This window comes from Enterobacter sp. TCD1-1, assembly GCF_020567405.1.
Classification (GTDB): Bacteria; Pseudomonadota; Gammaproteobacteria; order Enterobacterales; family Enterobacteriaceae; genus Enterobacter; species Enterobacter quasiroggenkampii.
Genome location: NZ_JAJCXF010000001.1, coordinates 2,407,823 through 2,463,899, shown reverse-complemented (window position 1 = coordinate 2,463,899; position 56,077 = coordinate 2,407,823). Strand labels below are relative to the sequence as shown.

Sequence of the window (56,077 nt, the reverse complement as noted above, 5' to 3'; positions counted from 1 at the left end):
AAAGTGGGGCTGTATTGCTTTAGTAATTATTGGGGTTATGTATTCAGTTTTTTACCCAACAGTTCTGGTAAAAAAAGGATATCTTCGGTGTAGTGGCATCCCGTCAGGATGGATGCCTGGAACGGCAACTCGTTATGTCCGTGATTCGTCTTTGTGCAATGTAAGTGACAAGTAAATACAATGTATCCTTTTAAACAACGAGTCATCGCATTTCTCGGGGTGGTATTCTTCCTGGTGATTTCTATCGGGATTTCATATCTCGGTATTTTTAAGTTGCGTGAATACCTTTCTTACCCCGATGTCGTTAATTTCTCTTTTTGGGTAACTTTTGCTGCCGCATTTTTCTTTTTTTTCACCGTTATTGGTGATGATTTTTCCTGTTATTTTTACTGGGAAGCAGAGAACCATTGCATCAGGTAAAAAATTACTGAAAACCACGTTTATCATCTTTGGGTTAACTGCCCTGGGAATGTTTATCTTTCAAGAAAAATACACAACATCTTTAATGCATAAAGGTTACACAGAATGCCAGGGGATCCCTTCGGGTTGAATGCCTGGCATGGCAAAAAAATATGCCATAGAACCATCCCTTTGTACTCAGCATTGATGGTTCTCTTAACTCATTGATGGTTCTCTTAACTCTATGATTACCTGTGCCAGACTCCCGGAGTCTGCTTCAGTGTTTAACACGCAGCAATTTACTGAGCAGAATAAATATGGATGATTTAACCCTGCGTTATTATGACGCTGAAATGCGCTATCTGCTGGAAGCCGGCGAAGAGTTTGCCCGTGCTCACCCCGAGCAGGCAGCAATGCTCAACCTTGATAAAGCCGGAGCGCGCGACCCGTATGTTGAACGCCTGTTCGAGGGCTTTGCCTTCCTGATGGGGCGCTTGCGTGAAAAGCTCGATGACGACCTGCCTGAACTGACCGAAGGGCTGGTCAGCCTGCTGTGGCCGCATTATCTGCGCACCATACCGTCGATGTCGGTGGTGGAGTTCACCTCTGACTGGCGCGAGATGAAAGAGCAGATGCGCATCGCCAAAGGTTTCGAAGTGAACTCGCGGCCGATCGGCGAGAAGGCCACGCGTTGTCGGTACACCACAACCAAAGAGATCACGCTCCTGCCGTTGTCGCTGGAGCAAGCCCGCCTGTCGACTGACCCTGACGGGCGTTCGGTTATCAGCCTGCGCTTTAACTGTAGCCATCTTGCCGACTGGAGTCGTATCGATCTCAGCCAGATCCCGCTCTACTTCAACGCTGATGCACCGCTGGCCTGCGCCATGCATGAAGCCTTTACCATGAACACAGCGCGCCTCTGGATACGGATGCCGGGCGACATGGACAGAAGACCGCTCGACGGGTATTTCACCGCGCTGGGCTTTGGCGATGATGACGTCCTGTGGCCGAAGGGAAGCAGCAGCTTTAGCGGCTATCAACTGCTGCTCGAGTACTTCACCTTCCGTGAGAAATTCATGTTCACGGGGCTGCGTGGGCTCGAGACCGTGGCCTTTCCGGCTGAGCTCCCATGGTTTGAAATCGACGTGGTGCTGGCAGAACGCTGGGAGCATGATTTCAGCTTTACCGAAAAGCATCTGCGCCTGAACTGTGTGCCGGTGATTAACCTGTTCCCGCTGGAATCCGATCCGCTGACGCTCAATTCCCTGCAGACCGAATATATGCTGCGCCCGATGCGCGTGCAGGATGGCCATACCGAGATATACGCGGTGGATTCGGTGATGTCATCAAGCCAGCATACCTACGTGCCATTTTCAAGCTTCCGCCACAAGGGCGGAATGATGCGTCATGAAGCCCCGGAATATTACTACCACACCCGCGTGCGCCGTGGCCCGTCGGGATTGCATAACACTTGGCTTATCCTCGGCGGGGAAGCGTTTGATAACCACACGGTGCCGGAGGATGAAAGCCTGTCGCTGACGCTAACCGGCACCAATGGCCAACTACCTCGCAGAGCGTTGCAAAGTACCGTGCTCGATACAGTGATGAAAACCACTTCAGCCAGTATCGCCGTGCGCAACCTGTGTGCGCCGACGCTGCCTTGTTATCCCCCGGCACAGGATCGCTTTCACTGGCGTGTGCTGAGCCATCTCGGCAGCGGTTTCCTGTCGATGATGGACAATGCCGACGTGCTGCGCGGCACGCTGGCGCTTTACGAGTGGACTGACAGCGAGATGAACCGCCGTCGTCTGGAGGCGATTATCGATGTGAAGCACAGTGAAACGGAACGCTTTGAGCAGGGATATTTGGTGCGCGGGGTGCAGATTGAGGTGACGCTTGAGAGCAACGGCTTTGCCGGGCGCGGCGATATCTGTCTGTTCGGCGAGATGCTGAGCCGCTTCTTTGCACTGTACACCGATATCTATCTGTTTAACCGCCTGATTATTATCCTGCAACCGACCGGAGAGCGCCTGGAATGGGAAGAGAAGCACAACCGCCGCATTCCCGGCTGACCCCGCGGCTGGAGGCCGATCTTCACCGCATCAACTTTTATCGTTTATGCCAGCTACTGGAGAAGCGCCATCCGGACTGGCCGCTGATGGGCTCTACCAGCCATCCGGCGGATGACCCGGTACGCTTTGCGCCGCACCCTGGAATGGGATTCCCGGCCAGTGAACTGAAGGCTGTCGAGTATGACGAGAATGATGACAGCAGGCCACCGATTATCCGCACGACCTTTATGGGGATGTACGGTGTTGATTCGCCTCTACCGACTGCCTATCTCGATGACATTTCCCAGCGCCGGGAAGGACATGAGGCGCTGCAGGGGTTTCTGGATATTTTCAGTCATCGCATCCTGACGCAGTTTTACCGCGTCTGGCGTAAATACTCGTATCCGGCCACGTTTGAGCCCGGCGGTACCGACAGCATTTCGCAGTCGTTATTGGGTCTGGTTGGTCTGGGAATACCGGGCACTGCGAATCATATAGCCACGCCAGTGTCCCGCTTTCTGGCGCTACTGGGTGTGCTGCAGCAGCCGGGCAAAACTCAGGAAGGGATGCAGGCACTGGTGCGCCTGCTGGCGCCCGATACGACGGTGCAGGTGAGTCCGTATTGTCTCCGGCCTGTAGAGATTGACAGGCCGCTGGGTTTTTACGGTGACGAAGAGTTTCTTCTTGATGGCAATACGCCTCTGGGTGACGAAGCGATGGATGCCGGCAGCCAACTGCTGGTTGCTCTCGCAACGGACAACGAACAGGAAGCGCAGGGCTGGAAACCGGATGGCCAGTTGTACCTGGATTTCCTGGTAATGCTACGGGTATATCTGGGCTGGCGGTTTAAAGCCAGAATTACCCTGACCACTTCCGTACGTCTGCTGGCCGTTCCACCGCTGGGAGAAAATCCTTTCTGGTTGGGGCTGAACGGCGTGCTGGGCGCTGATGATGATAGCCTTCCGGATGATATTCCTGAGACCTTTACGACAGAGCTGGGTTATTACAGTGGCCTGGAGCCTGCAAAAACACAACAAGGAAACAGACGTGTTACGTACAAGTTTAATTAAGACTACGCGTTGGCTGATGCCGCTGATAGCACTCACTCTGACGGGCTGTGGGGTAACGCAGAGCGTCACCGACGGTACCAGATCGGCGTTCAATTCTGTGTTCTATAAAAAAATTAAAATCCTGCATCTGGATTTTACCGCACGTGAAGCGCTGAACACCGACTCCCGTGAAAGTAACTCGCTGTCTCAGCCGGTGGTGATAAGGGTTTACCAGCTTAAAGACCGCAAAACCTTTGATAAGACGGTGTATCAGCAGTTGCTTCAGGATGATAGCACCATTCTGAAAGACGACATGCTGGCCAGTCGTGATGTCGTGGTGAAACCGGGTGGCGATGCAAACCTTGATATGCCAATGGAAGAAAAGGCGCAGTTTGTCGCGGTGGTAGGGCTGTTCCGCCATCCGGATATGGACAACAACGCCTGGAAGCAGGTTATCAAACGCAGTGACCTGGATCCGGATAAACCACGTATCCTGGAAGCAGGTGATAACTCTCTGACGCTGCAACCGCTTAAGGACGACTGATGCCCTACGGACATAACACGCCTTCGCTGTATGAAATGTTAACGGGAAATTTTACAGGTGGCCTCAATCTCAACCAGGTCAGTGAGGAAAATCAGGTCATCCTCTCGGTACTGGATAACATGCAGCGTATCCTCAACTGTCGTGCCGGCACGCTGGCGCATCTGCCTGACTACGGCCTGCCGGATATGACCAAAATCCTGCAGGGCATGCCGGGAACGGCCCATGAACTGATGGGCACTTTGTCTGCCGTCCTGCTCAAGTATGAACCGCGCCTGAAAAAAATAACCGTTGTCCTGCTGGAACAGAACGTCCCCGGCGAACTGCGTTATGCCATTGACGCTGAACTTAAAGGGATTGGCCTGGTGCGCTACGGGACTGAATTTATGCCCGAAGGACGGGTCCTGTTAAGGCATCTCAGGCAACAGCAGTATCTCGACACCACTCTTCATATATAAGGTCCGATAACATCATGTCTGTAAAATTACAGTTCCTGAAGAAGTTGCAGGCACGCCAACCTGCACCTGTTCCTGCCATCAGCAAGAGTCAGGCTGATATTGCAGAGTTTCGCCAGCGAATGGCCCAGCTTCAGGAGCAAATGGACGCGTGGCTGACGGATACGGGACTGAATGTGGAGCCACTGACGGTATCCGTTCCGGATCTGCTGGTGGAGGGCGGGGCTTTTGAGATTTCCGGTATCGTTTTGCGCTATGACAGCCGGGCAGTCAAATTTATGCCGATCTTTCTGTATGGACAGGGCGTCGCCGGTTGTGTCGAGGTGACTTTCTATTCCGGGGACAAGGTGATTTGTCAAGGACGCCTGTTCATGCGGGTGGGGAACGCAAATGGCTGGATCTTTACTCCCCCTGATACCTCATCCCGGTCCGGACAACTATTTGATGAAGGTGTATTTTTCGGTCTGATTTTAGCGCTGCTGCCATAGCGATATTTATGAGTCATTGCACTTTTAAACGCAAAATAGCCCCTCACATCAACTGACGAAATTAACCACACGGATATGCAGGCCCTCCAGGATGACCACACATATAACGTTAAAAACCGGCGGCGACCCGCGCACGCTGCCAGATTACGCCGCCCTCCGCGATGAGCTCAGCAAGCTGACGCATCCTGCTCGCCCGGATGTAAACTGGCAATATGTCGAAAAACGCTGTCTCTCTCTGTTTGAACAAAACGGTGTGGAGTTGCAGACTGCGGCCTGGTACACCCTTGCCCGGACTCACCTGTCTGGATTGGCTGGCCTGAACGAAGGGCTGGCGATTCTGGAGGCCCTGATTAGCCATCAGTGGGACGTTTTCTGGCCGAAGACGTTACATACTCGTCTGGAGATCCTTACCGGCCTGAGCCAGCGACTGCAGCAGCGCATGCGTATGCTTCCACTCAACAACAGCCATCTAAGTGAGCTTTACAGTGCTGAAACGTTGCTTACCCGGCTGAGTGCGGTGCTCCAGCGTCTTGAACTGAAACACCTAAGCCAGTTCGATACGTTACGAACAATGATACGTTCGAATGCTGAACGGCTGGAAAGCAGTAATGACGCATCAGGTCCGAATGCACGCATGATGCCCGGTTGCGAATTACCTCAGGAAAGGGCAGAGCCGGTTGACGACGTGAAATGGGTCTATGTTGTGCAGCCGGAGAATCAGCCTGAAGCAGAGGGGCTTACGACAGCGCACGGGGCGGTCAGACCATGGAAGCCCTTTGTCGCCGGGATGTGTTCTATGCTGGTGGTCTGCGTCGCCGTGGCGTGGGGAGGGGGTTTTCTGTCCAGACCCGATCCCTTAACGACTCAGGCTGTTGCCTCGCTGGCGCCGTTACCTGAAGCGCTTACACCTGCTCAGCAAGAGGCGTTAGCACAGCGAGGCAATTTACCGTCCACGTTTATCATTGAAACGCAGCAGCAGCTCGCCCGACTGGATAAAATGCCCCCTGACTGGAATATTTCATACAGCCTTCAGCTGTTAGCGCAACTCCAGACGGTGCGGCCGGAGGAGGCAAAGCCGCTTGCCGTGCAGTGGCAGCAAAAATTTAACGCGGCAGTGTTGCCTGCTGAGGCCATGAACAGCTGGTATCAGGGAATGATGAAACTTCAGCAACTGAGCCACCGGCTGAGTAGTCTGGATGAGCAAAAGGGAAAATATATCACGGTGAGTGAGCTTAAATCGGTGGTTTTTTCGGCTATACAGTCATTTAACCAAACAATACCGGCTGAAGAACAACTCAGACGCCTGTCACAGCATCCAACAGGAGGTGTGCTTCCTGAAGCCGAAAAGACCCAGCTGGAGTTGCGTCTTAAACAGCTGGCAACGCGTTACGCTCAAATAAAACGGGATTCTTCTTCGCAGTGAATTCTGGGGTGGACAGGCGAATGTGTTCAACAACGCGTGGAGGTCAAAGTGTCCCCTGCAGGAATCGAACCTGCAACTAGCCCTTAGGAGGGGCTCGTTATATCCATTTAACTAAGGGGACGAGGCGGCACGAGTATAGCCTTATTTACACTATGCGTTAAGCGCATCGCCGCCTGACTGCTCAAAGAGTCACCATTCAGGACGATTTTTTTGTCGATTTATCATCATTTTCCCGTGCCTTAAGCTCAGCTTTGCGTTTGTTCGACATGTCGTTACGGATTTGGGCATGGCTTAACAGTGCGAAGATAAACGTTCCGCCGCAGATGTTACCCGCCAGCGTTGGTAGGGCGAACGGCCAGAAAAAATCGCTCCAGTGAAGCGTACCGTTAAAGACCAGATACAGTATTTCAACGGTACCGACCACGATATGCGTGGTATCAGCCAGCGCAATCAGCCAGGTCATCAATATAATCACCACAATTTTGGCGCTCCCTGCTGAAGGAAACATCCAGACCATTGTGGCGATGATCCAGCCGGAGATGATGGCATTCGAGAACATCTCCACCGGCGTGTTTTTCATCACATCCATGCCGATTTTTACAAACGCGTCCCGGGTGGGTTCATCAAAGATCGGCATGTATTCAAACGCCCAGGCCGCGATGCCTGTGCCGATGATATTACCCAGCAGGACGACGCTCCACAGACGCATCAATAAACCGAAGTTGCCGAGGGTAGGGTTTTGCATTACCGGCAGAACGGCGGTCACCGTGTTCTCGGTAAACAGCTGCTGGCGGGCCATAATGACAATCACAAAGCCGAAGGTATAGCCGAGATTCTCGAGTAAAAATCCGCCGGGTACGCCTTCCAGCTGAACATGAAATATCCCTTTGGCGAGCAGAGATGCGCCCATTGAGAGCCCAGCGGCGATAGCTGACCAGAAGAGGGCCATGGCATCGCGCTCCATCTCTTTTTCACCGTCCTGGCGGATATGCTCGTGGATGGCCATCGCGCGGGAAGGCAGGCGATCTTCATCAATTTCTATTTTCTCGCCGCGCGCTTTCTCCTCGCTTTCAATTTCAATTTCCTCATTGCTCTCGCCAATCTTTTCTTCGCCCACTTCTTTCATATCTGCTCCCGGAGGTTGATCTTTCTGTTAAGCGTAGCGGCTTTTGTCGGGATGCCTGTGGGGATGCTCTTAAATTGGCGGCAATGACAACAAAGGTGATACATCTCTTTCAAAGACATTATAAAATTGCCAGCGAAACGAATTCCAAAAGCCAGGCTATGCTGAGATCAGAGTCACGGTGGTTACTGCCCGTAATTGTGCTCATAGACATCGGTAAACGTGCTGTTACAATCGCTTGCACGTTTACAGACGGAGCGTCAACGGCTCCGTTACGGATGGCAATCAACGATAGCCATACTGAACAGGGAGATATTTATGAAACTTCGGCTGTCGGCGCTTGCGCTGGGCGCGACGATGCTAGTGGGCTGCGCCAGCTCCGGGGAGCAAACGGGACGCTCCGATCCTCTCGAAGGATTTAACCGCTCCATGTATAGCTTCAACTACAACGTGCTGGACCCGTATGTGGTTCGCCCGGTGGCAGTGGCATGGCGCGATTATGTTCCACAACCCGCGCGTAACGGATTAAGTAACTTTACCAGCAACCTCGAAGAGCCTGCGGTAATGGTGAACTACTTCCTGCAGGGCGACCCGTATCAGGGGATGGTGCACTTTACCCGCTTCTTCCTGAACTCCATTCTGGGGATGGGCGGCTTTATTGACGTCGCTGGCATGGCGAACCCGAAACTGCAGCGTGAACAGCCGCACCGTTTTGGTAGTACGCTGGGGCATTATGGTGTCGGCTACGGCCCTTACGTTCATCTGCCGTTCTATGGCAGCTTCACCGTGCGTGATGATGGCGGTGATATGGTCGATACGCTGTATCCGGTTCTGTCGTGGCTGACCTGGCCGCTGTCGGTAGGTAAATGGACGGTGGAAGGGATTGAAACCCGTGCGCAACTGCTCGACTCTGACGGTCTGCTGCGCCAGTCTTCTGACCCGTACATTATGGTGCGTGAAGCGTACTTCCAGAATCATGACTTTATTGCCAACGGCGGTAAGCTGAAGCCGGAAGAAAATCCAAACGCGAAGGCTATTGAAAACGAACTAAAAGATATCGATTCCGAGTAAATAAAAAAGGTGAGCAATGCTCACCTTTTTTGATTCCAGTACGATTAGAACGCGTAGTTGAAGTTCGTACCGAACAGCCAGGCTTTACCTTCAGAGGTAAACTCGTAAGGGCCTTCCTGGAACGTGACTTTCTGACCGTGCATATAAGAAACGCCCGCATCGATGGATGCATTCTCGTTGAACGCATATGTCGCGCCAGCACTTAACCAGAAGCGGTCCTGATCCGGAATGGAAATAGAACGCTTGTCTGCCGGAACCGGGCTGTCGTCAAATGCGATACCGGAGCGGAAAGTCCAGTTTTTATCGTAGTAGTAGGTGGTACCCAACGCAATACGATAGGCGTCGTGGAAGCTTTCGTCCTTATAGAACAGCGTTTGACCATTGGTTCCGGTCGCTTTCAGCTCCTGGAACTGGCTCCAGCTGGTATAGGCCAGGCTATAGTGGATCGCCCATTGAGGTGCAACGCGGTTGTAACCGGACACTTCCCACATTTCTGGCAAATGCAGTGACAGTGAACCTGGAACGGTCTGGTTTGACGTTCCCCAAGGAATAGTGGTACCCGCACCAGGAACCAGGTTGTTCACCGGCTTCAGGATGCCGCTCTTGTAATCGCCGTCAAAGTCAATTTTCACTTCGGAACGATAGGTCAGGCCCCAACGGTTGTTTTTGTCCAGCTCGTACAGGATACCGGCGTTCCAGCCATAGCCCCACTCATCACCTTCAAGACTGGCAATTTTATTGCTGTTTTTTGGCAGGCGAGCAGTTTGCTCTCCGGAGTAACGTTCAATTTTGGCATCGGCGTAGACGGCATCAAAGCCCAGACCAAAGCTCCAGTTATCGTTCAGGCGATAAGCACCGCTCAGGTTCAGGTTCAGCGTAGTAAGGTCTGTTTTACCGCCGTATTCACCAGCCGGATAGTTGCTATTGAACTCGGTAGCAAGGCCGTAGTTAGAGGTTACGGATGCTCCCCAGCCAAACTGTTCATTGATAGGTGCAACGAAGTGCAGGTTAGGGACCCATGCTGTTGGGGCAATATTGTCCGCTTTAAGACTCGCACCAGTGAAAGGCGACTTGCCTGAAATGTTGACATCAGGATCGATATAAACCGCACCAGCAGAGAAGGTCGGACGATCAAACATCATGATCAATGCAGGGTTACGACTCGCGTTACCCGCATCATCCGCAATCGCACCTTCCCCCGAATACGCGCGGCCAAGGCCAGAGGAAGAAAATTCGTTTAACTGAAAGCCCGCTGACCATGCGGAAGTGGAGACGAGTGCCACTGCGACTGCCAGCGCAGTCTTGTTGAACAGGGTTTTCTGGCTCATGACCATAACCTCATTGAGTTATTTTTATTCAATAATTGTTACATACCGTAACAGGAGCGCGAAGTGTAGGGTCTGAGGTATGACAGACAAATCAGACCAGTGGCCAGAGTATAGGTCCGACCAGCCTGGATGTTGCAAGTTTGTTTATTAATATTTTCAAACATGTTTCGTGAAACGAGATCTGGTTGGCAAAATTGTGACCATCGCGACTCACCCAAAAGGGTGGTTTTTGTTTTAGATCATTTTTTAGTGTGATATTGGTCACTTATCCGATTTTGCGCCATTAACGGCTGGAGAGAGCCCGAGCCGGGGCGTAAAATAGCAGCATCGTGTTTATCTCGCGCGCTGCGCGAATACAGAGGAAATTGAGCTATGAGTAAATGCAGTGCTGATGAAACCCCGGTTTGCTGCTGTATGGATGTTGGGACCATCATGGACAACACCGATTGCACCGCGTCTTACAGCCGTGTGTTCACCAACCGCGCCGAAGCGGAAGAGACCCTGGCCGCGCTGAGCAAGCGTGCGCGTGATGTTGAATCCGATCCGTGTGAAATCAAGTCGAACTTTACCGAAGTGGAAGGCGGCGTGAAGCTGGACATCGACTTTGTTTTCGCTTGCGAAGCAGAAACGCTGATTTTCCAGCTGGGTCTGCGTTAATCCTTTTTGTCCGGCGGCGCTTCGCTTGCACGGGCCTACGATCGTGTAGGCCGGGTAAGGCAACGCCGCCACCCGGCAACATACCGCACAAATGCCCCTGCCATGCAGGGGCATTTTCTTTTTCTTCTCTGTGTTTTAGCTCGCATTTTTTCGTTTCCCCGATTGGCTGAATGTAAAAAAATGGTTAAGACTATTATCAGGTCAGACCACTTTGCGTTTGCGAAAATTATTTTTACAGGGGAGTGTTATGAGTCAGGCATTACCGCTTATTACCCGTCAGGGCGATCGCATTGCCATAGTCAGTGGATTGCGCACGCCATTTGCGCGTCAGGCAACGGCGTTCCATGGCATACCGGCCGTCGACCTGGGGAAAATGGTAGTGGGGGAGATGCTGGCTCGCAGCGAAATTCCGCCTGAGGTCATCGAACAGCTGGTTTTTGGCCAGGTCGTGCAGATGCCTGAAGCCCCCAACATCGCGCGGGAAATCGTCCTCGGTACCGGGATGAATGTTCATACCGACGCCTACAGCGTCAGCCGCGCCTGCGCAACCAGCTTCCAGGCCGTGGCGAACGTCGCCGAAAGTCTGATGGCGGGTACCATTCGTGCCGGGATAGCGGGTGGAGCGGACTCCTCTTCGGTACTGCCGATTGGGGTCAGTAAAAAGCTGGCGCGTATCCTGGTCGATGCCAACAAAGCCCGCACGACGGGTCAGAAGCTCAAACTCTTCTCGCATTTACGTCTGCGCGATCTGATGCCTGTCCCTCCTGCCGTAGCGGAATATTCCACCGGCCTGCGCATGGGCGATACCGCCGAGCAGATGGCGAAAACCTACGGCATTACCCGTGAACAGCAGGATGCGCTGGCGCATCGCTCGCATCAGCTTGCGGCAAAAGCCTGGTCGGAAGGCAAACTGACCGACGAGGTCATGACCGCCTACATTCCGCCCTATCGCGAACCGCTTGCGGAAGATAACAATATTCGCGGCACCTCAACGCTGGCGGATTACGCCAAACTGCGCCCGGCGTTTGACCGCAAGCACGGCACCGTGACGGCGGCAAACAGTACGCCGCTGACGGACGGGGCTGCCGCCGTGATCCTGATGACCGAATCCCGTGCGAAGGAGCTGGGCATTACTCCCCTGGGCTATTTGCGCAGCTACGCCTTCACCGCCATTGACGTCTGGCAGGACATGCTGTTAGGTCCGGCGTGGTCCACGCCGCTGGCGCTGGATCGCGCGGGGCTGACGCTGGCTGATTTAACCCTGATTGATATGCACGAAGCGTTTGCCGCGCAAACCCTGGCAAACGTCCAGCTGCTGGCAAGCGAGCGTTTCGCACGTGATGTGCTGGGCCGCGCCCATGCCACAGGCGAAGTGGATCAGAGTAAATTCAACGTGCTGGGCGGTTCTATCGCCTACGGTCATCCGTTTGCCGCCACCGGCGCGCGAATGATCACGCAAACATTACATGAACTCCGTCGCCGTGGCGGCGGGTTTGGCCTTGTAACCGCCTGTGCGGCGGGCGGCCTTGGCGCAGCAATGGTTCTGGAGGCTGAATAATGGATATGCCATCTGCATTTAATCTGACGGTTCGCCTCGATAACGTGGCCGTTATCACTATTGATGTGCCTGATGAAAAGATGAATACCCTGAAGGCCGAATTTGGCGTTCAGGTGCGCGCGATGCTAAAGCAGATCCGCGACAACAAAGCCATTCGCGGCCTGGTGTTTATCTCTGCCAAACCCGACAACTTTATAGCCGGGGCGGATATCAACATGATCGCCCGGGCGCAAAGCGCGCTGGAGGCCGAAGAGCTGGCGCGTCAGGGCCAGCAGGTGATGGCGGAGATCAACAGCCTGCCAATCCCGGTTATCGCCGCGATCCACGGGGCGTGTCTGGGCGGTGGGCTGGAGCTGGCGCTGGCCTGCCATAGCCGTATATGTACCGACGATCCGAAAACCATTCTGGGCCTGCCGGAAGTGCAGCTGGGGCTGCTGCCTGGCTCCGGCGGAACGCAACGTCTGCCGCGCCTGGTGGGCGTCAGCACGGCGCTGGAGATGATCTTAACCGGTAAACAGCTGCGTGCCCGTCAGGCGCTGAAAGCCGGTCTGGTCGATGACATCGTGCCGCAGTCCATTTTGCTGGAGGCCGCCGTTGAGCTTGCGCTGAAAGGGCGTCAGGCAAGACGTCCTCTGCCGGTTCGCGAGCGCGTGCTGGCCGGCCCGCTGGGCAGAACGCTCCTGTTCAACATGGTGGGCAAAAAGACCGAACAAAAGACCAAAGGCAATTACCCGGCGGCAAAGCGGATCCTGGACGTGATCGAAACCGGGCTGTCGCAGGGCAGCAGCAGCGGCTATGCCGCGGAGGCCAAAGCCTTTGGCGAACTGGCGATGACGCCGCAGTCACAGGCGCTGCGCAGCATCTTCTTCGCTAGCACTGAGGTGAAAAAAGACCCGGGAAGCGAGGCATCGCCTGCGCCGCTGCGTGCCATTGGCGTGCTGGGTGGGGGGCTTATGGGCGGCGGTATCGCTTTTGTTACCGCAAGCAAAGGCAAATTGCCTGTACGCATCAAAGACATTAATCCTAAGGGAATCAACCACGCGCTGCAGTACAGCTGGCAGAACCTTGATCAAAAGGTCAAGCGCCGCCATATCAAGGCAAGCGAGCGTGATAAAACCCTGGCGATGATCTCCGGCACAACGGATTACAGCGGTTTTGCGCACCGCGATCTGGTGATTGAAGCCGTGTTTGAGGATCTGGCGCTTAAGCAGCAGATGGTGGCAGACGTTGAGCAGCATTGCGCCCCGCACACCATTTTTGCTTCTAACACGTCGTCATTACCGATTGGCGATATCGCGGCGAAAGCCGCGCGTCCGGAGCAGGTGATCGGACTGCACTTCTTTAGCCCGGTAGAAAAAATGCCGCTGGTGGAAGTTATTCCACATGCCACCACCAGTCCGCAAACCATCGCCACGGTAGTCAAACTTGCGAAGAAGCAGGGTAAAACGCCGATCGTGGTCGCAGACAAAGCCGGCTTCTACGTCAACCGCATTCTGGCGCCCTACATTAATGAAGCCATGCGGCTGCTGACGGAAGGCGAGAAGATCGAGCACGTCGACGAGGCGCTGGTAAAGTTTGGTTTCCCCGTGGGCCCAATCCAACTTTTGGATGAGGTGGGAATAGACACCGGCACTAAAATTATACCTGTACTGGAGGCGGCTTATGGCGATCGTTTTAGCCCGCCTGCAAACATTGTTTCTGCAATTTTGAAGGACGATCGCAAAGGCAGAAAAAATGAACGCGGTTTCTATCTTTACGGCGCGAAAGGGCGTAAAAGCAAGAAACAGGTCGACCCTTCGGTTTATGGGCTTATTTCGACCACCGGTCAGGGAAAACTGTCCGCCGTTCAGTGCGCTGAACGCTGCGTGATGATGATGCTCAATGAAGCGGCGCGCTGCTTTGGTGAGCAGGTAATCAAAAGCGCGCGCGATGGCGACATCGGCGCGGTATTTGGCATTGGTTTCCCGCCGTTCCTTGGCGGCCCGTTCCGTTACATGGATATGCTCGGCGCGGGTGAAGTGGTTGCTATCCTGCAACGTCTGGCTTCGCAATATGGTCCACGCTTTACACCGTGTGACGAATTATTGCAGATGGCGGAACGGGGCCAGACATTTTGGCCTGCAAGGGAAACTGTCCTCGTAAGCTGAGGTCAAAGAAGGGTAAATCCTGAAGTGAATGAACCTGTTCTGGCGATTTTGTAAACAGAGATTGACTATACTTACGCCATTGAGGTAAAAAACAGCGTTTCATTCACCGAATGGATCAGGCACAATGCCCGGCCATCGGGTTTTCTACCTCTTTAGCATTTATCGCGGGTAGTTAACGCCGGTGATTCTGGTTAACAAAAGCGGTGCAATATGCAAGTTTTTATCATGCGTCACGGCGACGCGGCACTCGATGCCGCCAGTGACTCAGTACGTCCTTTGACCGTGTGTGGCTGCGACGAATCTCGTCAGATGGCGACCTGGCTTAAAGGTCAAAAAGTGGACATCGAACGCGTTCTGGTGAGTCCGTTCCTGCGTGCTGAACAGACGCTGGAGGTGGTAGGGGAGTGCATGAACCTGCCGACCAGCGTGGATGTTCTTCCTGAACTCACCCCCTGTGGCGATGTAGGCCTTGTCAGTGCCTATCTTCAGGCGCTGTGCAATGAAGGTGTTGCGTCCGCGCTGGTCATTTCCCACCTGCCACTGGTTGGCTATCTGGTATCTGAGCTGTGCCCGGGCGAAACGCCGCCGATGTTCACGACATCCGCCATTGCCAATGTGTCTCTGGACGAAACGGGTAAAGGTGTCTTTAACTGGCAAATGAGTCCGTGCAACCTGAGGATGGCAAAAGCCATCTGACGTGACGTGTGATTGTGCGGGGGCGCAAAACAGGCCTCCCGCCGTCCTGTCAGGGTAATTCTGGCGGCTGCCACTCTTCCACTTCAATCAACACCAGCAATGCGGCATCTCCGCCGTACTCTTTGGGTGCCTGATGAAACGCCATCACGTGTGGATGCTGAGCCAGCCACAGCGGCGTCTGTTGCTTGAGGACATGCTTACCGTGGCCGTGCATCACGCAGGCGCAAAAAACATGTTCGCGGCGACAGGCGGCGATCAATGCCCCCAGCTCCTGTTTTGCCTGCATCTGCGTTAAACCATGCAGATCGAGAAACAGCTCCGGCGAATAATCTCCGCGACGTAACTTTTTCAGTTCAAAATGGCTGACGTCTTCGCGCACGTACTTCACCGCACCCTGCGTATTGAGCAGCGGCTGAAATTCATCTGAAAAATAGTGGCTGTTATCCGCCTGCTCCTGCAGCAGTCGTTTGACCGGGACTTCGCTGATTTTTTTACGCTGCGGGCGATGAACAATCGTGTCCTGCGCGATTTTCCGCGTCCCGGTCATTAGCTGGCGGAAGAGCGCCTGATCCTCCTCGCTGAGCGATGTTTTCTTTTTCATTCGTCATTCTCATCTCGTATTTCCGATAGTGTACCCGACTAAACGCATTTTTTAACCTCAAGCGGTACGCGTCATTGCTGATTTATCGCCGTCTTCATGGCAAACTAGCCGCCGAAAATTATGCGAGCATGCCCTGGAGGAAAGAGTGGATAAAATATTTGTCGATGAAGCAGTAAACGAGCTGCATACCATACAGGACATGTTGCGCTGGTCGGTTAGCCGCTTCAGCGCCGCCAATATCTGGTACGGACACGGTACCGACAACCCGTGGGATGAGGCCGTACAGCTGGTGCTGCCGTCACTCTATCTGCCGCTGGATATTCCGGAAGACATGCGCACCGCGCGCCTGACCTCCAGCGAAAAACACCGCATCGTTGAGCGCGTGATCCGTCGCGTGAACGAACGTATCCCGGTCGCCTACCTGACCAACAAAGCCTGGTTCTGCGGCCACGAGTTCTATGTCGATGAACGCGTGCTGGTGCCGCGCTCGCCGATTGGTGAGCTGATTAACAACCACTTTGAAGGCCTGATCGGCCATCAGCCGCAGCACATCCTGGATATGTGTACCGGCAGCGGCTGTATCGCCATTGCCTGCGCTTACGCCTTCCCGGAAGCGGAAGTCGATGCCGTCGATATCTCCACCGATGCGCTGGCCGTGACCGAGCACAACATTGAAGAGCACGGACTGATCCATCACGTCACGCCAATTCGCTCCGATCTGTTCCGCGATCTGCCGACGCTGCAGTACGATCTGATCGTCACTAACCCGCCGTACGTCGATGCGGAAGACATGTCCGATCTGCCGAACGAATACCGTCACGAGCCGGAGCTGGGTCTGGCGTCAGGATCTGACGGACTGAAGCTGACCCGCCGCATTCTGGCCTGCGCGCCGGATTATCTGACCGACGACGGCGTTCTGATTTGTGAAGTGGGCAACAGCATGGTACATCTGATAGAGCAGTACCCGGATGTGCCGTTCACCTGGCTTGAGTTCGACAACGGCGGTGACGGCGTCTTTATGCTGACCAAAGCGCAGCTGCTCGACGCGCGCGAACACTTCAGCATCTATAAAGATTAATCCAGCGGGCTTCGGCCCGTTTCACAACGCTCAAACACAAACAACAACATCGGAGCCGTGATGGCAGGAAACAGTATTGGACAGGTATTCCGCGTGACCACCTTTGGCGAGTCGCACGGGCTGGCGCTGGGCTGTATCATTGATGGCGTACCGCCAGGCATCGAACTGACCGAAGCCGATTTGCAACACGACCTCGACCGTCGTCGTCCGGGCACCTCTCGCTACACCACGCAGCGTCGCGAGCCGGATCAGGTCAAAATTCTCTCCGGCGTCTTTGAAGGACGCACTACAGGCACCAGCATTGGTCTGCTGATTGAAAACACCGATCAGCGCTCCCAGGACTACGGCGCCATCAAAGACGTGTTCCGCCCGGGCCATGCCGACTATACCTACGAACAAAAGTACGGCTTCCGCGACTATCGCGGCGGCGGACGTTCTTCTGCGCGTGAAACCGCGATGCGCGTGGCGGCTGGTGCCATTGCCAAAAAATACCTGCAGCAGAAATTTGGCATCGTTATCCGCGGCTGTCTGACCCAGATGGGCGACATTCCGCTGGCGATCAAAGACTGGGCTCTGGTCGAGCAAAACCCGTTCTTCTGTGCCGATGCCGACAAGCTGGACGCGCTGGACGAACTGATGCGGGGCCTGAAAAAAGAGGGCGACTCCATCGGGGCGAAAGTGACCGTGGTGGCCGACGGCGTCCCGCCAGGCTGGGGCGAGCCGGTATTTGACCGTCTCGACGCCGACATCGCCCACGCGCTGATGAGCATCAACGCGGTGAAGGGCGTTGAGATTGGCGACGGTTTTGACGTGGTATCCCTGCGCGGCAGCCAGAATCGCGACGAGATCACGAAAGCGGGCTTCCAGAGCAACCACGCGGGCGGCATTCTGGGCGGTATCAGCAGCGGGCAGCAGATTATTGCCAACATCGCGCTGAAGCCAACCTCCAGCATTACCGTGCCGGGCCACACGATTAACCGCGATGGCGAAGAAGTTGAGATGATCACCAAAGGACGTCACGATCCGTGCGTGGGGATCCGCGCGGTGCCGATCGCAGAGGCGATGCTGGCGATCGTGCTGATGGATCACTTCCTGCGCCAGCGCGCGCAGAATGCGGATGTGACGACCACCATTCCACGCTGGTAAACATGAAAAAAACCGCAATTGCTCTGCTGGCGCTGCTGGCCAGTGGAGCCAGTCTGGCCGCGACGCCATGGCAAAAAATCACCCACCCGGTGGCGGGGAGCGCGCAGTCCATCGGCGCCTTTTCCAACGGCTGTATCGTCGGCGCGCAGGAACTTCCACTGCAATCAGACACCTATCAGGTGATGCGTACCGACCAGCGTCGCTATTTTGGCCACCCGGATCTGGTGCTGTTTATTCAGCGTCTTGGCAACCAGGTGCATAACCTGGGGCTGGGCACGATGCTGATCGGTGATATGGGGATGCCTGCCGGCGGGCGTTTTAATGGGGGACACGCCAGTCACCAGACCGGACTGGATGTCGATATCTTCCTGCAGCTGCCGAAAGCGCGCTGGAGTTCAGCGCAGCTGCTGAAGCCGCAGGCGCTGGATCTGGTGGCGAGCGACGGCAAGCGCGTTGTGCCGTCCCTGTGGACGCGGGAGGTCTCCAGCATGATCAAGCTGGCGGCAGAAGATAACGACGTCACGCGGATTTTCGTCAACCCGGCCATCAAGCAGCAGCTCTGCCTGGATGCCGGAACGGACCGCGACTGGCTGCGCAAAGTGCGCCCGTGGTTCCAGCATCGCGCGCACATGCACGTTCGCCTGCGCTGCCCGGCGAACAGCCTGGAATGTGAAGATCAGCCGCTCCCGCCGCCAGGCGATGGCTGCGGTGCGGAACTGCAAAGCTGGTTTGAACCGGCAAAACCTGGAACCTCTAAGCCTGAGAAGAAGACACCGCCTCCGTTGCCGCCTTCCTGCCAGGCGCTACTGGATGAGCATGTACTTTAATGGATAATTTCGTCGATCTGTTTATGGTGTCACCGCTGCTGCTGGTGGTGCTGTTCTTCGTGGCCATGCTGGCCGGTTTTATTGATGCCCTTGCGGGCGGCGGTGGGTTATTAACCGTACCCGCGCTGCTGGCGGCGGGCATGAGCCCGGCGCAGGCGCTTGCCACCAACAAGCTGCAGGCCTGCGGTGGCTCGCTCTCAGCGTCGCTCTATTTTATCCGCCGCAAGGTGGTGAGCCTGGCCGACCAGAAGCTCAATATCCTGATGACCTTTATCGGTTCCACGTCGGGCGCGCTGCTGGTTCAGCACGTGCAGTCGGATATTTTGCGCCAGATCCTGCCGGTTCTGGTCATCTGCATTGGGCTTTATTTTCTGCTGATGCCGAAGCTCGGCGAGGAAGACCGCCAGCGTCGTCTGCACGGTCTGCCGTTTGCCCTGATTGCCGGGGGCTGCGTCGGCTTTTACGACGGTTTCTTCGGCCCGGGGGCGGGCTCGTTTTACGCGCTGGCGTTTGTGACGCTGGCCGGGTTTAACCTCGCCAAGTCGACCGCTCATGCCAAAGTGCTCAACGCGACGTCGAACCTCGGCGGCCTGCTGCTGTTTATCATTGGCGGCAAGGTCATCTGGGCAACCGGATTCGTCATGATGGCAGGGCAGTTCCTGGGCGCGCGTGCGGGTTCGCGTCTGGTGTTAAGCAAAGGACAAAAGCTGATTCGACCGATGATCGTCATCGTCTCGGCCGTAATGAGCGCCAAACTTCTTTATGACAGCCATGGACAGGAGATCCTCACCTGGTTGGGGATGCAATAATGAACAGTACGCATAAATACGAACAGCTGATTGAGATTTTCGACAGCTGTTTTGCTGACGATTTTAATACCCGTCTGATTAAAGGCGACGACGAACCGATCTATCTTCCTGCTGATGCAGAGGTTCCGTATAACCGCATCGTCTTTGCGCACGGCTTTTACGCCAGCGGTTTGCACGAAATTTCGCACTGGTGCATCGCCGGAAAAGCGCGTCGCGAGCTGGTGGACTTTGGTTACTGGTACTGCCCGGACGGGCGTGACGCCGCAACGCAGGGCCAGTTTGAGGATGTGGAAGTGAAGCCGCAGGCGCTGGAATGGCTATTCTGCGTCGCGGCGGGTTTCCCGTTCAACGTGAGCTGTGACAACCTCGAAGGCGACTTCGAGCCAGACCGTATCGTCTTCCAGCGCCGCGTGCATGCGCAGGTGATGGACTATCTTGAGAAAGGCATCCCGGAACGTCCGGCGCGCCTGATTGAGGCCTTACAGAATTATTACCACACGCCGGTGATCACGGCGGAATGCTTCCCTTGGCCGGAAGATCTTTAACAGAGGAAAGAAGATGATCGCAGAATTTGAATCACGCATTCTGGCGTTAATTGATGACATGGTGGAACACGCCAGCGATGATGAGCTGTTCGCCAGCGGTTATCTGCGTGGTCACCTGACGCTCGCGGTAGCTGAGCTGGAAGCAGGTGACGATCACTCTGCCGACGCTGTTCATGAGGAAGTGACCCGCAGTCTGGAGAAAGCCATTCAGGCCGGGGAACTTTCTCCGCGCGACCAGTCTCTGGTGCTGGGCATGTGGGACAACCTGTTCCAGCAGGCGAAAGCGAAGTAAGCGTTTCACCTCCCTCTCCCGGTGGGAGAGGGCACCCTACTTAACCTGCTTCCCCTTCAGCAGTTTCCGTACCCATAATCGATTCGGATTCAGGCCCGCAAGCGTAACCCTGTCCAGCGGAATCGGCTCGTCGCTCATCTGCGCGGCTAACACTTCGGCCAGCAGCGGGGCAGAGCACAGCCCGCGGGAACCCAGTCCGCCCAGCATAAACAGCTCTGGATAGACCGGTGAAGTCACCGCCGTTTCCTGGTGTTCAGCCAGATCCTCATAGGCCGCAAGCGTCGCCTCGTAGTCCGGCACGTTGCCCGCCATCGGCAGATGGTCGCGGGTGGCGCAACGCACGCCGCAGCGCGCGTCACCCTCGCTAACGTCGACCTCTTTCGCCCACGCCGCATCCGGGAAACAGTCAATCAGGCGCTGGCGGTTTTGCAACTGATCCGCCTCGCTGTAGTGCATCTCCGTTTCGCCACGATGATAGCTGGCCCCGATGCAGTGATGGCCGTTAGAGGGATTTTGCGGCGTCAGATAGCCGTCATAGCACAGCACCTGACGCAGTTTGCCGAGCGCAGGCGCGGTCGGGATATGGCTCACCTGGCCGCCGACCGGATAAACCGGCAACGTCGCTGTCTGAATAAACTGGCTGATGTGATTCCCGTTGGCCAGCACAACGCTGGCATGGCTCGCCTCCCTGCCATCAGCGAAACGCAGATCCCAGCGTTCTGTCCGGGTGAGCGATGCCACCTTGTGGCCATACTGCACCATCAGCCCGCGCGACTGCGCCAGGGCAATGACCGCTGCGGTCAGTTCGGCCGGGCACAGCCAGCCGCCGAGCGGATACTGAATGCCCCCACACCCGGTTTCCACGCCAGCGGTGTCTTTAACCTCTTGCGCGCTCACCGCGCGGGCAATCTCTTCGGGCAGGCCCAGAGAGAGCATCTGCGCGATCTTCTGCTGGCTCTTTTCATCCCAGCCAAGCTGCGTGACGCCGCACCAGTCATGGTCGAACGCCACCGGAAGCGCGTCATACAGGCGACGGGCGAAGGTAAACGCTGCCGGGAAAAACTGGAACAGGGCCGGGTCGTGCGCGCTTAAAAGCGGATAGAGCGCTCCCTGACGGTTGCCGGACGCGCCGCTGGCGGGCGCGTCGTCAGCACAGTAGAGCGTGACCTGCCAGCCGCGCTGGAGAAGCGCGAGCGAAAGCAGGGCGCTGGCGATCCCGCCGCCAACGATCGCCACGTCGCGCGATGCGCTCGCGCAGCGCGCAAACCAGGGCGTCTGAGCGGGGATGTCCAGCGTCTGCTCCATCCTGCCGATCAGCATGTCGCGCTTGCGGCCAAAGCCTTTGGTCTTCTGCATGGTAAAGCCCGCCTCCTGCAGCCCACGGCGGACAAAGCCCGCCGAGGTGAAGGTGGCAAGCGTTGCGCCAGGGCGAGCCAGCCGCGCCATCGCGTTAAACAGATGCTGGCTCCACATGTCCGGGTTTTTGGCAGGGGCAAAACCGTCCAGGAACCACGCGTCGACCTTCTGATTCATCGAATCATCGAGCCTGTCGGTCAGGTCGTTGATGTCGCCGAGCCATAAGTCCAGCGTGACGCGTCCGCCGTCCAGCATCAGACGATGACAGCCGCCGATGTGGGGCGGCCACTGCGCCTGAAGCTGCTCCGCCCAGGGCGCAAGCTCCGGCCAGCGCTGGTGGGCAAGCCGCAGATCGTGCGCGGTAAGCGGGAATTTTTCGAAACTGATGAAATGTAATCTTTGTAGCGTAGCCTCGGGGTGAGCAGCGTGGAACTGGTTAAACGCCTGCCAGAGGGTTAAAAAATTCAGCCCGGTGCCGAATCCACTTTCCGCGACCACAAACAGGCTCCGCGGGTGCGCCGGGAAGCGGGTGCTGAGCTGGTTTCCGTCGAGGAAAACATAGCGAGTTTCTTCGAGTCCGTTATCATTAGAAAAATAGACATCATCAAAATCTCGGGAAACAGGTGTACCCTCAGCGTTGAATTCGAGGTTGGCGGGTTGTATAGCGTTTTGTTTCACGTAAGTTACTCGTCTGACAGGCAGTGGCACGATCTTAACGATGTGAGTCCATCGGTGCAAATTTCCGCAGAAAATGTCTGATCGGACTTGTTCGGCGTACAAGTGTACGCTATTGTGCGACTCGAAACTTACTATAGTGCGACTTACAGAGGTATTGAATGAAACGTGCAGTGATTACTGGCCTGGGCATTGTTTCCAGCATCGGTAATAACCAGCAGGAAGTCCTGGCATCTCTGCGTGAAGGACGCTCCGGGATCACTTTCTCTGAAGAGTTTAAAGATTCAGGTATGCGTAGCCACGTATGGGGTAACGTCAAACTGGACACCACCGGTTTGATTGACCGCAAAGTGGTTCGTTTCATGAACGATGCCTCTATTTATGCTTATCTCTCCATGCAGGAAGCGATCAAAGATTCTGGCCTGAGCGAAGAGGTTTATCAGAACAACCCGCGCGTGGGTTTGATCGCCGGTTCCGGCGGCTCATCTAAAGCGCAGGTATTTGGTGCTGACGCAATGCGTAGCCCGCGTGGTCTGAAAGCGGTAGGTCCGTACGTGGTGACTAAAGCCATGGGTTCTGCGGTTTCCGCATGCCTGGCGACCCCGTTCAAAATCCACGGTGTGAACTACTCCATCAGCTCTGCGTGTGCGACTTCCGCGCACTGCATCGGTAATGCTGTTGAGCAGATCCAGCTGGGTAAACAGGACATCGTATTTGCTGGCGGCGGCGAAGAGCTGGGCTGGGAAATGGCCTGCGAATTCGACGCGATGGGCGCACTGTCCACCAAGTACAATGAGACCCCGGACAAAGCTTCCCGTACCTACGATGCGCACCGTGACGGTTTCGTTATCGCGGGCGGCGGCGGTATGGTTGTGGTTGAAGAGCTGGAGCACGCCCTGGCACGTGGTGCGCACATCTATGCTGAGATCGTGGGCTACGGTGCAACGTCTGACGGCGCCGACATGGTTGCGCCATCCGGCGAAGGCGCGGTGCGCTGCATGAAGATGGCGATGCACGGCGTTGACACCCCAATCGACTACCTGAACTCTCACGGTACCTCTACGCCGGTAGGCGACGTGAAAGAGCTGGGTGCGATCCGCGAAGTCTTCGGCGACAACAGCCCGGCGATCTCTGCGACCAAAGCCATGACCGGTCACTCTCTGGGTGCGGCTGGCGTTCAGGAAGCGATCTACTCTCTGCTGATGCTGGAAAACGGTTTTATCGCCCCAAGCATCAATATCGAAGAGATGGACGAGCAGGCTGCTGGCCTGAACATCGTGACCAAACCAACGGAAGCGACGCTGACTACCGTCATGTCCAACAGCTTCGGTTTCGGCGGCACCAACGCCACGCTGGTCATGCGTAAGCTGAAAGCATAAGTTTTATGTTTGATTCAGAAGGGGAGCCATAAGGCTCCCTTTTTTATGCATTGACAAGCAGCTGATCTCACAGGCAAACTTCACCACTCAACATTATCCTCACGATAATGCGTAAGCGTTTAACGTCAACCAACGCACCTTAATCCTGATAATCAGGTAGAGGGGGCGTGGCATTTCCCCGCCTTACTCTTCATTTCGGAGTAAAGCATGACTGCAGTAACTCAAACAGAAACAACCCCTTCAGCGAACGTCTCGCTGTTCCGTATCGCCTTTGCGGTATTCCTGACCTATATGACCGTTGGCCTGCCGCTGCCGGTGATCCCGCTGTTCGTTCATCAGGAGCTGGGCTATGGCAACACCATGGTCGGCATTGCCGTGGGCATTCAGTTTTTAGCCACGGTATTAACCCGCGGATACGCCGGACGACTGGCGGATCAGCACGGTGCAAAACGCTCGGCGCTGCAGGGGATGTTTGCCTGCGGGCTGGCGGGCGGCGCCTGGCTGCTGGCGGCACTTCTGCCGGTCGACGCGGCGTATAAATTTGCGCTGCTGGTGCTGGGCCGTTTAATTCTTGGCTTTGGTGAAAGCCAGTTGCTGACCGGCACCCTGACCTGGGGAATGGGGCTGGTGGGGCCAGCACGTTCCGGCAAGGTGATGTCCTGGAACGGCATGGCCATCTACGGCGCGCTGGCCGCCGGTGCACCGCTTGGCCTGCTGATCAACAGCCAGTTTGGTTTTGCGGCGCTGGCTGCCACCACCATGGCGCTGCCGCTGGTGGCATGGGCGTTTAACGGCTCGGTGCGTAAGGTACCTGCGCACAAAGGCGAGCGTCCTTCCCTGTGGAGCGTGGTCGGCCAAATCTGGCAGCCGGGCCTGGGCCTGGCGCTGCAGGGCGTGGGTTTTGCGGTAATAGGGACGTTCGTCTCGCTCTATTTTATGAGCCGCGGCTGGGCGATGGCCGGTTTTACGCTTACCGCGTTTGGCGGCGCGTTTGTGCTGATGCGCGTGCTTTTTGGCTGGATGCCGGATCGCTTCGGCGGCGTGAAGGTGGCGGTGGCGTCGCTGGTCATTGAAACCATCGGTCTTCTGCTGTTGTGGAATGCACCCGTGGCATCCGTGGCGCTGCTGGGTGCGGCGCTGACCGGCTGCGGCTGTTCTCTGATCTTCCCGGCGCTGGGCGTTGAAGTGGTGAAGCGCGTGGCCCCGCAGGTGCGCGGGACGGCGCTCGGCGGCTATGCGGCGTTTCAGGATATCTCATACGGCGTTACCGGGCCGCTGGCCGGGCTGTTAGCGACCTCGTTTGGCTATCCGTCCGTCTTCCTGGCCGGTGCGGTTTCCGCGGTGGTGGGGATCATGGTGACGCTGGTGGCGTTTCGCAGAACGTGAGTCTTTGTTGCCGGGTGGCGGCTGCGCCTTACCCGGCCTACGGTTCGAGCCGTTGTAGGCCCGGTAAGCGCAGCGCCACCGGGCAAAATATCAAGCAACCAGCCAGAAAATCGCCAGCGCAATCAGCAGTGCAATAAACATCAATCCCGGACGCGCAGAGAGGGTTCTGAAGGTCTCCACGACCGGCGCAAACAGCGGGCTGTAGATCGGCTGAACATTTCTCACCTCCGGCACGCCGCCTTCGCGCTCGGCGCGGCGAACGAAGATCTGGTTGAGCAGGTCCTGCACCTGCGCGGTAGTCAGTACCGTCTGCGGCGTGGCCTGCCAGTTTTGCTGAGCATAATCCCGAATCACCTCGAACTCGTGCGGCTCAAGCGGCTGTTTCAGCGCGGCCTGTACAGTATGCAGAGTCGGGGCGCTCTGGGTGCTGAGCGTCTGGCGTGCCTGGAGCCAGGTCACCAGATGGGTAAACTGTTTGGCCGGGATCAGCTCGCCCGCTTTCACGCCGGACAGCTCCAGCATGGATTGCCAGATGAGCTTCGTCGGCTCGCCGGTGGCCGCGGCCAGCTTGGTCACCATCTGCTTGAGCGTATTGTGCTCGGCGGGCAGCAGCGGACGCTCGGTCGCCGGGCGTACCTGCGGCTGCGGAATCGACAGTTCATTGTTCTGCAGCAGCGTCAGCACGGTTTTGAGCTGATCGGGCGTCAGCTGGCCCAGCGCGGTCTGACCATACTGCTGGCGAATAAAATCACTCACCGCCTGGCGGTTATTTCCCTGGCCCAGTAGCTCCGTCAGCTGAGAAACAATCTGGCGCGTGGTGTGGTTCTGCTGCGCGGTCGTAATACGCTGGTTCAGATTTTGCTCGGCAGCAGGAAAATGACGCGACTGCAGCGGTGCGTCGTTCCTCACGCCTAAATCATGCTTCACCCCGGCCCAGACTTCCGCGTTTTGCTGCGAAGTCAGCGCAATCAGGCGCGTGATCAGTCGCTCCAGCACGGTGCGCTGTTGCGTGGATAGCGGTTGTTCACCTGCAACGTTTGGCGTGACAGGGCCTTCACCCGGAGGGCGTGGCGGCGTACCTGAAATGGGCTGCATCGTCAAAAATCCTTAAAGTCAAAACTCAGCGTAAACCTGGCAGACGTATATGCCTGGCGGCCAGATTATGGCACACTTGCCAGGTTTTCTTCCTCTCAAACAGGTACTCAGACGTGAAAATCCTCGTTGATGAAAATATGCCTTACGCCCGTGAGCTGTTTAGCCGCCTGGGTAACGTTAAGGCTGTTCCTGGTCGCCCAATCCCGGTCAACGAACTGGACGACGCCGACGCCCTGATGGTGCGCTCGGTAACCAAAGTAAATGAGGCGTTGCTCGCCGGTAAGGCGATTAAGTTCGTTGGGACCGCAACGGCAGGGACCGATCATGTGGATGATAAATGGCTGAAGCAGGCCGGAATCGGTTTCTCCGCCGCGCCGGGCTGTAACGCGATTGCCGTCGTGGAATACGTTTTCTCCTCGCTGCTGATGCTGGCCGAGCGCGACGGGTTTGCGCTGAAAGACCGCACCGTGGGGATTGTCGGCGTGGGTAACGTCGGCGGGCGCCTGCAAAAGCGCCTGGAAGCGTTAGGGATCCGCACGCTGCTGTGCGATCCGCCGCGCAAAGACAATGGCGATGACGGGGATTTCCGCTCGCTGGACGAGCTGGTTGAACAGTGTGACGTGCTGACGTTCCACACGCCGCTGTTTAAAGAGGGGCCGTATAAGTCGCTGCATCTTGCCGATGAGGCGCTCATTCGCCGTCTGAAGGCTGGCACTATTCTGATAAATGCCTGTCGTGGTCCGGTAGTCGATAACGCCGCGCTGCTGACGTGTCTGAACGAAGGACAAGATCTCAGCGTGGTGCTGGACGTCTGGGAGCCGGAGCCGGACCTCAACGTTGAGCTGCTTAACAAGGTGGACGTGGGCACCGCACATATCGCCGGTTATACCCTCGAAGGGAAAGCCCGCGGCACGACGCAGGTCTTCGAGGCCTACAGCGCCTTTATCGGTCATCCGCAGCAGGTGGCGCTGGATACCTTACTCCCCGCGCCTGAATTTGGCCGCATTACCCTTCACGGCCCGCTCGATCAGGCAACGCTGAAAAGGCTGGTGCATTTGGTGTATGATGTGCGCCGCGATGATGCGCTGCTGCGTAAAGTGGCGGGGATCCCGGGTGAGTTTGATAAGCTGCGCAAGCACTACGTTGAGCGCCGCGAGTGGTCTTCCCTGTATGTCATGTGCGACGACGCGTCGGCGGCGACGCTGCTGCACAAGCTGGGGTTTAACGCTATTCATCACCCGGCGCATTAATGTCTTCTTAATGCTCCCTGTCGGATACTCCGACAGGGACGCTTTTTTATTTCTGGAGTAAACCACCATGTCTGAAGGCTGGAACATTGCCATTTTAGGTGCCACGGGTGCCGTGGGCGAAGCCCTGCTCGAAACGCTTGCTGAGCGTCAGTTCCCGGTGGGCGATATCTATGCGCTGGCGCGTACCGATAGCGCGGGTGAGCATCTGCGTTTTAACAGTAAATCCGTCATGGTTCAGGATGCGGCGGCGTTCGACTGGACGCAGGCGCAGCTGGCGTTTTTCGCCGCAGGCGCTGAAGCCACTGCGGCGTACGTTGAAGAGGCGACCAACGCAGGCTGCCTGGTCATCGACCTGAGCGGCCTGTTCTCCATGGAGCCGGATGTGCCGCTGGTGGTGCCGGACGTGAACCCGTTTGTACTGGCTGATTACCGCAACCGTAACGTCATTGCGGTACCGAACAGCCTGACCAGCCAGTTGCTGACCGCCCTGAAACCGCTGATCGACGACGGCGGCCTGTCGCGCATTACCGTCACCAGTCTGCTGTCCGCGTCCGCAAACGGCAAAAAGGCCGTTGACGCGCTGGCCGGGCAGAGCGCGAAGCTGCTGAACGGCATTCCGATTGACGAAGATGATTTCTTTGGCCGCCAGCTGGCGTTCAACATGCTGCCGCTGCTGCCGGACCGCGAGGGTTCCGTGCGCGAAGAGCGTCGTATCGTTGATGAGGTACGTAAAATTCTGCAGGACGATGGCCTGATGATCTCCGCAAGCGTCGTGCAGTCTCCGGTCTTCTACGGTCACGCGCAGATGGTCGGCTTTGAAGCGCTGCGTCCCCTCGCGGCAGAAGAGGCGCGCGATGCGTTTGGGCGCGGGGAAGACATCGTCCTCTCTGAAGAGAGCGAGTTCCCGACCCAGGTGGGCGATGCCACCGGCAGCGCGCATCTTTCCGTTGGCTGCGTGCGTAACGACTACGGTATGCCGGAGCAGATCCAGTTCTGGTCCGTTGCCGACAACGTTCGTTTCGGCGGCGCGCTGATGGCGGTCAAGATCGCTGAAAAACTGGTGCAGGAGTACCTGTACTGATGTCAGACGTGGAACAAAAGCCGGTTCATAAAATTGCCCTCGGTATTGAGTACGATGGCAGTAAATATTATGGCTGGCAGCGTCAGAATGAGGTGCGCAGCGTCCAGGAGAAGCTGGAGAAAGCGCTCTCTCAGGTGGCAAACGAGCCGATTAACGTCCTGTGCGCAGGCCGTACGGATGCGGGCGTTCACGGCACGGGGCAGGTGGTGCACTTTGAAACCACCGCCATGCGTAAGGATGCCGCCTGGACGCTGGGTGTAAATGCGAATTTGCCTGGTGACATTGCGGTGCGCTGGGTAAAAGCTGTGCCGGATGATTTTCACGCGCGCTTCAGCGCCACCGCGCGCCGTTACCGCTACGTCATCTACAATCAGCGTCTGCGTCCGGCGGTGTTAAGCCAGGGCGTGACGCATTTTTATGAACCGCTTGATGCTGAACGTATGCATCGCGCGGCGCAGTGTCTGATTGGGGAGAATGACTTTACCTCGTTTCGTGCGGTGCAGTGTCAGTCCCGCACGCCATGGCGTAACGTCATGCACATCAACGTCAGCCGTTTTGGCGCGTATGTGGTGGTGGATATCAAAGCCAATGCCTTTGTACATCATATGGTGCGGAATATTGTGGGCAGCCTGATGGAAGTGGGTGCCGGACACCAGCCGGAGAGCTGGATTGCAGACCTGCTGGCAGCGAAGGACAGAACGCTTGCGGCAGCCACGGCGAAAGCGGAAGGGTTGTATCTGGTCTCGGTAGACTATCCGGATCGGTTTGACCTGCCGAAACCGCCAATGGGTCCGCTGTTTTTAGCGGACTAAACAAAGGTGCAATTAGGGCTTAGACAATATGGACGTAATTCGTTTTTTAATTGATTTCATCCTGCATATTGATGTTCACCTGGCGGAGCTGGTCGCGCAGTATGGCGTCTGGGTTTACGCTATTCTGTTCCTCATTCTGTTCTGTGAAACCGGGCTGGTTGTAACCCCGTTCCTGCCGGGGGATTCCCTGCTGTTTGTCGCCGGGGCGTTATCGGCGCTGCCCACCAACGATCTGAATGTGCATCTTATGGTGGTGCTGATGGTGATTGCCGCCATCGTCGGTGATGCGGTCAACTACACGATCGGACGCGTTTTCGGTGAGCGGCTGTTCAGTAATCCGGATTCAAAAATTTTCCGTCGCAGCTATTTAGACAAAACCCATGCGTTTTATGAACGCCATGGCGGAAAAACCATTATCCTTGCGCGCTTTGTGCCTATTGTGCGCACATTTGCACCGTTTGTGGCGGGAATGGGGCATATGTCCTATCGTCATTTTGCCATGTATAACGTCGTGGGGGCGCTGTTGTGGGTGCTGCTGTTTACCTATGCAGGCTACCTGTTTGGCGATCTTCCGGTGGTTCAGGAAAATCTTAAGCTACTGATTGTAGCGATTATTGTGCTTTCCGTACTGCCGGGCGTTATCGAAATCATTCGTCATAAACGTGCGGCGGCAAAGCAAGCGAAGTAAATGCACACTGGCGGTTCGACCACTTTTTTATCCAAAGTTTCGGGCTGTTATGTTTTAATGTGCAACATTCATGGTCTGTTGGAGGCAAAAATGGCATTATTCGCCTCTTATAGCAAAACTGGCATACGACCAGGTTCAGGCAGAAAGGTTATCAATGAGCTGGATTGAACGAATTAAAAGCAACATTACCCCAACGCGTAAAGCGAGCATTCCTGAAGGGGTATGGACGAAGTGTGATAGCTGCGGCCAGGTTCTGTATCGCGCAGAGCTGGAGCGCAACCTTGAGGTGTGTCCGAAGTGTGACCACCATATGCGTATGTCGGCGCGCAACCGCCTGCATAGCCTGCTGGACGAAGGTTCTCTGGTAGAACTGGGCAGCGAGCTTGAGCCAAAAGACGTGCTGAAGTTCCGCGATTCCAAAAAATATAAAGATCGTCTGGCCTCTGCACAGAAAGAGACCGGCGAGAAAGACGCGCTGGTCGTCATGAAAGGCACCCTGCACGGGATGCCGGCTGTTGCCGCTGCGTTTGAGTTCTCCTTTATGGGCGGCTCAATGGGCTCCGTGGTCGGTGCGCGCTTCGTGCGTGCCGTTGAGCAGGCGCTGGAAGACAACTGTCCGCTGATCTGCTTCTCTGCCTCCGGCGGTGCGCGCATGCAGGAAGCGCTGATGTCGCTGATGCAGATGGCAAAAACCTCTGCAGCGCTGGCGAAGATGCAGGAGCGCGGTCTGCCGTATATCTCCGTGCTGACCGACCCAACCATGGGCGGCGTCTCCGCGAGCTTCGCGATGCTGGGCGATCTGAACATCGCTGAGCCAAAAGCGCTGATCGGCTTTGCGGGTCCTCGCGTTATCGAGCAGACCGTTCGTGAAAAACTGCCGCCGGGTTTCCAGCGCAGTGAGTTCCTCATCGAGAAAGGCGCCATCGACATGATCGTCCGCCGTCCGGAAATGCGCCTGAAGCTGGCGAGCATCCTGGCGAAGCTGATGAATCTGCCAGCGCCGAACCCGGATGAACCGCGCGAAGGGGTGGTGGTACCGGATCAGGAACCCGAGGCCTGATAACTGAAAAGGGCAGGGCCGGTTGGCGCTGCCCTTTTGCTTTCTAATCTGTTAATGACAACCGGGCATTATGGAAAATAAAAGCATTCCCCAAGCCACGTCGCCCCTGGCCGCGTGGCTTTCTTATCTGGAAAACCTGCACAGTAAAACCATCGATATGGGGCTTGAACGCGTAAGCCAGGTTGCGGCGCGTCTTGACGTGCTCAAACCGGCGCCTTTCGTGTTCACCGTCGCGGGAACCAACGGTAAAGGCACGACCTGCCGTACGCTGGAATCCGTCCTGATGGCGGCGGGTTACAGGGTTGGCGTTTACAGCTCTCCACACCTGGTACGCTACACCGAGCGGGTTCGCGTACAGAACCGCGAGCTGCCGGAATCCGCGCATACGGCGTCGTTTGCTGAAATTGAAGCCGCGCGCGGAGAGATCTCATTAACCTATTTTGAATACGGTACCCTGTCGGCCCTGTGGCTGTTTAAACAGGCGCAGCTGGATGTGGTGATCCTTGAGGTCGGTCTCGGCGGACGTCTTGATGCGACCAATATCGTGGATGCGGACGTGGCGGTGGTGACTTCCATCGCGCTGGATCATGTCGACTGGCTGGGGCCCGATCGTGAAAGTATCGGCCGTGAGAAGGCCGGTATTTTCCGGGCAAATAAGCCCGCGGTGGTTGGCGAGCCGGATATGCCGCATACCATTGCTGACGTGGCGAAGGAGAAGGGCGCGCAGCTGCTGCGCCGCGGTGTTGACTGGCAGTATGAGGTTCAGGACAACGGCTGGCGCTTTAGCGATGCGCAGGGGGCGCTCGACAACCTGCCGCTGCCCCAGGTGCCGCAGCCGAACGCAGCCACCGCGCTGGCGGCACTGCGCGCCAGCGGCCTCGTGGTCAGCGAACAGGCGATCCGCGAGGGCATACAAAACGCGATTCTGCCCGGACGTTTTCAGTTAGTCAGCGAGTCACCGCGCCTGATCCTGGATGTGGCGCACAACCCCCACGCGGCGGCGTATCTCGCGGGACGTCTCAAATCGTTACCAAAAACCGGGCGCGTGCTGGCGGTTATCGGTATGCTTCATGATAAAGATATCGGCGGGACGCTGGCCTGCATGGAGAGTGTGGTCGATAGCTGGTATTGTGCTCCTCTGGAGGGGCCGCGCGGCGCGACGGCTGAGCAGCTGATGGAACATCTCGGCAAAGGCGCAATCTACAGTAGCGTGGCGCAGGCCTGGCATGCCGCGATGGCGGATGCTAAACCAGAAGATACCGTGCTGGTGTGTGGTTCATTCCACACGGTGGCACATGTCATGGAAGTGATGGACGCGGGGAGAACCGGTGGCGAGTAAGTTTCAGAACCGTTTAACAGGAACCATTGTGCTGGTCGCGCTCGGGGTGATTATTCTTCCCGGGCTGCTCGACGGGCAGAAAAAGCATTATCAGGATGAGTTTGCCGCGATTCCGCTGGTGCCGAAACCGGGTGACCGCGATGAGCCGGATATGCTGCCCGCGGCGACGCAGGCGCTGCCTGCTCAGCCACCGGAAGGCGCGGCGGAAGAGGTGCGCGCGGGTGATGCCGCCGCACCGTCGCTCGACCCGTCTCGCCTGGCGGCCACGAGCAACAGCGATATCGATCCTGTGCCGGTCGAGCAGCCTAAACCGGTTGAAAAACCGAAGCCGGTTGAGAAGCCGCAGCCGAAACCGCAGCGCGATAAAGCGGCAGAACAGCTCGCCGCGGCGTCAGAGACGCCTCCGCCAGCAAAACCGACGCAGCAGGACGCTGCTGCCCCAACGGGTAAAGCCTATGTGGTGCAGCTCGGTGCATTGAAAAATGCCGATAAAGTCAACGAGGTCGTAAGCAAACTGCGCAGTGCGGGATATCGTGTTTACACTTCACCTTCCACGCCGGTGCAGGGTAAAATTACCCGTATCCTCGTGGGGCCAGAAGCGTCTAAAGACAAACTGAAAGGGTCGCTGGGTGAGCTGAAGCAGATCTCCGGCCTGAGCGGTGTGGTGATGGGCTACAGCGCAAACTAAGTACGACCTGCTCCTTTAAGAGAGAGGCGTTAAGCCACGGCGTTGAACATTTTTTCAGCGCCTTTTTTATTTACGCGCGGGAAGGAAATCCCTACGCAAACGTTTTCTTTTTCTGTTAGAATTCGCCCCGAACTGGATGACAGGGCGTTAAATCGTGGGACACATATGGTCTGGATTGATTACGCCATCATTGCGGTGATTGGTTTTTCCTGTCTGGTTAGCCTGATCCGTGGCTTTGTTCGTGAAGCGTTATCGCTGGTGACCTGGGGTTGTGCTTTCTTTGTCGCCAGTCATTACTACACTTACCTGTCTGTCTGGTTCACGGGCTTTGAAGATGAACTGGTCCGAAATGGAATCGCTATCGCGGTGCTGTTTATCGCAACGCTGATTGTCGGCGCTATCGTGAATTACGTGATAGGTCAGCTGGTCGAGAAAACCGGTCTGTCAGGAACGGACAGGGTGCTCGGGATCTGTTTCGGGGCATTACGAGGCGTGCTGATTGTGGCCGCGATCCTGTTCTTCCTGGATACCTTCACCGGGTTCTCCAAAAGTGAAGACTGGCAGAAATCGCAGCTCATTCCAGAGTTCAGCTTCATCATCAGATGGTTCTTTGACTATCTGCAAAGCTCGTCGAGTTTTTTGCCCAGGGCATAAACCCTGAGATGTGGCTTAACGAGGAAAAGACGAATGTGCGGTATTGTCGGTATCGCCGGTTTCATGCCGGTAAACCAGTCGATTTATGACGCGTTAACGGTGCTTCAGCACCGTGGGCAGGATGCTGCGGGTATCATCACCATTGATGCAAACAACTGCTTCCGTTTACGTAAGGCGAATGGCCTGGTAAACGATGTGTTTGAAGCCCGCCATATGCAGCGTCTGCAAGGTAATATGGGGATCGGTCACGTTCGTTATCCTACTGCTGGCAGTTCCAGCGCCTCTGAGGCACAGCCTTTCTACGTCAACTCACCGTATGGCATCACCCTTGCTCATAACGGCAACCTGACCAACGCGCACGAGCTGCGTAAAAAGCTGTTCGAAGAGAAACGTCGCCACATTAACACCACCTCTGATTCTGAAATCCTGCTCAATGTGTTCGCCAGCGAGCTGGATAACTTCCGCCACTATCCGCTGGAAGCAGACAACATTTTTGCCGCGATTGCCGCGACAAACCGTCAGATCCGCGGCGCGTACGCCTGCGTTGCGATGATCATCGGTCACGGTATGGTCGCCTTCCGCGATCCAAACGGCATTCGTCCGCTGGTGCTCGGCAAGCGCGACCTCGGCGATGGCCGTACCGAATATATGGTTGCCTCTGAAAGCGTGGCGCTGGACACCCTGGGCTTCGAATTCCTGCGCGACGTGGCGCCGGGCGAAGCGGTGTATATCACCGAGAAGGGCCAGCTGTTTACCCGCCAGTGTGCCGACAACCCGGTCAGCAACCCGTGCCTGTTTGAATACGTTTACTTTGCCCGTCCGGATTCGTTCATCGACAAGATTTCCGTCTACAGCGCGCGCGTCAACATGGGCACGAAGCTCGGCGAGAAGATTGCCCGCGAGTGGGACGATCTCGACATCGACGTGGTGATTCCTATCCCGGAAACCTCCTGCGATATCGCGCTGGAGATCGCCCGCATTCTGGATAAGCCATACCGTCAGGGCTTCGTGAAGAACCGCTACGTTGGCCGCACGTTTATCATGCCGGGGCAGCATCTGCGTCGTAAGTCTGTGCGCCGCAAGCTGAACGCCAACCGCGCGGAATTCCGCGATAAGAACGTTCTGCTGGTGGATGACTCCATTGTTCGTGGCACCACCTCTGAGCAGATTATCGAGATGGCCCGCGAAGCGGGTGCGAAGAAAGTCTACCTGGCCTCTGCCGCGCCGGAGATTCGCTTCCCGAACGTGTACGGTATTGATATGCCAACCGCCAACGAGCTGATCGCTCACGGCCGTGAAGTTGATGAAATTCGCCAGATCATCGGCGCTGATGGCCTGATTTTCCAGGACCTGAATGATCTCATCGACGCGGTACGTGCCGAGAACCCAGAAATTCAGCAGTTTGAATGCTCCGTGTTCAACGGTATTTACGTGACCAAAGACGTTGACCAGCAGTATCTCGACTATCTTGATTCGCTGCGCAACGACGACGCCAAAGCCGTCCAGCTGCAGAACGATCTTGAAAGCTTAGAGATGCACAACGAAGGTTGATGAACCTGAAGGGCGGCGTTGATGCCGCCCTTCGATTTTTTAACTGCCTTCATTCACCCAGATTCGCATTTCTCCTTCCCCTCTGTTCGCCCAGCTAAACCACGGAATGAACGTCAGCGTCTGCGTTTCCACCGCCGTTTGGCGCGTATCAAAGCTATACAGCGGTTTTTCTTCCCGCGCCGTCTGAACACGCAATCCTTCTGCTTGCAGCAACATTTTGCCTTTCAGCACTCCCGTGCCCGGCATCTCGAAAAATTCGCTCTCTTGCGGCAAGCTCAGGTTATGCAATTCTGCGCCGTTATCCACCTCTTCCAGACAGTAGACCAGCGGCCCGCGCTGGATCGCCACTTTACCGGCCGCGTGGCGTACCAGCGGGTTGGCGTAGATGCGACGGATAGTCATTGGCAAATGCAGCGTAATGACGTCACCTTCCTGCCATGTGCGGTGCAGGTGCAGATAGCCTTTGATATTTTCACCCTGAGCTGCTTCACCATTGACCAGAACCTGCGGGGCCGCACACCATTCAGGAAGGCGCAACGCCAGCGTATGCGCCACGAGCCCGGGATGGCTAAAACGAATCGTCACGTTTTCATCCCACGGGTAGTTGCCCTCAATGTTGAGTGCCAGTGTCTGAGTATTCACCGTAAATTGCGCTTCGCTACCGGCGTAGAAGTTGATGAACAGCGCATCCGGGCGAGGGGTGTAAATGTAATGACCGATAGCCACTAACGTGCGCGCAATATTGGGCGGGCAGCAGGCGCATCCGAACCAGCGCTGGCGAACCGGTTTGATATGGTCATAGATGTGGTTATGCGGAATGCTTTTCGGGTAGGTTTCCAGCGGGTTAACGTAAAAGAAGTGCTTACCGTCAAGGGCCATACCGCCCAGGACGGTATTATAGAATGCCCGCTCCATGACATCGGCATAGTGTGCATCGCCTTCCATTTCCAGCATCCGGCGGGCAAACATCATCAGGCCGATTGAGGCACAGCTTTCACCGTAGGCGGTGTCGTTTGGTAGGTCGTAGTCGCTGGTAAACGCTTCCCCGATCCCCTGTGAACCGATACCGCCGGTGATATACATCCGCCGCTGAACCATATTGGTCCAGATGCGCAGGCAGCTCTGGCGCTTCTCTTCATCGTTCGTCATGCGCGCGATATGCGCGAGGCCTGCCATCAGGTATACCGAACGCACTGCGTGGCCTACGGCTTCATGTTGTTCGCTGAGCGGCTTATGCGCGTGGGTATAGCTTTTGTCTTTGATCATCCCCGGCCAGGCATCGCCCCAGCCGACCCAGTGGCGCGTGCCGCCGCGTTTTTCAAACTCAATATCGTAATAGTGCGGCTGCTGGCCGCGCTCTTCGACAAAGAAACGGGCCAGCGCCTGATAGCGTGGCTCACGGGTGATCTCATACAAGCGCATCAGCGCCAGTTCGATTTCCGGGTGGCCTGGATAACCGCGAAGCTGACCGGGACCCGGGCCGAATACCGAGTCGATGTGATCGGCAAAACGGCAGGCGATTTCAAGCAGGCGGCGCTTGCCGGTGGCGTTAAAAAACGCGACCGCCGCTTCGAACAGATGCCCGGCACAGTAAAGCTCGTGACATTCGGCCAGATTGGTCCAGCGCTGACCTGGCTCTTTCACGGTATACCAGGTGTTCAGATAGCCATCTTCGCACTGAGCCTGCGCCAGCAGTTCGATTACCTCATCGGCAGTTTTTTCAAGCTGTGGGTCCGGCTTCTGGCGTAAAGACCAGGCGACCGCTTCCAGCCATTTGGTGACGTCACTGTCCTGAAAGACCATGCCATAAAACTCACCGTGCTCCAGCCCGGCGGCGATACGGTAGTTGGCCAGCGCGTGGCTGGGCTCCGCCTCCGGGAGTGCATCATTCAGGGCTTCCCACTGATAGGGGATCACGACGTCGCGGATGAGGCGTTGATATTCCCCTAAAAACGGGTCGGTAACGGTGATTCGATTCAGATCGGCTTCAATCACATCAGACTGCATCATGTTTACCTCAGGAAATGTGTGAATGTCGTTGGTGAAGATCGGTTGAAATACGTTTCATCATTGGGCCGTTGAGGCGGCACTTCAGCAGGCACATGGCCAGCACAAAGTGGAACAGCGCCGGAACCAGGCTTTGCAGCAGGATGATGCCGTGAACAGATGCCGGGGTCTGATTAACAAGACCTGGCTGATAAGCCACCATAATCAGGATCAGGCTGATTATGCCGCCAGAAGAGGCCCAGGAGAGCTTGATGAAAAAGAGATTGAAGGCGAAGTTCATTCCGGAGGAGCGCACGCCCGTTTTCCATTCACCGTAGTCATCCGCGAAGGCCATAATTGAGAAGTGCAGCGGCAGGGTGAAGCCCTGGATCACGCTATTAATGGCAATGCACACCAGCCACAGTGTCTGGTATTGCGGCCCGGTTGGGAGGAAGTACATGCCAATGCCGAAAGCGACCAGCACCAGGTTGGTCCAGAAATACAGACGCACCATATCCACGTGGCGGGAGAGCGGGTTGACAATGATCGCACCGGCAATTCCGGCTACGGTAAGGATCCCGAAGAACAGTGACATATATCCCGCGCTGCCCTGAAGCACGTAGGAGATAAAATACATATACCCGCCACCGCGAATGCACAGGATGTTGACCAGCAGGAAAGACATCACCAGCATCATCAGCAGTTGATCGTTTTTACGCAGCCCCTGTAAATGCTCGCTCAGGGTAAAATTGCCTGCCAGCGACAGCGGCACGCGTTCTTTCACCCAGAAGAAGCACAGCAAAAACATCACCACCCCAATGGTGCACAGCACGATCACGCCGTACTGATACCCTTTAGCCAGATTGCCCTGGCCGAAATACTCCACCATCCAGGGCAGGCCTACCGCCACCAGAAAACCGGCAATGCCGCTTAACACAAAGCGCCATGACTGGCAGGACATCACCTGATCATGGCGGTTGGTAATCGCGTTAATCAGTGCGCAGTAAGGTACGTTGTTGGCGGTGTAGCCAATGGAGAGCAGGAAATAGGTACCAAAGGCCCAGGCGATTTTCGCATTCGGCCCCATATCCGGCACGGTAAAGGTCAGAATGCCGATCACGCCAAGCGGTACGGCAGTCCACAGTTGCCAGGGACGGAAACGGCCCCAGCGGCTGCGTGTGCGGTCAGCGATAATGCCCATTACCGGGTCGGAGACAGCATCGAAAATACGCAGTACGAAGAACATCGCCCCGACAATCGCCGGGCTCAGACCAAACACGTCGGTATAGAAAAAAAGTAAAAAACCGCTGATCAAATCAGAGATACAGTGCCCGCCCGCGTCCCCTAATCCGTAGCCAATTTTTTCGCGGGTGGAGAGGGTTTCTCCCGCATCAACAGCGCGTGGTACATCACTATCCAGATCATCGACAGTAGCCATAACTCATCCCATATGCAGTAGCAGTTAGCGATCGTTTAGCAAGCCATTACGACATTTCTCTGGCTTTTTTCGTAAAAATTAAACGCAGGTGAGCATAGATCTGGCCTGCTATATCGGTATATGGCGATGTGTATTCAATGTGAAATTGATCTTATTTTTTACTAAAAATAGATTATTTATAGTGATGTTGATCTCTCAATGGCGTGGGGACGCGATTTGACGTGGGGTTTTGTTGCCGGAGTGAGTAAGATGTAGTGAGTAAAGGGGCAGAGCGACTGAAAGGTAAACCGTAAAAAAATGGTAAAAAAGACCCGAATTAAGGACATTGCTACAGCAAGCGGCGTGTCGATTGCGGCGGTATCGCGCGCCCTGAAAGGACAGCCAGGCCTGAGTGAAGAGACTCGCCAGCGTATCCTGTCTATTGCCGAAGCTGAAGGTTATGACTTCAGTCGTTTACGTAATGGGCGCATTAAGCGCCTGCTGTTTTTGCTCCACAAGCAGCACAATATTGCCAGCGCCTTACCTTTTTATTCGTCTGTTATGCTGGGCGTTGTCGATGCATGTCGGGAAAATGACGTTGCCATGAGCTTTCAGCCCGTCGGCCCGGAAGATTCGATCAGTGAGATTGTTAACCTGCATCAGCCCGATGCGCTGATTTGCGCCGGTTATATGGAGCCTGAGGTATTACGCGAGATCCACAAAATAGCGCTGCCCACAGTGCTGGTCGACCTGTGGGCGCCAGACTTCCCTTGCGTGAACCCGGATAATTTCCACGGTGGTTTTGTGGCGACGCGGCATCTTATCCAGCAGGGCAGAAGGCGGATTGCCTTTCTGGGGCACTCTTTACACCATTACAGCATTCGCCAGCGTGTGGAAGGCTACCAGCAGGCACTATTTGATGCCGGGCTGACGTTATCCCCTGAGTACCGGGTTGACGTGCCGCCGGTGAAAGACATTGAACAGGCGCTGGTTGAGGGGATGCGTCATCTTCTCACCTTGCCTCGTCCGCCGGATGCTATCTTTGCTTATAACGACGTTGCCGCGCTGGTGGCGATGCGTGTATGCGTGCGAAAGGGGCTGAGAGTTCCGGAGGATATGGCGATTGTCGGTTTCGACGATATTGATGCCGCGGCATGGGCCTACCCTCCGTTGACCACGGTAGCGATTGATAAGCGGGAGCTAGGCCGGGATGCGTTTCGCCTTTTGCTGAATGAAGAGGGCGAAAGAAACTTGCTCCAGCCTGTGCGCCTTGTCATTCGTGAAAGCTCAGGCAGCGAAGCATCGCATGCACTGTTGCACCCGGCAGGTTAATCCGGCAAAGTTTGCGCCATTATGCGGAAGAGGCCATTTTAGTGAAACGACTCATAGTAGGGATAAGCGGTGCCAGCGGCGCGATTTACGGCGTACGTTTGTTACAGGTTCTGCGTAACGTGGTGGACGTCGAAACCCATCTGGTGATGAGCCAGGCGGCGCGGCAGACCCTCTCTCTGGAAACCGATCTCTCCCTGCGCGATGTTCAGGCGCTGGCGGATGTCGTTCACGATGCCCGTGATATCGCTGCCAGCATCTCCTCAGGCTCGTTTAAAACAGCCGGTATGGTTATCCTGCCCTGTTCAATTAAAACGCTCTCCGGCATTGTGAATAGCTATACGGACACCCTGGTGACGCGCGCGGCGGATGTGGTACTGAAGGAGCGGCGTCCTCTGGTGCTGTGCGTGCGGGAAACGCCGCTGCACCTGGGCCATCTGCGCTTAATGACGCAGGCTGCGGAGCTGGGCGCGGTCATCATGCCGCCGGTACCCGCGTTCTACCATCGCCCGCAAACGCTGGACGACGTCATCAACCAGACGGTTAACCGGGTGCTCGATCAGTTTGACATCGACCTGCCCGACGATCTCTTCACCCGCTGGCAGGGTGCCTGAATCTGTGCACAAACCAGGTGCATGAAAAGACAAGTTGCCCTGTTTCAGGGCAATTATGCAACGGCGATCATATCCTCGACATTTAATTCGTTTTTTCCCTTTTTCTCTCTCCGGTTCGTTCGGCAGACCTGCTATCTTTCACCATTAAGGCAATATCGCAACGTTTTATTAACATATTTAACGTCGAAGTTTTGACCAGACGGCAATGTGGCATAAGACCTGCAAGATGAAGCCTGCAACACAACACACAACACAATACATAATAAAATCACGGTACTTGAGGGTAAATGTATGAAGAAGACGGTTCTGGCTCTGTCTTTGCTCGTGGGGTTAAGTGCGGCAGCAGGTAGCTACGCAGCGCTTCCACAGACGGTACGTATCGGTACAGACGCAACCTACGCGCCATTCTCTTCCAAGGATGCGAAAGGCGATTTCGTGGGGTTTGATATCGATCTGGGTAATGAAATGTGCAAGCGCATTGCGGTGAAATGCACATGGGTGGGCAGCGACTTTGACGCGTTAATTCCGTCGCTGAAAGCCAAGAAAATCGACGCCATTATCTCTTCTCTCTCCATCACCGAAAAACGCCAGCAGGAGATTGCCTTTTCTGACAAGCTCTACGCCGCGGATTCTCGCCTGATTGCCCCTAAAGGCTCCCCGATTAAGCCCACCATCGACTCGCTGAAAGGCAAACACGTCGGCGTGCTTCAGGGTTCGACGCAGGAAGGCTATGCCAATGCTAACTGGCGTGAGAAGGGCGTAGACGTGGTGGCTTATCAGAACCAGGATCTGATTTACTCTGACCTGGCGGCAGGCCGTCTGGATGCGGCATTCCAGGATGAAGTCGCCGCGAGCGAAGGCTTCCTGAAGCAGCCTGCGGGCAAAGAATTCGCGTTTGCAGGCCCGTCGGTGAAAGACAAAAAGTACTTTGGTGACGGCACCGGGATTGGCCTGCGTAAGGATGATACCGAGCTGAAAGCCGCCTTTGACAAAGCCTTTGCGGAGCTGCGTAAAGACGGTACTTACGACAAACTGGCGAAGAAATACTTCGACTTCAACGTATACGGTGAATAACACCTGGAGGTAACGCACCGTTACGGTGCGTTACGGGAGCGGTTGACCCAATACGGTGCATGTGTTGCACCGTATTGGATCGCTTTGTGCATACTTACGCATTTATAATGCAAAAATTCCCGCCTGAAAGGCATTAATCTTTGCCTGACTGAGGGGATTAATGGCACATTAGCACCACCCCGTCGTCGTAAAAATCCCGTATGAAGACAGTTTGTTGAGGACAAATATGAAAAAACTCGTGTTGTCATTATCACTGGTACTGGCCTTTTCCAGCGCCACCGCGGCATTCGCAGCTATTCCGCAGAAAATTCGCATTGGTACCGACCCTACCTATGCGCCGTTCGAATCGAAGAATTCAAAGGGTGAACTGGTCGGTTTTGACATCGATCTGGCCAATGAGCTGTGCAAACGCATCAAAGCACAGTGTACCTACGTTGAGAACCCGCTGGATGCGCTGATCCCTTCCCTGAAAGCGAAAAAAATCGACGTGATCATGTCCTCCCTCTCCATCACCGAAAAACGCCAGCAGGAGATTGCCTTCACCGACAAACTCTACGCGGCCGATTCACGTCTGGTGGTGGCGAAATCGTCTGACATTCAGCCAACGCTGGAGTCGCTGAAGGGTAAACGCGTGGGCGTGCTGCAGGGCACTACCCAGGAAACCTACGGTAACGAACACTGGGCACCGAAGGGGATTGAAATTGTCTCCTATCAGGGCCAGGAAAATATCTACGCTGACCTGACGGCAGGCCGTATTGATGCCGCATTCCAGGATGAAGTCGCGGCTAGCGAAGGCTTCCTGAAAACGCCGGTAGGTAAAGATTACAAGTTTGGCGGCCCGTCCATTAAGGATGTGAAGTTGTTTGGTGTGGGCACCGGTATGGGCCTGCGCAAAGAAGACAACGAGCTGCGTGAGGCGCTGAACAAGGCGTTCGCTGAAATGCGCGCAGACGGCACCTACGACAAGCTGGCGAAAAAGTACTTTGATTTTAATGTTTACGGCGGCTAATCGCCCCGTCATATAACGTGCGGCCCCTCCCACGGCGGGAGGGGAAAAGACACGGTTCCACCACTCACGATACGACAGGGCTCGCGGTATGCTGTACGGATTTTCTGGCGTTATTTTACAGGGCGCGCTTGTCACCCTTGAGCTGGCTATCAGCTCCGTGGTGCTGGCGGTGCTGATAGGTCTGGCAGGCGCAGGGGCGAAGCTTTCGGCTAACAAACCGCTGGCGCTAATCTTTGAAGGCTACACCACGCTTATTCGCGGCGTTCCCGATCTGGTGCTGATGCTGCTGATCTTTTACGGTCTGCAGATTGCGCTGAACAGCGTGACGGACGCGATGGGCATGGGACAAATTGATATCGACCCAATGGTGGCCGGTATTATTACCCTCGGTTTTATCTACGGCGCCTACTTCACCGAAACCTTCCGCGGTGCTTACATGGCCGTGCCGAAAGGTCACATTGAGGCGGCAACCGCATTTGGTTTTACCTCATCACAAACGTTTCGTCGGATTATGTTCCCGGCCATGATGCGCTATGCGCTCCCGGGCATCGGGAACAACTGGCAGGTTATCCTCAAAGCGACAGCGCTGGTCTCGCTGCTCGGTCTGGAAGACGTCGTGAAAGCGACTCAACTGGCGGGCAAGAGTACCTGGGAGCCGTTCTACTTTGCGGTGGTCTGTGGCGTGATTTATCTGGTCTTTACGACCGTCTCCAATGGTGTGCTGCTTCTGCTCGAGCGTCGCTACTCCGTGGGTGTGAAGAGGGCTGACCTGTGATTGAGATTATTCAGGAATACTGGAAATCGCTGCTGTGGACGGATGGGTACCGCTTTACCGGCGTGGCGATTACGCTCTGGCTGCTGATCTCCTCCGTAGTGATGGGCGGCATTCTGGCGGTGTTTCTCGCCATTGGCCGCGTGTCGAACAATAAATTCATCCAGTTCCCGATCTGGCTCTTCACCTACGTGTTTCGCGGTACGCCGCTGTACGTGCAGTTGCTGGTGTTCTACTCGGGGATGTACACGCTTGAGATCGTAAAAGGCACTGAGATGCTGAATGCGTTCTTCCGCAGCGGTCTGAACTGTACGGTGCTGGCGTTGACGCTCAACACCTGCGCCTACACCACCGAGATTTTCGCGGGGGCAATTCGCTCTGTCCCTTACGGTGAGATTGAAGCCGCGCGGGCCTACGGCTTCTCGTCGGTGAAACTCTACCGCTGCATCATTCTGCCGTCGGCCTTGCGTATCGCGTTACCGGCGTACAGTAACGAAGTGATTTTGATGCTGCACTCGACCGCGCTTGCCTTTACCGCGACGGTGCCGGATCTGCTTAAAATCGCGCGCGATATTAACTCCGCGACCTATCAGCCGTTTACCGCATTTGGCATTGCGGCGGTGCTCTATTTAATTATCTCTTATGTTCTGATTAGCCTGTTCCGTAAGGCTGAAAAACGCTGGTTGCAGCATATAAAACCTTCTTCGACGCACTGAGAAAGATGATGGCTGAGAACAAATTAAACGTTATTGATTTGCACAAACGCTACGGCGAACATGAAGTGCTGAAAGGGGTGTCGCTGCAGGCTAACGCGGGCGACGTGATCAGTATCATCGGCTCATCCGGCTCGGGTAAAAGTACCTTCCTGCGCTGCATTAACTTCCTGGAAAAGCCGAGCGAAGGCTCGATTGTGGTGAGTGGGCAGAACATCAATCTGGTGCGTGACAAAGACGGCCAGCTGAAGGTGGCCGATAAGCACCAGCTGCGTCTGCTGCGTACGCGTCTGACGATGGTGTTCCAGCATTTTAACCTCTGGAGCCACATGACGGTGCTGGAGAACGTGATGGAAGCGCCGGTTCAGGTGCTTGGCCTGAGCAAACATGAAGCCCGCGAGCGCGCGGTGAAATACCTGGCAAAAGTGGGCATCGACGAGCGCCAGCAGATGAAATACCCGGTGCATCTCTCCGGCGGTCAGCAGCAGCGTGTCTCCATCGCGCGCGCGCTGGCGATGGAGCCCGAGGTGCTGCTGTTCGACGAACCGACCTCCGCGCTCGACCCGGAACTCGTTGGCGAAGTGTTGCGCATCATGCAGAAGCTGGCTGAAGAGGGCAAAACGATGGTGGTGGTGACGCACGAGATGGGCTTTGCCCGTAACGTCTCGAACCACGTGATTTTCCTGCACCAGGGGAAAATTGAAGAGCAGGGGCATCCGGACGAGGTGCTGGCGAACCCGCAAAGCCCGCGTTTGCAGCAGTTCCTTAAAGGCTCCCTGAAGTAAGAGGGCATCAGACCGCAGTGCAGCACAGTTGCCCGGTGGCGCTTCGCTTACCGGGCCTACAAAACCGTAGGCCGGGCAAACGCAGTGCCGCCCGGCATTCAGGCCGCACTACACTCCAGCCGGTACACCCAGTCGTCATAGCGCACGCCGTCAATCTCATACGCCTTTTCCAGCACCTGCATACGCACAAACCCGGCTTTCTCCAGCACCCGCACCGACCCGCCGTTGTCCGCCAGCACGTACGCGTTAATCGCCTTCACGCCGGTCTGGTTGAACGCATAATCACACACCGCGCGCAGCGCCTCGCTGGCGATACCTTTCCCTTGCGCGGCAGGCACAACCGTATAGCCGATATCCGCCTCTTCACGATTCTCTGCGCTGATTTGCAGGCCGATATCGCCCAGTGGCGTATCATCATCCCGGGCGCGAATAACAAACACATGAGCAGCAGCGAGTCGCGCGGCAAACACGCGTCGGGTCTCTTTTTCCGGGGCGATGGCGGCCATATAGCGCATGATGGCGCGATCTTCACGCAGCGAGCGGAAGAACGCCCAGTCAGAGGGTTCGAAAGGGGTGAGGTGAAGTCGGGGTGTGGTGATGGTTGCCATTGTTACGCCATATCTTCGGAAAATGGCCTGTCACTGTACCATATTCACCGCACCACATCCCCCAGCGCCTCTTCTAATTCATACCAGCGGAACGCAAACCCGGCCGCTTCCAGTCGTTTTGGCAGCGCTCTCTGTCCGCCTAATACCAGAACAGACGCTTCACCCATCAGCAGACGAATGACCGTGGCAGGCACGCGCAAAATTGCCGGACGGTGCAGGGCATGCCCCAGCGCGTGAGCAAACTGTTCATTACGCACCGGATATGGTGCAACCATATTGAACGGCCCGCGCAGATCGTTATCCAGCAGCCAGAGAATCCCGTTGACCATATCGTCGATATGGATCCAGGCCATATACTGACGGCCATTACCAATGGGGCCCCCAAGTCCGAGCCTGAAAGGGGGAAGCATCTTCGCCAAAATGCCGCCTTTCGGCGCCAGAACGACACCGGTCCGCAGCAGGCAGACGCGGGTTCGATCGCTTTGCGCCGCACTGGCGATACGCTCCCACTGGGCACAGAGTTTGTGGGTAAACTCGTTATGGGGCGGCTCTTCCTCGGTCACCACCACCTCGCCAAGATCGCCGTAGTAGCCCACTGCGGAACCCGAAATCAGCACTGAAGGCGGCGTGTGGCTGTTGCGGATCAGCTCGACCAGCTTTTCGGTGATGTTCCACCGGCTGCTGCATAACAGCTGTTTTTGCTCTTCCGTCCAGCGCTTATCGGCGATGGGTTCACCCGCGAGGTTAATGACGGCGTCGAAGCCGTCCAGATTTTGCTGATCGGCCAGATTTTTCCAGATATCGACACCCGCCCCCAGCACCTGACGCGCTTTCTCCGGGCTGCGCGTGACCACGGTAATGTCGTGATGCAAGGCCTGCAGACGCGCAATGAGGTGACGACCAATCAGGCCTGTACCGCCGGTCAGCAAAATCTTCATACAACCTCCAGGTTTACGCCTGGCGCCGCCAGCTTAACGTCATGGAGACGGAATCGGCGTAGCGCAGGGCGTGAAGTTTATCGATCTCAACTTCAGCATAAGTGACCCAGTGATGTTCGCGTGCGATATCGAGCACATCCTGAGTTAATTTTTCCAGCAGAGAGAAGCGGTTATTCTCCACAAACTGGATAATGTTCTTGGTGATTGTGCGGTAGTTCAGCGCGTCATTGATATCTTCGCTGGCGCGCGCTTTGTCTGCGGGATAGTGAATCACCACGTTAATGACAATATCCTGACGGTTGGCGATCTCTTCCTCTTTGATACCGATAAAGGTACGCAGGCGTAAATTTTTTATACGAATAATGGCGTCTGGCTGTGACATTGCAGGTCTTCTCCGTGTCAGTATTTCCTGCCCATAATACATGAGTGCCTCACAGGCACCCAGCCTCATACCGGGTTAAATTTGCTGGATTTTTTGCATCGCCCGCTCGGTCGCCGGGCGGGTCCGGATGCGCTCGAACCAGTTGTTTACCGCCGGGTAAGAGGCCAGGTCAATTCGGTGTTTTTCATGCGTATTCACCCATGGCCAGCAGGCGATATCGGCAATACTGTAATGATCGCCCCCGAGCCACGGCGTTTTCTTCAGCCGACGGTTCAGAACATCATAGAGCCGCTGCGTCTCGACCTGATAGCGTTCTATCGCGTAAGGAATGGGCTGCGGGGCGTAAGCGGTAAAGTGATGATTTTGACCCAGCATGGGGCCCAGCCCGCTCGCCTGCCAGAAAAGCCACTGCAGGGTATGGTGACGCTCACGCAGCTCGCCGCTCAGCAGCTTGCCGGTTTTCTCTGCCAGATAGAGCAAAATTTCACCGGATTCAAACAGGCTCAACGGTCTGCCCCCGTCCGCTGGCTGGTTATCAATAATGGCCGGGATTTTATTGTTCGGCGAGATAGCCAGAAAAAGAGGGCTGAACTGTTCGCCTTTGCTGATATCCACGCGAATGATCCTGTAATCCAGCTCGGCTTCTTCAAGAAAGAGGGTGATCTTATGGCCGTTTGGGGTAGGGGCGTAATAAAGGTCGATCATTCTCAACTCCTGTCCATGCGAAGAGTGGTGCCATGACAAATGAGTATAGGTGGTTGTTGTAAATCGTGAGTTTTCATCAAGTGACAGCGAGGCAAAGAGATTATATGTTGAGTAAAAACCGATCAGCCTATGAGGATGTTATGAACCAGCCCGTCATCACGTTGTGGTCCGATGCGAACTTCTTTTCTCCCTATGTTATGAGCGTATACGTTGCGCTGGCCGAAAAAGGGCTCACCTTTACGCTGAAGACCGTTGATCTTGACGGTGGTGAGCATCTTAAACCGCACTGGCAGGGCTACGATCTGACCCGACGCGTGCCGGTGCTGGAGATTGATGGATTTGCCCTGAGCGAATCGTCGGCGATCGATGAGTATCTGGAAGATCGGTTCGCCCCGCCGGAGTGGGAACGTATCTATCCTCACGATCTGCAAAAGCGCGCCCGGGCGCGGCAGATCCAGGCGTGGCTGCGAAGCGATCTGGTGCCGATTCGCGTCGAACGCTCCACGGACGTTGTGTTTGCCGGGGTGAAAAAGCCAGCTCTCAGCGCAGAAGGTGCAGAAAGCGCGCAGAAGCTGATTGAAACCGCCACCTCGCTGCTCGCCCATGGCAACCCAAACCTGTTCGGCGAGTGGTGCATTGCCGATGCCGATCTGGCGTTGATGTTAAACCGCCTGATCCTCAACGGTGATGAGGTGCCGCAACTGCTGGTGGATTATGCCGCGTTCCAGTGGCAGCGTGCCTCCGTGCAGCGCTATGTGGCACTCTCGGCTAAGCGCGCGGGCTGATAAGCCCTGCCGCTTCAGGTATCATGGGGGCAGTCTGTTTTCCCGAGGAGTGACTGATGAAACTGATGTTTGCGTCGGATATCCATGGATCGCTGCCCGCTACCGAGCGTGTCCTTTCCCTGTTTGCACAAAGCGGTGCGCAGTGGCTGATTATTTTGGGCGACGTGTTGAATCACGGCCCGCGCAACGCGCTGCCGGAGGGCTATGCCCCTGCGCAGGTCGCGGAAAAACTCAACCAGTTCGCCTCGCGCATCATTGCCGTTCGCGGCAACTGCGACAGCGAAGTGGACCAGATGCTGCTGCATTTCCCCCTTACCGCACCGTGGCAACAGGTGCTGCTTGAACAACACCGCCTGTTCCTGACCCACGGGCATCTTTTCAGCCCGGATAATCTTCCGGCCCTCGCGGCTGGCGATGTCCTGGTTTACGGTCATACTCATATTCCGGTTGCGGAAAAACGCGGTGAGATTTATCACTTTAACCCGGGCTCGGTCAGCATCCCAAAAGGCGGATATCCTGCGAGCTACGGCATGCTGGAAGGAAATACCCTGAGCGTTATCGCACTTAATGATCAGCAAGTTATTGCGCAGGTAGCGATTAATCCGTAAGTTACACCTCAACTGCAAACGCGCCGAAAGAGCGCTTAGAAGAGAAGGTTTCCCGATGGTGGAGCAGAGTCATTTGGCAAGTACAGAGTGGGTTGACATTGTCAACGAAGAGAATGAAGTGATCGCGCAGGCCAGCCGTGAGCAAATGCGTGCGGAGCGCCTGCGTCACCGTGCGACATATATCGTTGTGCATGACGGTATGGGTAAAATTCTGGTTCAGCGCCGCACGGACACGAAAGATTTTCTCCCGGGTATGCTGGATGCTACTGCAGGTGGCGTCGTCCAGGCGGATGAAGTGCTGCTGGATTCCGCGCGTCGTGAAGCGGAAGAAGAGTTAGGCATTGCCGGTGTGCCGTTTGCCGAGCACGGGCAGTTCTACTTCGAGGATGAACACTGCCGCGTCTGGGGCGGGCTGTTTAGCTGCGTCTCTCACGGCCCGTTCGCCCTGCAGGAAGAAGAAGTCAGCGAAGTGAACTGGATGACGCCGGAGGAGATTACCGCGCGCTGCGACGAGTTCACGCCGGATTCGTTAAAAGCGCTGGCGCTCTGGATGAGCCGCAACGCCAATAACGAATCGACCAAATCAGAGAAAGAGGAAGAGGCTGAGTAAGCTTCAGCAACTCTCTCTCAGACACAGACTGGACGCGATGGGCTTTTGATCGCGCCAGTCTCCGCCATTCAGGCGCTCCAGTAACGCTTTCCCGGCTTCAATTCCAATCTTACGATGCGGCACCGCCATGGTCGTCAGCGGCGGCTGACAGACGCGGCTCACGTCGCTATCGCCAAAACCTACCACCGCCAGATCGTCCGGCACTTTGATTCGCCTGCGCTGGCACTCGTACAGCGCGCCGCAGGCCAGCTCGTCAGAGACGCACACCAGCGCATCCAGCTCCGGCCAGGCCAGCAGGAACTCGGGCAGCTGCGCCGCGCCGGTCGAGAAGCTCGGCGGCATCGCCGCGTTAATGACCCGGTTCGGCGACATATGGTGGCGAAGCATGGCTTTGTACCAGCCCTGCAGATGCTGCTGGAAAATCCACTGCTCCTGGTTGGCACACAGCAGGCCAATATTCTGATAGCCGCGCTTAATGACCATCTCCGTGAGCTCATACATGGCCGCCACGTTATCAATCCCGATATTCATATCAATCGGATCGGCGCGCATGGCGCCCATCTCCATCACCGGAATTGAGGCGTTTTTCAGCCAGTGGCGAACGGTGTCGGTATGTTCAACGCTGAGCAGGATAGCGGCGGCAATGTTCGACGCCAGCAGCGTCTCCAGCAGTTTCTCCTCCTGCTCAAGACGATGCTGGGACTCAGCCAGCATGATCTGATACCCGGCAGGTTGCAGCACCTGCTGTAGCCCGGCGAACATCTCCGAGCAGCCTGCTTCGGAGAGGTTGGGCACCACCATGGCGATCGTCCATGACGACGCCGAGGCCAGGGCACTGGCGGCAAGATTAGGCATATAACCCAACTCCTGCACGGCAGCTTCAATTTTTTCTCGTAGTTTATCGGAAACCTGCTCGGGCGTGCGAAGCGCACGGGACACGGTCATCGTGCCCACACCAGCAAGCTGTGCGACATCGGCGAGTGTCACTTTACCAGTACTGCGCCGTTTTCGGGTTAGAGACATACACCTTCCTGCTGACCAGACGCGTTCTTATTTTCCTTCGTTTCACGTGACAGGCAGTATACGCCTTAAATCCCTTTTTTTGCTGTGATTTAGCAACGTGATTGCAATTTGATAGCGCTATCACATTTCTGCATGATAACGATTGGTAGCGCTATCTTTGTGATCGCGATCGCAGTCAATCAGTGATGCGTTGAATAAAGTTTGCTCATCTTAAGCGTGTCGCGGGAGTGAAAAGTGCTCAAAAAATGGATATATGATACAACCATCACGCTGCAGGAGAGCGTGGAAGACTGGCCGCAGGCGCTGGAGCTGTGCGCGAAGCCGCTGCTGGATTTGCAGGTGATTGAGCCTGAATACGTCACGGCCATCATCCAGCAGCACCACACGTTAGGACCTTATTATGTGCTGGCACCAGGGCTGGCGATGCCGCATGCGCGGCCGGAGGAAGGCGCCAAAGGACTGGGATTGTCGTTATTAAAACTAAAACAGGGCGTCTCGTTTGGTGCCGGTGAGTTTGACCCTGTCGACGTCATTATTATGCTCGCGGCACCCGACAAAAATAGCCATATCGAGATGATCTCGTCGCTGGCAGAGTTATTTTCCAGCGATACCGATATGGCCGAACTGCATCAGGTGAATACCCTGGAGGAAATTAAAAGGATTATTAACCGCTTCTGATTTAATTCTTTAATCCGGTTTTTCACAACATTACGCGTCAGCGTGATGGGGCGTACTCTACTCAAAATAAGGGGACAACAATGAAAATCATGGCTATTTGCGGTTCTGGCCTGGGCAGTAGTTTTATGGTCGAAATGAATATTAAAAAGGTGCTCAAAAAGCTGGAGATTGAAGCTGAGGTTGAACACTCCGATCTCTCCTCAGCCACGCCGGGCGCGGCCGATCTGTTCGTGATGGCAAAAGACATAGCCGCCAGCGCCAGCGTGCCGGAAAGCCAGCTGGTGGTGATCAACAACATCATCGACATCAACGAACTTGAAGCGCAGCTGCGCGGCTGGTTCGAAAGACAATAACCCTGATAAGGCGAGGTGGATATGTTTATCCTTGAAACGCTGAATTTCGTTGTTGATATTTTAAAAGTCCCTTCGGTGCTGGTGGGTTTAATTGCGTTAATCGGTCTGGTTGCGCAGAAAAAAGCGTTTTCCGACGTGGTGAAAGGGACCATTAAAACCATCCTGGGCTTTATTGTACTGGGCGGCGGCGCCACGGTGCTGGTCGGGTCATTAAATCCCTTAGGCGGTATGTTTGAACACGCCTTTACTATCCAGGGCATTATTCCAAACAATGAAGCGATCGTGTCCATTGCACTGGAAAAATACGGTGCAGCGACCGCGTTGATTATGGCCTTCGGGATGGTGGCGAATATTATCGTCGCCCGTTTTACCCGCCTGAAGTATATCTTCCTGACCGGACACCACACGTTTTATATGGCGTGCATGATTGGCGTGATCCTGACGGTGGCGGGCTTTGAGGGCGTGGGGCTGGTCTTTACCGGGTCGCTGATCCTTGGCCTGATCATGGCTTTCTTCCCGGCGATTGCGCAGCGCTACATGAAGCGCATTACCGGCAACGATGAGATTGCCTTCGGCCACTTTGGCACGCTGGGCTACGTGCTGTCCGGCTGGATTGGCAGCAAGGTAGGCAAAGGATCCCGCTCAACGGAAGAGATGAACCTGCCGAAGAACCTGAGCTTCCTGCGCGACAGCTCGATCTCCATCTCCCTGACCATGATGATTATCTACCTGATCATGGCGGTGAGCGCCGGCCGCGAGTACGTCGAGGCCACCTTCAGCGCCGGGCAGAACTACCTCGTCTACGCCATCATCATGGCGATCACCTTCGCGGCGGGGGTGTTCATCATTCTGCAGGGCGTACGCCTGATTCTGGCGGAAATCGTTCCGGCCTTTACCGGCTTTTCGGAAAAACTGGTGCCGAACGCGCGTCCTGCGCTGGACTGCCCGGTGGTCTATCCCTATGCGCCTAACGCGGTGCTGATTGGCTTCCTGTTCAGCTTCCTCGGCGGGATTGTGGGGCTGTTCATCTGCGGTCAGTTTAGCTGGGTGCTGATCCTCCCGGGCGTGGTACCGCACTTCTTCACCGGCGCAACGGCGGGCGTGTTCGGTAACGCCACCGGCGGACGCCGCGGGGCAATGATTGGCGCCTTTGCCAACGGCCTGCTGATTACCTTCCTGCCGGTCCTGCTGCTGCCGGTACTGGGCGCCATTGGTTTTGCGAACACCACCTTCTCTGACGCCGACTTCGGCGCGGTCGGGATTGTCCTCGGCAACCTGGCGCGCTTCCTGTCGCCGCTTGCCATCACCGGGCTGGTCGTGGCGCTGTTCGCGCTGCTGGTGGCGTACAACGTCTTCGCGAAAAACAAACCTGCGGGCGGTAACGCGCAGGAAAACACCGGAGCCAAATCATGAATGAGAAAGAGATAACCGAACTCGCGCGTCAGATTCGTCTTGAGACGCTGAAATCCCTGACGCAACTGGGCTTTGGCCACTACGGGGGCAGCATGTCGGTGGTAGAAACCCTGGCCGTGCTGTACGGCGCGGTGATGAAAATCGACCCGGCGGATCCGGACTGGCCGGAGCGAGACTACTTTGTCCTGTCGAAAGGCCATGCGGGCCCGGCGCTCTACAGTACCCTGGCAATCAAGGGCTACTTCCCGATAGAAGAGCTGAGTACCCTCAACCAGAACGGCACGCGCCTGCCCAGCCACCCGGACCGCCTGAAAACGCGCGGCGTGGATGCCACCACCGGTTCGCTGGGGCAGGGGATTTCCATCGCAGGCGGCATGGCGCTGTCGCACAGGCTGGCCGGGCGGCCGAATCGGGTCTTCTGCATCGTCGGCGACGGCGAGCTGAACGAAGGGCAGTGCTGGGAGGCGTTCCAGTTTATTGCCCACCATCGCCTGAACAACCTGACGGTGTTTGTCGACTGGAACAAACAGCAGCTCGACGGCGAGCTGGACGAGATCATCAGCGCGTTTGACCTGGAGGGAAAATTCCGCGCCTTTGGCTTTGACGTGGTGACGGTGAAGGGGGACGACATCCCGGGTCTGCTGGCTGTGACATCGCGGATCCCGGCAGCCGATGCGCGTCCGTTAGTCGTCATCCTCGACAGCATCAAAGGCCAGGGGGTGCCGTATCTGGAGCAGCTCAGCAACTCACACCATCTGCGATTGACCGCGGAGAGCAAAGCGGCCCTCAACGAGACGATTCGCCAACTGGAGGCTTCACATGATTAAGGTTGCACCGGCAGGACAGAAAGACGCCGTTGAGATGCGTAAAGTTTACGCTGGCTTCGTGGCAAAACAGATTGAGGCCGGAAGTGACATCATTGCGCTCGAAGCAGATCTGATGAGCTCGATGGCAATGGACGGCGTGGCGCGCGACTATCCTCAGCACGTGATTAACTGCGGCATTATGGAAGCTAACGTCATCGGCACGGCCGCCGGGCTGTCGCTTACCGGACGCAAGCCGTTCGTTCACACCTTCACCGCCTTTGCCAGCCGCCGCTGTTTTGACCAGCTGTTTATGTCCCTGGACTATCAGCGCAACAACGTGAAGGTGATTGCCTCAGACGCGGGCGTGACGGCCTGCCACAACGGCGGAACGCATATGTCGTTTGAGGATATGGGCATCGTACGCGGTCTGGCGCACTCGGTGGTGCTGGAAGTCACTGATGCGGTGATGTTTGAGGACGTGCTGCGCCAGCTTATCAATCTCGACGGCTTCTACTGGGTGCGGACCATTCGTAAGCAGGCGCCGACCGTGTATGCCCCGGGCTCCACCTTCACCATCGGAAAAGGCAACGTGCTGCGCGAGGGGAGCGATATCACCCTGATTGCCAACGGCATCATGGTGTCGGAAGCGCTGGAAGCCGCGCGCCAGCTTGAGCAGGAGGGTGTCAGCGCGGCGGTCATCGACATGTTTACCCTGAAACCCATCGACCGGATGCTGGTGAAAAACTACGCCGAGAAAACCGGGCGCATCGTGACCTGTGAAAACCACAGCATTCACAACGGGCTGGGGTCGGCGGTGGCGGAAGTGCTGGTGGAAACCTGCCCGGTGCCGATGCGGCGGGTGGGCGTCAAGGAGCGTTACGGCCAGGTGGGAACGGAGGATTTCCTGCAGAAAGAGTATGGCCTGACGGCTCATGACATTGTATCGGCGGCGCGCGAGCTGCTGTAAATAAAAAAGGCGACCGGTTAAGTGGTCGCCTTTTTGTTGCCCGGTGGCGCTCGCGCTTACCGGGCCTACGGTCCTGTAGGCCGGATAAGCGAAGCGCCATCCGGCAAGACCTTACAATTACTGCTGCTGCGAAGACTGGATCGCCGTCAGCGCGATGGTGTAGACGATATCGTCTACCAATGCGCCACGAGACAGGTCGTTCACAGGTTTGCGCATGCCCTGCAGCATTGGCCCGATGGAGATCAGGTCGGCAGAACGCTGTACCGCTTTGTAGGTGGTGTTACCGGTGTTCAGATCCGGGAAGATGAACACGGTAGCGCGACCAGCAACCGGTGAGTTCGGCGCTTTGGATTTCGCAACGTCAGCCATGACCGCGGCGTCGTACTGCAGTGGGCCGTCGATCATCAGATCAGGACGTTTTTCCTGCGCAATACGGGTCGCTTCACGCACTTTCTCTACGTCGCTACCTGCACCTGAGGTGCCGGTGGAGTAGGAGAGCATCGCCACGCGCGGCTCGATACCGAAAGCGGTCGCGGAGTCTGCGGACTGGATAGCGATCTCAGCCAGCTGTTCTGCAGTTGGATCCGGGTTGATCGCGCAGTCGCCGTAAACGTAAACCTGTTCAGGCAGCAGCATGAAGAACACGGAAGACACCAGAGAGCTGCCTGGCGCGGTTTTGATCAGCTGCAGCGGTGGACGGATGGTGTTCGCCGTGGTGTGAACCGCACCGGAAACCAGACCGTCAACTTCGTCCTGCTCCAGCATCAGCGTGCCCAGCACCACGTTGTCTTCCAGCTGCTCACGCGCAACGGCTTCGGTCATGCCCTTGCTCTTACGCAGCTCAACCAGACGGGCAACGTAGCTTTCGCGAACCACTTCAGGGTCAACGATTTCGATGCCTGCGCCCAGCTCAACGCCCTGAGAGGCCGCTACGCGGTTGATCTCATCCGGGTTACCCAGCAGCACACAGGTCGCGATGCCGCGCTCTGCACAGATAGCAGCCGCTTTAACGGTACGTGGTTCGTCGCCTTCTGGCAGAACAACGCGTTTGCCCGCTTTGCGCGCCAGCTCGGTCAGCTGGTAACGGAATGCTGGAGGAGACAGACGGCGGCTGCGCTCGGAGGTCGCGGTCAGGGATTCGATCCAGTCTGCGTTGATGTAGCCTGCAACGTATTCCTGAACTTTCTCGATACGCTCGTGGTCA

At 56.1% G+C, this 56,077-nt stretch carries 57 protein-coding genes and 1 tRNA gene (2 of these 58 cut by a window edge); 44 read left to right on the top strand and 14 right to left on the bottom strand.

The window, feature by feature from the left end; genetic code table 11:
• The 7 genes from LJA86_RS11780 to LJA86_RS11750 all read left to right on the top strand — a co-directional run.
• On the top strand, nt 1–175 hold the 3' end of the coding sequence (locus tag LJA86_RS11780) for a DUF1240 domain-containing protein (protein ID WP_229226194.1). Its footprint begins 254 nt before the window's first position; 175 of the gene's 429 nt are visible here — the last part of the coding sequence; its start codon lies beyond the left edge, outside the window; it ends in the stop codon at nt 173–175.
• Between the two features lie 541 nt (nt 176–716).
• Nucleotides 717–2,471: a type VI secretion system baseplate subunit TssF gene (gene tssF, locus LJA86_RS11775; protein ID WP_229226193.1), complete on the top strand. Its 1,755-nt coding sequence runs from the start codon at nt 717–719 to the stop codon at nt 2,469–2,471.
• A complete protein-coding gene (gene tssG, locus LJA86_RS11770; protein WP_229226192.1) occupies nt 2,435–3,520 on the top strand; it encodes a type VI secretion system baseplate subunit TssG in 1,086 nt (361 codons plus the stop codon). The genes tssF and tssG overlap by 37 nt, the downstream gene beginning before the upstream one ends.
• Nucleotides 3,498–4,043 (top strand): type VI secretion system lipoprotein TssJ, encoded by a 546-nt coding sequence (gene tssJ, locus LJA86_RS11765; protein ID WP_048029648.1) that lies wholly within the window; start codon nt 3,498–3,500, stop codon nt 4,041–4,043. The genes tssG and tssJ overlap by 23 nt, the downstream gene beginning before the upstream one ends.
• Nucleotides 4,043–4,498 carry a type VI secretion system baseplate subunit TssE gene (gene tssE / locus LJA86_RS11760; protein WP_048029649.1) on the top strand — a complete coding sequence of 152 codons (456 nt, stop codon included), beginning with the start codon at nt 4,043–4,045 and terminating at the stop codon, nt 4,496–4,498. The genes tssJ and tssE overlap by 1 nt, the downstream gene beginning before the upstream one ends.
• 14 nt (nt 4,499–4,512) lie before the next feature.
• On the top strand, nt 4,513–4,983 hold the full coding sequence (locus tag LJA86_RS11755; RefSeq protein ID WP_229226191.1) for a hypothetical protein: 471 nt from the start codon (nt 4,513–4,515) through the stop codon (nt 4,981–4,983).
• A 91-nt stretch (nt 4,984–5,074) separates the two neighbouring features.
• A complete protein-coding gene (locus LJA86_RS11750) occupies nt 5,075–6,406 on the top strand; it encodes a VasL domain-containing protein (RefSeq protein ID WP_229226190.1) in 1,332 nt (443 codons plus the stop codon).
• Nucleotides 6,407–6,455: 49 nt separating this feature from the next.
• On the opposite strand, the gene LJA86_RS11745 is transcribed toward LJA86_RS11750, so the two are convergent.
• Nucleotides 6,456–6,527 (bottom strand) — tRNA-Arg (locus LJA86_RS11745).
• Nucleotides 6,528–6,602: 75 nt separating this feature from the next.
• Nucleotides 6,603–7,532 (bottom strand): formate/nitrite transporter family protein, encoded by a 930-nt coding sequence (locus LJA86_RS11740; protein ID WP_045908749.1) that lies wholly within the window; start codon nt 7,530–7,532, stop codon nt 6,603–6,605.
• Between the two features lie 315 nt (nt 7,533–7,847).
• On the opposite strand from LJA86_RS11740, the gene mlaA reads away from it, so the two are divergent.
• Nucleotides 7,848–8,600: a phospholipid-binding lipoprotein MlaA gene (gene mlaA, locus LJA86_RS11735; protein ID WP_023336447.1), complete on the top strand. Its 753-nt coding sequence runs from the start codon at nt 7,848–7,850 to the stop codon at nt 8,598–8,600.
• 44 nt (nt 8,601–8,644) lie between these two features.
• Here the strand turns inward: mlaA and fadL are convergent, their stop codons facing one another.
• Nucleotides 8,645–9,928 (bottom strand): long-chain fatty acid transporter FadL, encoded by a 1,284-nt coding sequence (gene fadL / locus LJA86_RS11730; protein ID WP_045908748.1) that lies wholly within the window; start codon nt 9,926–9,928, stop codon nt 8,645–8,647.
• Nucleotides 9,929–10,300: 372 nt separating this feature from the next.
• Here fadL and LJA86_RS11725 point away from each other — a divergent pair, with 372 nt between their 5' ends.
• The 4 genes from LJA86_RS11725 to sixA all read left to right on the top strand — a co-directional run bounded on the left by LJA86_RS11725 (nt 10,301) and on the right by sixA (nt 14,986).
• Complete coding sequence (locus LJA86_RS11725) at nt 10,301–10,585, top strand: YfcZ/YiiS family protein (protein ID WP_229226189.1); 285 nt, start codon at nt 10,301–10,303, stop codon at nt 10,583–10,585.
• 247 nt (nt 10,586–10,832) lie between these two features.
• On the top strand, nt 10,833–12,143 hold the full coding sequence (gene fadI, locus LJA86_RS11720; RefSeq protein ID WP_229226188.1) for an acetyl-CoA C-acyltransferase FadI: 1,311 nt from the start codon (nt 10,833–10,835) through the stop codon (nt 12,141–12,143).
• Complete coding sequence (gene fadJ, locus LJA86_RS11715; protein WP_229226187.1) at nt 12,143–14,290, top strand: fatty acid oxidation complex subunit alpha FadJ; 2,148 nt, start codon at nt 12,143–12,145, stop codon at nt 14,288–14,290. Before fadI ends, fadJ begins: the two co-directional genes overlap by 1 nt.
• Before the next feature lie 210 nt (nt 14,291–14,500).
• Nucleotides 14,501–14,986 (top strand): phosphohistidine phosphatase SixA, encoded by a 486-nt coding sequence (gene sixA, locus LJA86_RS11710; RefSeq protein ID WP_229226186.1) that lies wholly within the window; start codon nt 14,501–14,503, stop codon nt 14,984–14,986.
• Between the two features lie 49 nt (nt 14,987–15,035).
• Here sixA and smrB read toward each other — a convergent pair whose 3' ends face one another.
• Nucleotides 15,036–15,587 carry an endonuclease SmrB gene (smrB, locus tag LJA86_RS11705; protein ID WP_229226185.1) on the bottom strand — a complete coding sequence of 184 codons (552 nt, stop codon included), beginning with the start codon at nt 15,585–15,587 and terminating at the stop codon, nt 15,036–15,038.
• Between the two features lie 145 nt (nt 15,588–15,732).
• On the opposite strand from smrB, the gene prmB reads away from it, so the two are divergent.
• Genes prmB through LJA86_RS11675 form a run of 6 tightly spaced genes read left to right on the top strand, consistent with a single transcriptional unit; the run spans nt 15,733 to nt 20,284 of the window.
• Complete coding sequence (gene prmB / locus LJA86_RS11700; RefSeq protein ID WP_008502612.1) at nt 15,733–16,665, top strand: 50S ribosomal protein L3 N(5)-glutamine methyltransferase; 933 nt, start codon at nt 15,733–15,735, stop codon at nt 16,663–16,665.
• Nucleotides 16,666–16,725: 60 nt separating this feature from the next.
• A complete protein-coding gene (gene aroC / locus LJA86_RS11695; protein WP_229226184.1) occupies nt 16,726–17,811 on the top strand; it encodes a chorismate synthase in 1,086 nt (361 codons plus the stop codon).
• 2 nt (nt 17,812–17,813) lie between these two features.
• Nucleotides 17,814–18,638 carry a penicillin-insensitive murein endopeptidase gene (gene mepA, locus LJA86_RS11690; protein ID WP_069720435.1) on the top strand — a complete coding sequence of 275 codons (825 nt, stop codon included), beginning with the start codon at nt 17,814–17,816 and terminating at the stop codon, nt 18,636–18,638.
• Entirely contained in the window at nt 18,638–19,447 is an 810-nt protein-coding gene (locus LJA86_RS11685) for a sulfite exporter TauE/SafE family protein (RefSeq protein ID WP_229226183.1), read from the top strand. Before mepA ends, LJA86_RS11685 begins: the two co-directional genes overlap by 1 nt.
• The gene (locus LJA86_RS11680; RefSeq protein ID WP_229226182.1) at nt 19,447–19,992 is read left to right on the top strand and encodes an elongation factor P hydroxylase; all 546 of its coding nucleotides are present in this window, start codon (nt 19,447–19,449) and stop codon (nt 19,990–19,992) included. The genes LJA86_RS11685 and LJA86_RS11680 overlap by 1 nt, the downstream gene beginning before the upstream one ends.
• Nucleotides 19,993–20,005: 13 nt before the next feature.
• A complete protein-coding gene (locus LJA86_RS11675; RefSeq protein WP_048029667.1) occupies nt 20,006–20,284 on the top strand; it encodes a YfcL family protein in 279 nt (92 codons plus the stop codon).
• Nucleotides 20,285–20,320: 36 nt separating this feature from the next.
• Here LJA86_RS11675 and mnmC read toward each other — a convergent pair whose 3' ends face one another.
• Nucleotides 20,321–22,318, bottom strand: a complete 1,998-nt coding sequence (gene mnmC / locus LJA86_RS11670; RefSeq protein ID WP_229226181.1) for a bifunctional tRNA (5-methylaminomethyl-2-thiouridine)(34)-methyltransferase MnmD/FAD-dependent 5-carboxymethylaminomethyl-2-thiouridine(34) oxidoreductase MnmC — start codon at nt 22,316–22,318, stop codon at nt 20,321–20,323.
• Between the two features lie 158 nt (nt 22,319–22,476).
• Between mnmC and fabB the strand changes: the two genes are divergently transcribed.
• A complete protein-coding gene (fabB, locus tag LJA86_RS11665; protein WP_014832795.1) occupies nt 22,477–23,694 on the top strand; it encodes a beta-ketoacyl-ACP synthase I in 1,218 nt (405 codons plus the stop codon).
• Nucleotides 23,695–23,901: 207 nt separating this feature from the next.
• Nucleotides 23,902–25,080, top strand: a complete 1,179-nt coding sequence (locus LJA86_RS11660) for an MFS transporter (protein WP_229226180.1) — start codon at nt 23,902–23,904, stop codon at nt 25,078–25,080.
• A 90-nt stretch (nt 25,081–25,170) separates the two neighbouring features.
• Here LJA86_RS11660 and flk read toward each other — a convergent pair whose 3' ends face one another.
• On the bottom strand, nt 25,171–26,175 hold the full coding sequence (flk, locus tag LJA86_RS11655) for a flagella biosynthesis regulator Flk (RefSeq protein WP_063622179.1): 1,005 nt from the start codon (nt 26,173–26,175) through the stop codon (nt 25,171–25,173).
• A 113-nt stretch (nt 26,176–26,288) separates the two neighbouring features.
• On the opposite strand from flk, the gene pdxB reads away from it, so the two are divergent.
• The 9 genes from pdxB (at nt 26,289) to purF (ending at nt 35,298) form a co-directional block, all read left to right on the top strand.
• Nucleotides 26,289–27,425 (top strand): 4-phosphoerythronate dehydrogenase PdxB, encoded by a 1,137-nt coding sequence (gene pdxB, locus LJA86_RS11650; RefSeq protein ID WP_229226179.1) that lies wholly within the window; start codon nt 26,289–26,291, stop codon nt 27,423–27,425.
• Nucleotides 27,426–27,492: 67 nt separating this feature from the next.
• Complete coding sequence (locus LJA86_RS11645; protein ID WP_229226178.1) at nt 27,493–28,506, top strand: aspartate-semialdehyde dehydrogenase; 1,014 nt, start codon at nt 27,493–27,495, stop codon at nt 28,504–28,506.
• Nucleotides 28,506–29,318 (top strand): tRNA pseudouridine(38-40) synthase TruA, encoded by an 813-nt coding sequence (gene truA / locus LJA86_RS11640; protein ID WP_223539310.1) that lies wholly within the window; start codon nt 28,506–28,508, stop codon nt 29,316–29,318. The genes LJA86_RS11645 and truA overlap by 1 nt, the downstream gene beginning before the upstream one ends.
• Before the next feature lie 28 nt (nt 29,319–29,346).
• Nucleotides 29,347–30,006 (top strand): DedA family protein, encoded by a 660-nt coding sequence (locus tag LJA86_RS11635; RefSeq protein ID WP_008502599.1) that lies wholly within the window; start codon nt 29,347–29,349, stop codon nt 30,004–30,006.
• A 154-nt stretch (nt 30,007–30,160) separates the two neighbouring features.
• Nucleotides 30,161–31,066, top strand: a complete 906-nt coding sequence (gene accD / locus LJA86_RS11630; protein WP_023312564.1) for an acetyl-CoA carboxylase, carboxyltransferase subunit beta — start codon at nt 30,161–30,163, stop codon at nt 31,064–31,066.
• A gap of 70 nt (nt 31,067–31,136) precedes the next feature.
• Nucleotides 31,137–32,405, top strand: a complete 1,269-nt coding sequence (gene folC, locus LJA86_RS11625) for a bifunctional tetrahydrofolate synthase/dihydrofolate synthase (RefSeq protein ID WP_229226177.1) — start codon at nt 31,137–31,139, stop codon at nt 32,403–32,405.
• Nucleotides 32,395–33,093 carry a cell division protein DedD gene (dedD, locus tag LJA86_RS11620; protein ID WP_045908737.1) on the top strand — a complete coding sequence of 233 codons (699 nt, stop codon included), beginning with the start codon at nt 32,395–32,397 and terminating at the stop codon, nt 33,091–33,093. The genes folC and dedD overlap by 11 nt, the downstream gene beginning before the upstream one ends.
• Before the next feature lie 165 nt (nt 33,094–33,258).
• On the top strand, nt 33,259–33,747 hold the full coding sequence (gene cvpA, locus LJA86_RS11615; RefSeq protein WP_000262116.1) for a colicin V production protein: 489 nt from the start codon (nt 33,259–33,261) through the stop codon (nt 33,745–33,747).
• A 33-nt stretch (nt 33,748–33,780) separates the two neighbouring features.
• Nucleotides 33,781–35,298 (top strand): amidophosphoribosyltransferase, encoded by a 1,518-nt coding sequence (gene purF / locus LJA86_RS11610; RefSeq protein WP_021241570.1) that lies wholly within the window; start codon nt 33,781–33,783, stop codon nt 35,296–35,298.
• Between the two features lie 39 nt (nt 35,299–35,337).
• Here the strand turns inward: purF and LJA86_RS11605 are convergent, their stop codons facing one another.
• Nucleotides 35,338–37,308: a glycoside hydrolase family 127 protein gene (locus tag LJA86_RS11605; RefSeq protein ID WP_048029670.1), complete on the bottom strand. Its 1,971-nt coding sequence runs from the start codon at nt 37,306–37,308 to the stop codon at nt 35,338–35,340.
• A 7-nt stretch (nt 37,309–37,315) separates the two neighbouring features.
• The gene (locus LJA86_RS11600; protein WP_229226176.1) at nt 37,316–38,722 is read right to left on the bottom strand and encodes an MFS transporter; all 1,407 of its coding nucleotides are present in this window, start codon (nt 38,720–38,722) and stop codon (nt 37,316–37,318) included.
• 297 nt (nt 38,723–39,019) lie between these two features.
• Between LJA86_RS11600 and LJA86_RS11595 the strand changes: the two genes are divergently transcribed.
• The 7 genes from LJA86_RS11595 (at nt 39,020) to hisP (ending at nt 44,997) form a co-directional block, all read left to right on the top strand.
• On the top strand, nt 39,020–40,033 hold the full coding sequence (locus LJA86_RS11595) for a LacI family DNA-binding transcriptional regulator (protein ID WP_229226175.1): 1,014 nt from the start codon (nt 39,020–39,022) through the stop codon (nt 40,031–40,033).
• 41 nt (nt 40,034–40,074) lie between these two features.
• The gene (locus LJA86_RS11590; RefSeq protein ID WP_229226174.1) at nt 40,075–40,644 is read left to right on the top strand and encodes a UbiX family flavin prenyltransferase; all 570 of its coding nucleotides are present in this window, start codon (nt 40,075–40,077) and stop codon (nt 40,642–40,644) included.
• A 291-nt stretch (nt 40,645–40,935) separates the two neighbouring features.
• Nucleotides 40,936–41,718 carry a lysine/arginine/ornithine ABC transporter substrate-binding protein ArgT gene (gene argT / locus LJA86_RS11585; protein WP_023616063.1) on the top strand — a complete coding sequence of 261 codons (783 nt, stop codon included), beginning with the start codon at nt 40,936–40,938 and terminating at the stop codon, nt 41,716–41,718.
• Nucleotides 41,719–41,944: 226 nt separating this feature from the next.
• The gene (gene hisJ, locus LJA86_RS11580; protein WP_008502592.1) at nt 41,945–42,727 is read left to right on the top strand and encodes a histidine ABC transporter substrate-binding protein HisJ; all 783 of its coding nucleotides are present in this window, start codon (nt 41,945–41,947) and stop codon (nt 42,725–42,727) included.
• Between the two features lie 88 nt (nt 42,728–42,815).
• Nucleotides 42,816–43,502 (top strand): histidine ABC transporter permease HisQ, encoded by a 687-nt coding sequence (locus tag LJA86_RS11575; RefSeq protein WP_014832782.1) that lies wholly within the window; start codon nt 42,816–42,818, stop codon nt 43,500–43,502.
• The gene (locus LJA86_RS11570) at nt 43,499–44,215 is read left to right on the top strand and encodes an ABC transporter permease (protein WP_008502590.1); all 717 of its coding nucleotides are present in this window, start codon (nt 43,499–43,501) and stop codon (nt 44,213–44,215) included. Before LJA86_RS11575 ends, LJA86_RS11570 begins: the two co-directional genes overlap by 4 nt.
• 8 nt (nt 44,216–44,223) lie before the next feature.
• Entirely contained in the window at nt 44,224–44,997 is a 774-nt protein-coding gene (hisP, locus tag LJA86_RS11565) for a histidine ABC transporter ATP-binding protein HisP (RefSeq protein ID WP_045908735.1), read from the top strand.
• A 98-nt stretch (nt 44,998–45,095) separates the two neighbouring features.
• Here the strand turns inward: hisP and LJA86_RS11560 are convergent, their stop codons facing one another.
• The 4 genes from LJA86_RS11560 to yfcG all read right to left on the bottom strand — a co-directional run bounded on the left by LJA86_RS11560 (nt 45,096) and on the right by yfcG (nt 47,630).
• Nucleotides 45,096–45,605, bottom strand: coding sequence for a GNAT family N-acetyltransferase (locus LJA86_RS11560; RefSeq protein WP_177317709.1), 510 nt, complete (start codon nt 45,603–45,605; stop codon nt 45,096–45,098).
• 44 nt (nt 45,606–45,649) lie between these two features.
• Nucleotides 45,650–46,543: a TIGR01777 family oxidoreductase gene (locus LJA86_RS11555; protein ID WP_045908733.1), complete on the bottom strand. Its 894-nt coding sequence runs from the start codon at nt 46,541–46,543 to the stop codon at nt 45,650–45,652.
• A 13-nt stretch (nt 46,544–46,556) separates the two neighbouring features.
• Nucleotides 46,557–46,925 carry a dihydroneopterin triphosphate 2'-epimerase gene (folX, locus tag LJA86_RS11550; RefSeq protein WP_023616057.1) on the bottom strand — a complete coding sequence of 123 codons (369 nt, stop codon included), beginning with the start codon at nt 46,923–46,925 and terminating at the stop codon, nt 46,557–46,559.
• Between the two features lie 75 nt (nt 46,926–47,000).
• Entirely contained in the window at nt 47,001–47,630 is a 630-nt protein-coding gene (gene yfcG / locus LJA86_RS11545; protein WP_032646621.1) for a GSH-dependent disulfide bond oxidoreductase, read from the bottom strand.
• 140 nt (nt 47,631–47,770) lie between these two features.
• Here yfcG and yfcF point away from each other — a divergent pair, with 140 nt between their 5' ends.
• From yfcF to yfcD, 3 genes are read left to right on the top strand one after another with little or no spacing between them, the layout of a single operon-like run.
• Entirely contained in the window at nt 47,771–48,415 is a 645-nt protein-coding gene (gene yfcF, locus LJA86_RS11540) for a glutathione transferase (RefSeq protein WP_229226173.1), read from the top strand.
• A 56-nt stretch (nt 48,416–48,471) separates the two neighbouring features.
• On the top strand, nt 48,472–49,023 hold the full coding sequence (gene yfcE, locus LJA86_RS11535) for a phosphodiesterase (RefSeq protein ID WP_063622172.1): 552 nt from the start codon (nt 48,472–48,474) through the stop codon (nt 49,021–49,023).
• Between the two features lie 55 nt (nt 49,024–49,078).
• Complete coding sequence (gene yfcD, locus LJA86_RS11530; RefSeq protein WP_025757169.1) at nt 49,079–49,633, top strand: NUDIX hydrolase YfcD; 555 nt, start codon at nt 49,079–49,081, stop codon at nt 49,631–49,633.
• 3 nt (nt 49,634–49,636) lie between these two features.
• Here yfcD and LJA86_RS11525 read toward each other — a convergent pair whose 3' ends face one another.
• On the bottom strand, nt 49,637–50,656 hold the full coding sequence (locus LJA86_RS11525; RefSeq protein ID WP_024908958.1) for a LacI family DNA-binding transcriptional regulator: 1,020 nt from the start codon (nt 50,654–50,656) through the stop codon (nt 49,637–49,639).
• A gap of 234 nt (nt 50,657–50,890) precedes the next feature.
• On the opposite strand from LJA86_RS11525, the gene LJA86_RS11520 reads away from it, so the two are divergent.
• From LJA86_RS11520 to LJA86_RS11500, 5 genes are all read left to right on the top strand, one after another.
• Entirely contained in the window at nt 50,891–51,334 is a 444-nt protein-coding gene (locus LJA86_RS11520; RefSeq protein WP_229226172.1) for a PTS sugar transporter subunit IIA, read from the top strand.
• Between the two features lie 80 nt (nt 51,335–51,414).
• On the top strand, nt 51,415–51,687 hold the full coding sequence (locus LJA86_RS11515; protein WP_024908960.1) for a PTS sugar transporter subunit IIB: 273 nt from the start codon (nt 51,415–51,417) through the stop codon (nt 51,685–51,687).
• A 21-nt stretch (nt 51,688–51,708) separates the two neighbouring features.
• Entirely contained in the window at nt 51,709–53,100 is a 1,392-nt protein-coding gene (locus LJA86_RS11510) for a PTS ascorbate transporter subunit IIC (protein ID WP_023617386.1), read from the top strand.
• On the top strand, nt 53,097–53,927 hold the full coding sequence (locus LJA86_RS11505; RefSeq protein ID WP_229226171.1) for a transketolase: 831 nt from the start codon (nt 53,097–53,099) through the stop codon (nt 53,925–53,927). The genes LJA86_RS11510 and LJA86_RS11505 overlap by 4 nt, the downstream gene beginning before the upstream one ends.
• Nucleotides 53,920–54,873 carry a transketolase family protein gene (locus LJA86_RS11500; protein WP_229226170.1) on the top strand — a complete coding sequence of 318 codons (954 nt, stop codon included), beginning with the start codon at nt 53,920–53,922 and terminating at the stop codon, nt 54,871–54,873. The genes LJA86_RS11505 and LJA86_RS11500 overlap by 8 nt, the downstream gene beginning before the upstream one ends.
• Nucleotides 54,874–54,990: 117 nt before the next feature.
• Here LJA86_RS11500 and pta read toward each other — a convergent pair whose 3' ends face one another.
• Nucleotides 54,991–56,077, bottom strand: the 3' portion of a protein-coding gene (gene pta / locus LJA86_RS11495; RefSeq protein ID WP_008502877.1) for a phosphate acetyltransferase. The gene runs 1,055 nt beyond the window's last position; the window shows 1,087 of its 2,142 coding nt (coding positions 1,056–2,142); its start codon lies off the right edge, out of view — the gene reads right to left on this strand; it ends in the stop codon at nt 54,991–54,993.

Excerpts from the sequence above, each read along its gene's own strand:
- tssF (WP_229226193.1), top strand. The coding sequence starts at position 717 with ATGGATGATTTAACCCTGCGTTATTATGACGCTGAAATGCGCTATCTG.
- tssG (WP_229226192.1), top strand. The coding sequence starts at position 2,435 with ATGGGAAGAGAAGCACAACCGCCGCATTCCCGGCTGACCCCGCGGCTG.
- tssE (WP_048029649.1), top strand. The coding sequence starts at position 4,043 with ATGCCCTACGGACATAACACGCCTTCGCTGTATGAAATGTTAACGGGA.
- LJA86_RS11755 (WP_229226191.1), top strand. The coding sequence starts at position 4,513 with ATGTCTGTAAAATTACAGTTCCTGAAGAAGTTGCAGGCACGCCAACCT.
- LJA86_RS11750 (WP_229226190.1), top strand. The coding sequence starts at position 5,075 with ATGACCACACATATAACGTTAAAAACCGGCGGCGACCCGCGCACGCTG.
- LJA86_RS11740 (WP_045908749.1), bottom strand. The coding sequence starts at position 7,532 with ATGAAAGAAGTGGGCGAAGAAAAGATTGGCGAGAGCAATGAGGAAATT.
- mlaA (WP_023336447.1), top strand. The coding sequence starts at position 7,848 with ATGAAACTTCGGCTGTCGGCGCTTGCGCTGGGCGCGACGATGCTAGTG.
- fadL (WP_045908748.1), bottom strand. The coding sequence starts at position 9,928 with ATGAGCCAGAAAACCCTGTTCAACAAGACTGCGCTGGCAGTCGCAGTG.
- LJA86_RS11725 (WP_229226189.1), top strand. The coding sequence starts at position 10,301 with ATGAGTAAATGCAGTGCTGATGAAACCCCGGTTTGCTGCTGTATGGAT.
- fadI (WP_229226188.1), top strand. The coding sequence starts at position 10,833 with ATGAGTCAGGCATTACCGCTTATTACCCGTCAGGGCGATCGCATTGCC.
- fadJ (WP_229226187.1), top strand. The coding sequence starts at position 12,143 with ATGGATATGCCATCTGCATTTAATCTGACGGTTCGCCTCGATAACGTG.
- sixA (WP_229226186.1), top strand. The coding sequence starts at position 14,501 with ATGCAAGTTTTTATCATGCGTCACGGCGACGCGGCACTCGATGCCGCC.
- smrB (WP_229226185.1), bottom strand. The coding sequence starts at position 15,587 with ATGAAAAAGAAAACATCGCTCAGCGAGGAGGATCAGGCGCTCTTCCGC.
- aroC (WP_229226184.1), top strand. The coding sequence starts at position 16,726 with ATGGCAGGAAACAGTATTGGACAGGTATTCCGCGTGACCACCTTTGGC.
- mepA (WP_069720435.1), top strand. The coding sequence starts at position 17,814 with ATGAAAAAAACCGCAATTGCTCTGCTGGCGCTGCTGGCCAGTGGAGCC.
- LJA86_RS11685 (WP_229226183.1), top strand. The coding sequence starts at position 18,638 with ATGGATAATTTCGTCGATCTGTTTATGGTGTCACCGCTGCTGCTGGTG.
- LJA86_RS11680 (WP_229226182.1), top strand. The coding sequence starts at position 19,447 with ATGAACAGTACGCATAAATACGAACAGCTGATTGAGATTTTCGACAGC.
- LJA86_RS11675 (WP_048029667.1), top strand. The coding sequence starts at position 20,006 with ATGATCGCAGAATTTGAATCACGCATTCTGGCGTTAATTGATGACATG.
- fabB (WP_014832795.1), top strand. The coding sequence starts at position 22,477 with ATGAAACGTGCAGTGATTACTGGCCTGGGCATTGTTTCCAGCATCGGT.
- LJA86_RS11660 (WP_229226180.1), top strand. The coding sequence starts at position 23,902 with ATGACTGCAGTAACTCAAACAGAAACAACCCCTTCAGCGAACGTCTCG.
- flk (WP_063622179.1), bottom strand. The coding sequence starts at position 26,175 with ATGCAGCCCATTTCAGGTACGCCGCCACGCCCTCCGGGTGAAGGCCCT.
- LJA86_RS11645 (WP_229226178.1), top strand. The coding sequence starts at position 27,493 with ATGTCTGAAGGCTGGAACATTGCCATTTTAGGTGCCACGGGTGCCGTG.
- truA (WP_223539310.1), top strand. The coding sequence starts at position 28,506 with ATGTCAGACGTGGAACAAAAGCCGGTTCATAAAATTGCCCTCGGTATT.
- LJA86_RS11635 (WP_008502599.1), top strand. The coding sequence starts at position 29,347 with ATGGACGTAATTCGTTTTTTAATTGATTTCATCCTGCATATTGATGTT.
- accD (WP_023312564.1), top strand. The coding sequence starts at position 30,161 with ATGAGCTGGATTGAACGAATTAAAAGCAACATTACCCCAACGCGTAAA.
- folC (WP_229226177.1), top strand. The coding sequence starts at position 31,137 with ATGGAAAATAAAAGCATTCCCCAAGCCACGTCGCCCCTGGCCGCGTGG.
- cvpA (WP_000262116.1), top strand. The coding sequence starts at position 33,259 with ATGGTCTGGATTGATTACGCCATCATTGCGGTGATTGGTTTTTCCTGT.
- purF (WP_021241570.1), top strand. The coding sequence starts at position 33,781 with ATGTGCGGTATTGTCGGTATCGCCGGTTTCATGCCGGTAAACCAGTCG.
- LJA86_RS11605 (WP_048029670.1), bottom strand. The coding sequence starts at position 37,308 with ATGATGCAGTCTGATGTGATTGAAGCCGATCTGAATCGAATCACCGTT.
- LJA86_RS11600 (WP_229226176.1), bottom strand. The coding sequence starts at position 38,722 with ATGGCTACTGTCGATGATCTGGATAGTGATGTACCACGCGCTGTTGAT.
- LJA86_RS11595 (WP_229226175.1), top strand. The coding sequence starts at position 39,020 with ATGGTAAAAAAGACCCGAATTAAGGACATTGCTACAGCAAGCGGCGTG.
- argT (WP_023616063.1), top strand. The coding sequence starts at position 40,936 with ATGAAGAAGACGGTTCTGGCTCTGTCTTTGCTCGTGGGGTTAAGTGCG.
- hisJ (WP_008502592.1), top strand. The coding sequence starts at position 41,945 with ATGAAAAAACTCGTGTTGTCATTATCACTGGTACTGGCCTTTTCCAGC.
- LJA86_RS11575 (WP_014832782.1), top strand. The coding sequence starts at position 42,816 with ATGCTGTACGGATTTTCTGGCGTTATTTTACAGGGCGCGCTTGTCACC.
- hisP (WP_045908735.1), top strand. The coding sequence starts at position 44,224 with ATGGCTGAGAACAAATTAAACGTTATTGATTTGCACAAACGCTACGGC.
- LJA86_RS11560 (WP_177317709.1), bottom strand. The coding sequence starts at position 45,605 with ATGGCAACCATCACCACACCCCGACTTCACCTCACCCCTTTCGAACCC.
- LJA86_RS11555 (WP_045908733.1), bottom strand. The coding sequence starts at position 46,543 with ATGAAGATTTTGCTGACCGGCGGTACAGGCCTGATTGGTCGTCACCTC.
- folX (WP_023616057.1), bottom strand. The coding sequence starts at position 46,925 with ATGTCACAGCCAGACGCCATTATTCGTATAAAAAATTTACGCCTGCGT.
- yfcG (WP_032646621.1), bottom strand. The coding sequence starts at position 47,630 with ATGATCGACCTTTATTACGCCCCTACCCCAAACGGCCATAAGATCACC.
- yfcF (WP_229226173.1), top strand. The coding sequence starts at position 47,771 with ATGAACCAGCCCGTCATCACGTTGTGGTCCGATGCGAACTTCTTTTCT.
- yfcE (WP_063622172.1), top strand. The coding sequence starts at position 48,472 with ATGAAACTGATGTTTGCGTCGGATATCCATGGATCGCTGCCCGCTACC.
- yfcD (WP_025757169.1), top strand. The coding sequence starts at position 49,079 with ATGGTGGAGCAGAGTCATTTGGCAAGTACAGAGTGGGTTGACATTGTC.
- LJA86_RS11525 (WP_024908958.1), bottom strand. The coding sequence starts at position 50,656 with ATGTCTCTAACCCGAAAACGGCGCAGTACTGGTAAAGTGACACTCGCC.
- LJA86_RS11515 (WP_024908960.1), top strand. The coding sequence starts at position 51,415 with ATGAAAATCATGGCTATTTGCGGTTCTGGCCTGGGCAGTAGTTTTATG.
- LJA86_RS11510 (WP_023617386.1), top strand. The coding sequence starts at position 51,709 with ATGTTTATCCTTGAAACGCTGAATTTCGTTGTTGATATTTTAAAAGTC.
- LJA86_RS11505 (WP_229226171.1), top strand. The coding sequence starts at position 53,097 with ATGAATGAGAAAGAGATAACCGAACTCGCGCGTCAGATTCGTCTTGAG.
- LJA86_RS11500 (WP_229226170.1), top strand. The coding sequence starts at position 53,920 with ATGATTAAGGTTGCACCGGCAGGACAGAAAGACGCCGTTGAGATGCGT.